General features: G+C 71.2%; 53 protein-coding genes and 1 pseudogene (1 of these 54 running past the window's edge). 16 read left to right on the top strand and 38 right to left on the bottom strand.

The features are described 5' to 3' along the window. Nucleotides 1-571 precede the first annotated feature (571 nt). The 4 genes from ACGF5U_RS31015 to ACGF5U_RS31000 all read left to right on the top strand — a co-directional run bounded on the left by ACGF5U_RS31015 (nt 572) and on the right by ACGF5U_RS31000 (nt 5,187). A complete protein-coding gene (locus ACGF5U_RS31015; RefSeq protein WP_392717928.1) occupies nt 572-2,986 on the top strand; it encodes a Helicase associated domain protein in 2,415 nt (804 codons plus the stop codon). After that, nucleotides 2,986-3,384 carry a hypothetical protein gene (locus tag ACGF5U_RS31010; RefSeq protein WP_392717930.1) on the top strand — a complete coding sequence of 133 codons (399 nt, stop codon included), beginning with the start codon at nt 2,986-2,988 and terminating at the stop codon, nt 3,382-3,384. Before ACGF5U_RS31015 ends, ACGF5U_RS31010 begins: the two co-directional genes overlap by 1 nt. 595 nt (nt 3,385-3,979) lie before the next feature. Further along, nucleotides 3,980-4,879: a replication initiation protein gene (locus ACGF5U_RS31005; protein WP_392717932.1), complete on the top strand. Its 900-nt coding sequence runs from the start codon at nt 3,980-3,982 to the stop codon at nt 4,877-4,879. 86 nt (nt 4,880-4,965) lie between these two features. Further along, complete coding sequence (locus ACGF5U_RS31000) at nt 4,966-5,187, top strand: hypothetical protein (RefSeq protein ID WP_392818956.1); 222 nt, start codon at nt 4,966-4,968, stop codon at nt 5,185-5,187. A gap of 13 nt (nt 5,188-5,200) precedes the next feature. Here the strand turns inward: ACGF5U_RS31000 and ACGF5U_RS30995 are convergent, their stop codons facing one another. The 9 genes from ACGF5U_RS30995 to ACGF5U_RS30955 form a co-directional block, all read right to left on the bottom strand. Further along, the gene (locus ACGF5U_RS30995) at nt 5,201-5,746 is read right to left on the bottom strand and encodes a hypothetical protein (RefSeq protein ID WP_392717936.1); all 546 of its coding nucleotides are present in this window, start codon (nt 5,744-5,746) and stop codon (nt 5,201-5,203) included. A gap of 145 nt (nt 5,747-5,891) precedes the next feature. Next, a complete protein-coding gene (locus tag ACGF5U_RS30990) occupies nt 5,892-6,455 on the bottom strand; it encodes an AAA family ATPase (RefSeq protein ID WP_392717938.1) in 564 nt (187 codons plus the stop codon). Further along, nucleotides 6,452-7,252: a DUF6042 family protein gene (locus ACGF5U_RS30985; protein WP_392717940.1), complete on the bottom strand. Its 801-nt coding sequence runs from the start codon at nt 7,250-7,252 to the stop codon at nt 6,452-6,454. The genes ACGF5U_RS30990 and ACGF5U_RS30985 overlap by 4 nt, the downstream gene beginning before the upstream one ends. A gap of 63 nt (nt 7,253-7,315) precedes the next feature. Continuing rightward, a complete protein-coding gene (locus ACGF5U_RS30980; RefSeq protein ID WP_392717942.1) occupies nt 7,316-7,834 on the bottom strand; it encodes a hypothetical protein in 519 nt (172 codons plus the stop codon). 1 nt (nt 7,835) lies between these two features. Further along, complete coding sequence (locus tag ACGF5U_RS30975) at nt 7,836-8,324, bottom strand: GNAT family N-acetyltransferase (RefSeq protein ID WP_392717944.1); 489 nt, start codon at nt 8,322-8,324, stop codon at nt 7,836-7,838. After that, a complete protein-coding gene (locus ACGF5U_RS30970; RefSeq protein WP_392717946.1) occupies nt 8,318-9,202 on the bottom strand; it encodes a hypothetical protein in 885 nt (294 codons plus the stop codon). The genes ACGF5U_RS30975 and ACGF5U_RS30970 overlap by 7 nt, the downstream gene beginning before the upstream one ends. Further along, on the bottom strand, nt 9,118-9,816 hold the full coding sequence (locus ACGF5U_RS30965) for a DUF6875 domain-containing protein (RefSeq protein ID WP_392717948.1): 699 nt from the start codon (nt 9,814-9,816) through the stop codon (nt 9,118-9,120). Before ACGF5U_RS30965 ends, ACGF5U_RS30970 begins: the two co-directional genes overlap by 85 nt. Next, complete coding sequence (locus tag ACGF5U_RS30960; protein ID WP_392717950.1) at nt 9,813-10,217, bottom strand: hypothetical protein; 405 nt, start codon at nt 10,215-10,217, stop codon at nt 9,813-9,815. Before ACGF5U_RS30960 ends, ACGF5U_RS30965 begins: the two co-directional genes overlap by 4 nt. A gap of 113 nt (nt 10,218-10,330) precedes the next feature. Next, on the bottom strand, nt 10,331-10,729 hold the full coding sequence (locus ACGF5U_RS30955; RefSeq protein ID WP_392717952.1) for a DUF6415 family natural product biosynthesis protein: 399 nt from the start codon (nt 10,727-10,729) through the stop codon (nt 10,331-10,333). A gap of 182 nt (nt 10,730-10,911) precedes the next feature. On the opposite strand from ACGF5U_RS30955, the gene ACGF5U_RS30950 reads away from it, so the two are divergent. After that, nucleotides 10,912-11,967 carry a helix-turn-helix domain-containing protein gene (locus tag ACGF5U_RS30950; protein ID WP_392717954.1) on the top strand — a complete coding sequence of 352 codons (1,056 nt, stop codon included), beginning with the start codon at nt 10,912-10,914 and terminating at the stop codon, nt 11,965-11,967. A gap of 14 nt (nt 11,968-11,981) precedes the next feature. Beyond that, nucleotides 11,982-12,554, top strand: a complete 573-nt coding sequence (locus ACGF5U_RS30945; RefSeq protein ID WP_392717956.1) for an HD family hydrolase — start codon at nt 11,982-11,984, stop codon at nt 12,552-12,554. Between the two features lie 123 nt (nt 12,555-12,677). On the opposite strand, the gene ACGF5U_RS30940 is transcribed toward ACGF5U_RS30945, so the two are convergent. Beyond that, a complete protein-coding gene (locus ACGF5U_RS30940) occupies nt 12,678-13,214 on the bottom strand; it encodes a hypothetical protein (RefSeq protein ID WP_392717958.1) in 537 nt (178 codons plus the stop codon). Between the two features lie 205 nt (nt 13,215-13,419). Between ACGF5U_RS30940 and ACGF5U_RS30935 the strand changes: the two genes are divergently transcribed. Next, the gene (locus ACGF5U_RS30935) at nt 13,420-13,992 is read left to right on the top strand and encodes a hypothetical protein (RefSeq protein WP_392717960.1); all 573 of its coding nucleotides are present in this window, start codon (nt 13,420-13,422) and stop codon (nt 13,990-13,992) included. A gap of 97 nt (nt 13,993-14,089) precedes the next feature. Here the strand turns inward: ACGF5U_RS30935 and ACGF5U_RS30930 are convergent, their stop codons facing one another. Further along, nucleotides 14,090-14,971: a hypothetical protein gene (locus tag ACGF5U_RS30930; protein WP_392717962.1), complete on the bottom strand. Its 882-nt coding sequence runs from the start codon at nt 14,969-14,971 to the stop codon at nt 14,090-14,092. Nucleotides 14,972-15,007: 36 nt separating this feature from the next. Then, nucleotides 15,008-16,936 (bottom strand): pRL2-11, encoded by a 1,929-nt coding sequence (locus ACGF5U_RS30925; RefSeq protein ID WP_392717965.1) that lies wholly within the window; start codon nt 16,934-16,936, stop codon nt 15,008-15,010. A 210-nt stretch (nt 16,937-17,146) separates the two neighbouring features. On the opposite strand from ACGF5U_RS30925, the gene ACGF5U_RS30920 reads away from it, so the two are divergent. The 3 genes from ACGF5U_RS30920 (at nt 17,147) to ACGF5U_RS30910 (ending at nt 18,625) form a co-directional block, all read left to right on the top strand. After that, nucleotides 17,147-17,404 carry a hypothetical protein gene (locus ACGF5U_RS30920; RefSeq protein WP_392717967.1) on the top strand — a complete coding sequence of 86 codons (258 nt, stop codon included), beginning with the start codon at nt 17,147-17,149 and terminating at the stop codon, nt 17,402-17,404. 40 nt (nt 17,405-17,444) lie between these two features. Then, a complete protein-coding gene (locus tag ACGF5U_RS30915; RefSeq protein ID WP_392717969.1) occupies nt 17,445-17,999 on the top strand; it encodes a DUF6233 domain-containing protein in 555 nt (184 codons plus the stop codon). 125 nt (nt 18,000-18,124) lie between these two features. After that, entirely contained in the window at nt 18,125-18,625 is a 501-nt protein-coding gene (locus ACGF5U_RS30910) for a hypothetical protein (protein ID WP_392717971.1), read from the top strand. Nucleotides 18,626-18,702: 77 nt separating this feature from the next. Here ACGF5U_RS30910 and ACGF5U_RS30905 read toward each other — a convergent pair whose 3' ends face one another. Further along, nucleotides 18,703-19,107, bottom strand: coding sequence for a hypothetical protein (locus ACGF5U_RS30905; protein WP_361972909.1), 405 nt, complete (start codon nt 19,105-19,107; stop codon nt 18,703-18,705). A gap of 452 nt (nt 19,108-19,559) precedes the next feature. Here ACGF5U_RS30905 and ACGF5U_RS30900 point away from each other — a divergent pair, with 452 nt between their 5' ends. After that, nucleotides 19,560-19,736 carry a hypothetical protein gene (locus ACGF5U_RS30900; protein WP_392717973.1) on the top strand — a complete coding sequence of 59 codons (177 nt, stop codon included), beginning with the start codon at nt 19,560-19,562 and terminating at the stop codon, nt 19,734-19,736. Nucleotides 19,737-19,755: 19 nt separating this feature from the next. Here ACGF5U_RS30900 and ACGF5U_RS30895 read toward each other — a convergent pair whose 3' ends face one another. The 4 genes from ACGF5U_RS30895 to ACGF5U_RS30880 form a co-directional block, all read right to left on the bottom strand. Then, nucleotides 19,756-20,055, bottom strand: coding sequence for a hypothetical protein (locus ACGF5U_RS30895; RefSeq protein WP_392717975.1), 300 nt, complete (start codon nt 20,053-20,055; stop codon nt 19,756-19,758). Nucleotides 20,056-20,164: 109 nt separating this feature from the next. Further along, complete coding sequence (locus tag ACGF5U_RS30890) at nt 20,165-20,449, bottom strand: hypothetical protein (protein WP_392717977.1); 285 nt, start codon at nt 20,447-20,449, stop codon at nt 20,165-20,167. Nucleotides 20,450-20,543: 94 nt separating this feature from the next. Continuing rightward, nucleotides 20,544-21,212, bottom strand: coding sequence for a DUF402 domain-containing protein (locus ACGF5U_RS30885; RefSeq protein ID WP_392717979.1), 669 nt, complete (start codon nt 21,210-21,212; stop codon nt 20,544-20,546). Between the two features lie 118 nt (nt 21,213-21,330). Further along, nucleotides 21,331-22,581 (bottom strand): replication-relaxation family protein, encoded by a 1,251-nt coding sequence (locus ACGF5U_RS30880; RefSeq protein WP_392717981.1) that lies wholly within the window; start codon nt 22,579-22,581, stop codon nt 21,331-21,333. A 546-nt stretch (nt 22,582-23,127) separates the two neighbouring features. On the opposite strand from ACGF5U_RS30880, the gene ACGF5U_RS30875 reads away from it, so the two are divergent. Next, entirely contained in the window at nt 23,128-24,102 is a 975-nt protein-coding gene (locus ACGF5U_RS30875; protein ID WP_392717983.1) for a hypothetical protein, read from the top strand. Nucleotides 24,103-24,445: 343 nt separating this feature from the next. On the opposite strand, the gene ACGF5U_RS30870 is transcribed toward ACGF5U_RS30875, so the two are convergent. The 3 genes from ACGF5U_RS30870 to mobF all read right to left on the bottom strand — a co-directional run bounded on the left by ACGF5U_RS30870 (nt 24,446) and on the right by mobF (nt 28,195). Then, complete coding sequence (locus ACGF5U_RS30870; protein WP_392717985.1) at nt 24,446-24,652, bottom strand: hypothetical protein; 207 nt, start codon at nt 24,650-24,652, stop codon at nt 24,446-24,448. 199 nt (nt 24,653-24,851) lie between these two features. After that, entirely contained in the window at nt 24,852-26,114 is a 1,263-nt protein-coding gene (locus ACGF5U_RS30865; protein WP_392717987.1) for a hypothetical protein, read from the bottom strand. A 182-nt stretch (nt 26,115-26,296) separates the two neighbouring features. Beyond that, on the bottom strand, nt 26,297-28,195 hold the full coding sequence (mobF, locus tag ACGF5U_RS30860; RefSeq protein ID WP_392717989.1) for a MobF family relaxase: 1,899 nt from the start codon (nt 28,193-28,195) through the stop codon (nt 26,297-26,299). A 444-nt stretch (nt 28,196-28,639) separates the two neighbouring features. Between mobF and ACGF5U_RS30855 the strand changes: the two genes are divergently transcribed. Continuing rightward, nucleotides 28,640-28,849: a hypothetical protein gene (locus tag ACGF5U_RS30855; RefSeq protein ID WP_392717991.1), complete on the top strand. Its 210-nt coding sequence runs from the start codon at nt 28,640-28,642 to the stop codon at nt 28,847-28,849. 32 nt (nt 28,850-28,881) lie between these two features. Here the strand turns inward: ACGF5U_RS30855 and ACGF5U_RS30850 are convergent, their stop codons facing one another. Beyond that, nucleotides 28,882-29,898, bottom strand: coding sequence for an ATP-dependent DNA ligase (locus ACGF5U_RS30850; RefSeq protein WP_392717993.1), 1,017 nt, complete (start codon nt 29,896-29,898; stop codon nt 28,882-28,884). Between the two features lie 118 nt (nt 29,899-30,016). Between ACGF5U_RS30850 and ACGF5U_RS30845 the strand changes: the two genes are divergently transcribed. Then, entirely contained in the window at nt 30,017-30,709 is a 693-nt protein-coding gene (locus ACGF5U_RS30845) for a hypothetical protein (protein ID WP_392717995.1), read from the top strand. Between the two features lie 91 nt (nt 30,710-30,800). Here the strand turns inward: ACGF5U_RS30845 and ACGF5U_RS30840 are convergent, their stop codons facing one another. Continuing rightward, a complete protein-coding gene (locus tag ACGF5U_RS30840; RefSeq protein ID WP_392717997.1) occupies nt 30,801-31,910 on the bottom strand; it encodes a helix-turn-helix domain-containing protein in 1,110 nt (369 codons plus the stop codon). Nucleotides 31,911-32,843: 933 nt separating this feature from the next. Continuing rightward, nucleotides 32,844-33,137 (bottom strand): hypothetical protein, encoded by a 294-nt coding sequence (locus ACGF5U_RS30835; RefSeq protein WP_392717999.1) that lies wholly within the window; start codon nt 33,135-33,137, stop codon nt 32,844-32,846. 75 nt (nt 33,138-33,212) lie between these two features. Between ACGF5U_RS30835 and ACGF5U_RS30830 the strand changes: the two are divergent. Further along, nucleotides 33,213-33,415, top strand: a pseudogene (locus ACGF5U_RS30830) (IS630 family transposase); the annotation flags it as partial. A gap of 31 nt (nt 33,416-33,446) precedes the next feature. Continuing rightward, nucleotides 33,447-33,767, top strand: coding sequence for a MafI family immunity protein (locus ACGF5U_RS30825; protein WP_392718001.1), 321 nt, complete (start codon nt 33,447-33,449; stop codon nt 33,765-33,767). 460 nt (nt 33,768-34,227) lie between these two features. On the opposite strand, the gene ACGF5U_RS30820 is transcribed toward ACGF5U_RS30825, so the two are convergent. The 15 genes from ACGF5U_RS30820 to ACGF5U_RS30750 all read right to left on the bottom strand — a co-directional run. Continuing rightward, nucleotides 34,228-35,418, bottom strand: a complete 1,191-nt coding sequence (locus ACGF5U_RS30820) for a ParB/RepB/Spo0J family partition protein (protein WP_392718003.1) — start codon at nt 35,416-35,418, stop codon at nt 34,228-34,230. Further along, nucleotides 35,415-36,662 carry a ParA family protein gene (locus ACGF5U_RS30815; protein WP_392718005.1) on the bottom strand — a complete coding sequence of 416 codons (1,248 nt, stop codon included), beginning with the start codon at nt 36,660-36,662 and terminating at the stop codon, nt 35,415-35,417. Before ACGF5U_RS30815 ends, ACGF5U_RS30820 begins: the two co-directional genes overlap by 4 nt. Nucleotides 36,663-37,792: 1,130 nt before the next feature. Continuing rightward, nucleotides 37,793-38,020, bottom strand: coding sequence for a hypothetical protein (locus tag ACGF5U_RS30810; RefSeq protein ID WP_392718008.1), 228 nt, complete (start codon nt 38,018-38,020; stop codon nt 37,793-37,795). A 62-nt stretch (nt 38,021-38,082) separates the two neighbouring features. Continuing rightward, nucleotides 38,083-38,799 (bottom strand): hypothetical protein, encoded by a 717-nt coding sequence (locus ACGF5U_RS30805; RefSeq protein WP_392718010.1) that lies wholly within the window; start codon nt 38,797-38,799, stop codon nt 38,083-38,085. Nucleotides 38,800-38,809: 10 nt separating this feature from the next. Beyond that, a complete protein-coding gene (locus ACGF5U_RS30800) occupies nt 38,810-39,298 on the bottom strand; it encodes a hypothetical protein (protein WP_392718012.1) in 489 nt (162 codons plus the stop codon). A 2-nt stretch (nt 39,299-39,300) separates the two neighbouring features. Further along, nucleotides 39,301-40,143, bottom strand: coding sequence for a histone-like nucleoid-structuring protein Lsr2 (locus ACGF5U_RS30795; protein WP_392718014.1), 843 nt, complete (start codon nt 40,141-40,143; stop codon nt 39,301-39,303). After that, a complete protein-coding gene (locus tag ACGF5U_RS30790; RefSeq protein WP_392718016.1) occupies nt 40,143-40,703 on the bottom strand; it encodes a WhiB family transcriptional regulator in 561 nt (186 codons plus the stop codon). The genes ACGF5U_RS30795 and ACGF5U_RS30790 overlap by 1 nt, the downstream gene beginning before the upstream one ends. Further along, nucleotides 40,700-41,158, bottom strand: coding sequence for a hypothetical protein (locus tag ACGF5U_RS30785; protein WP_392718018.1), 459 nt, complete (start codon nt 41,156-41,158; stop codon nt 40,700-40,702). Before ACGF5U_RS30785 ends, ACGF5U_RS30790 begins: the two co-directional genes overlap by 4 nt. Continuing rightward, a complete protein-coding gene (locus tag ACGF5U_RS30780; protein WP_392718020.1) occupies nt 41,155-41,835 on the bottom strand; it encodes a GGDEF domain-containing protein in 681 nt (226 codons plus the stop codon). The genes ACGF5U_RS30785 and ACGF5U_RS30780 overlap by 4 nt, the downstream gene beginning before the upstream one ends. Before the next feature lie 89 nt (nt 41,836-41,924). Further along, nucleotides 41,925-42,221: a hypothetical protein gene (locus ACGF5U_RS30775; RefSeq protein ID WP_392718022.1), complete on the bottom strand. Its 297-nt coding sequence runs from the start codon at nt 42,219-42,221 to the stop codon at nt 41,925-41,927. 104 nt (nt 42,222-42,325) lie between these two features. After that, a complete protein-coding gene (locus ACGF5U_RS30770; RefSeq protein ID WP_392718024.1) occupies nt 42,326-42,742 on the bottom strand; it encodes an NUDIX domain-containing protein in 417 nt (138 codons plus the stop codon). Nucleotides 42,743-42,826: 84 nt separating this feature from the next. Beyond that, a complete protein-coding gene (locus tag ACGF5U_RS30765; RefSeq protein WP_392718026.1) occupies nt 42,827-43,624 on the bottom strand; it encodes a hypothetical protein in 798 nt (265 codons plus the stop codon). Between the two features lie 297 nt (nt 43,625-43,921). Further along, nucleotides 43,922-44,302 (bottom strand): hypothetical protein, encoded by a 381-nt coding sequence (locus tag ACGF5U_RS30760; protein WP_392718028.1) that lies wholly within the window; start codon nt 44,300-44,302, stop codon nt 43,922-43,924. A 109-nt stretch (nt 44,303-44,411) separates the two neighbouring features. Then, complete coding sequence (locus ACGF5U_RS30755) at nt 44,412-44,591, bottom strand: hypothetical protein (RefSeq protein WP_392718030.1); 180 nt, start codon at nt 44,589-44,591, stop codon at nt 44,412-44,414. Nucleotides 44,592-44,610: 19 nt separating this feature from the next. Next, on the bottom strand, nt 44,611-44,801 hold the 3' portion of the coding sequence (locus ACGF5U_RS30750; RefSeq protein ID WP_392718032.1) for an RRQRL motif-containing zinc-binding protein. The gene runs 235 nt beyond the window's last position; 191 of the gene's 426 nt are visible here — the last part of the coding sequence; its start codon lies off the right edge, out of view — the gene reads right to left on this strand; it ends in the stop codon at nt 44,611-44,613.

The following is a 44,801-nucleotide window of genomic DNA, read 5'->3' as shown; positions in this document are numbered from 1 at the left end:
CCCCGCGGAGCGGGATATGCCTCGGCAAGCCGAGGCATAGAGCGCGAATTGCGCAAGCGCAATTCGGATTCCGGCGCAAGCGCCGGAATGGAATTCCGCAAGCGGAATTCAAAAGGCAGGACAATTCGCGCAAGCGCGAATTGTGGGCACCCGCGCAAGCGCGGTTGCCTTGGCTGGCTACGGGGGAAGGTGCATCACGCGCGGGCCTGTGTAGGGCTTGGGGTTACTGGCCACCACCCCCGCAACGGATGTGACGGACTGTCGGCCTGATGGGGTGCCGGCCCCACCGCAGTGACGGGCTCCGCTGCGCTCCACCCGAACCCCTCCCCCACCCTCGAACCCGGCCGCTCGCGTTCACCAATACCCCGCCAGCATACCCTATGAACCGTGCGACCGGGGCGAGAATCGGCCAAGTATCAGCCTACAGGGGGAAGCTGTCGCAGGGATGATGCATCACGGGTGCTGACTGTGTAGAGTCTGGGACCAGACACCACCACCCCGGCCCGCCACTCATCGCGCCGGACTCTCATTCCTATTACGCGCCGCATTCCGCGAAAAGGAGAACACGGGAATGGCCGTGAAACTGCGTGAACACCAGATTGAGGCCGTAGCCGCCATCGTGCGCGGTCTCGATATCCCGCCGGGCGGCATTCCCTGGAATGGTCTGCGCGGGCAGGTGCACGCCGCGTGCGGGACGGGAAAGACCATCATCGCGGCAGCCTCCGCGAAAAGGATTGTGCCCAAGGGCCGCATTCTCGTGGTGGTGCCGACCCTGGATCTCCTGGCGCAGACCGTGAAGGCGTGGAGCGAGGCCGGGCACAAGGGGCCGGCGGTCATGGTCTGCTCGCCGCTGGACGACCCGGAGCTGTGGCACCTGGGGGTGCGGTCCACGACCAACCCGGTGCAGCTGGCGCTGTGGCACGCCACGGGGCCGGTGACCATCTACGCCACCTACGCGTCGCTGGGCGTGCTCGTGGAGGCGTTCGAGGGCGCCTACGGGCAGAAGCTCGTCCCGGTGGACCTGGCGGTGGTCGATGAGGCGCACAGGACGTCGGGCTCGATGGGTAAGGCGTGGGCGGACATCCACGACCAGACGAAGATCCCGGCGCACCGCCGGCTGTACCTGACGGCGACGCCCCGGATCTGGGAGGAGCGGCTGAACCGCGAGGTCGCCGAAGGGGTGCGCGATCCGCTGCCGCGCGAGATGGCGGCGAGCATGGACGACGAGAAGGTCTTCGGGCCGGTCCTCTACAAGCTGTCGCTGGCGTCGGCCGTGTCGCGGAAGCTGCTGGCGCGGTACCAGATCATCGTCCTGGAGCTCCAGGACCCGGTCGTCACACCCGAGAAGCTGATGGGCGAGGACCGGCACACCGAGGAGGTCCGCGGGCAGCGCCTGGGGGCGCTCCAGGCCGCGCTGCTGCACACGATGGAGCGGCACAACCTCCAGACCTGCATCACCTTCCACCACCGGACCATAGAGGCCGCGGCGTACGCGGAGGGCCTTCAGCGCGTGGCCAAGCGGCTGCACGCCGACCAGCCGGAGAAGTACCCGGCGGAGATCTGGGCGGACTGGCTGTGCGGCGAGCACGTCCCGGAGCGCCGGCGGGAGGTGCTGGGCAAGTTCGGCTCCACCGCCCGGCGCGCGGTGCTCTCCAACTGCCGCGTCCTCGGGGAGGGCGTGGACATCCGGGCCGTGGACTCCGTGGCCCTGCTGGACCCCAAGGGCGCTCCGCACGACATCGTCCAGGCGATCGGCCGCGCGCTGCGCCAGAAGCCCGGAGAAGGCAAGCTCGCCTCTTTGATCGTGCCGGTATTCCTCCAGCCCGATGAATCCCCCGAGGACATGTTCACCTCCGGTTCGTACAAGCCGTTGGTGAAAGTCCTTGAAGGTCTGCGGGCTCACGATGAAGAGGCCGTGGAATTGCTGGCGATCCCGCAAGAGCCTCAGAAGGACGTCGCGCAGCCCTCCGAATACATCGGTGCCGCGCCCGGTGATGACGAGGAAGAAACCCGTCTGCTGCTCCGTTTTGCGGCTCCCCGTGATCCGGTGATGGTCGCGAACTGGGTGTCCTTCAACGTGATCGACACGGAGCGGCAGGACTGGGCGCGCGGCTGGGCGAAGCTCAAGGAGTACGTCGAGCGGGTCGGGAACGCGAATGTGCCGTACGAGCACAAGGAGGGCGCGTTCCCGCTGGGGACCTGGGTCGCGGAGCAGCGACGGGCGTACGGGGCCGGGCAGATGAACGGCCGGCGCGCGGCGCGGCTGGAGAGGCTGGGCATGGCCTGGACGGCGGCCGACGCGCGGTTCCAGGAGAACCTGGCGGCGGCCCGGGTGTACTACGCGGAGCACTGGACGCTGTGCGCGCCCCGGTCGGCGGCCGCGCTGGACAAGCCGATCGGGCAGTGGCTGTCCAACCTGCGCCGTCCCGGCGCGCTGGCCGAACACCCGGAGTGGGAGGCCGCGTTGAAGGAGATCGACGAGGACTGGAACCCGTCGTGGCCCACCGAGTGGCAGAGGCACTACGCCGCGCTGCGCGAGCTGGTGCGCGACGAGGAAGGCCCGGCGGAGGTCCTGCCCGGCTTCACCGTGCACGGCATGGACGTCGGCAAGTGGCTGGCCCGGCAGCGGAAGCCCGAGGTGTGGGCGGCCCTGGCGGAGGGGCAGCGCGAGCGCCTGGAGGCCGTCGGCGTCACCCCGCTCGCCGCCGCTCCGGCCCCGGTGGAGCCGGACGTGTCCGCGGAGCCGTCCACGGCGCCCGTGAGCGCCTTCGAGAGGGGCGTTGCGGCCCTGGCGCAGTACAAGGCCCGCACGGGCTCGGTGAAGGTCCCCAGGGCCCACGTAGAGGCGCTGCCGGACGGGACGGAGGTGAAGCTCGGGGTGTTCCTGTCCAACACCAAGAGCCGCCGGACCAAGCTGACCGCCGACAAGCTCGCCGCGCTCGCCGGCCTCGGGCTCGAGTGGGCGGCCACGGAAGGAGCGGCGTGATGACCGAGGAGGACCAGGAGGCCGGGGAGCAGCGGGTGCAGGAGGCCGTAGGGCGGCACTCCCGCACCAGGGCCTTCGTGGAGGCGGAGGACGTCATCTCGGCTGTGCTGTCCGACCCTGGGGTGCGGGAGGCGCGGGAGCGGGTGGAGGCGGCGGAGACGGAGCTGGGCATGGAGCTGTGCGCCCGTCTCCAGCCGTTCCAGGACCGCTACGACCAGGCCGTGGCGGAGGGCGACGCGGACGGGCTCGCCGGTCTCTGTGGGGGCAAGCACGGCCGCTGGGGGCGGATCTGCGTCTTGCCCGACGGGCACGAGACCTCGATGGAGGAACCGCACTGGGGCCGCAACAGCGAAGGCCGGCCGATCGCGTGGGTGGGCAGCGCGCCTGACGACTGGTGAGCAGTGGCGGTGAGACCGGCGAAGGACCCCGGGGCGCACGAGCGGCCCGGGGTCCTTCGCTGTCCGGGGCCAGCGGCACCGCTCCCAGGCCCTACACGCACTGAGGTGCGATACCCGGGGACTTTGAGCTGCGGCATCGTACTGATGTGCGTGTAGGCCCTGGGATCTTCGGGGTCCTCCCCCGGCGAACTACGGGGCGGCCGGAGCTGGACGAGGAGTCGGGGGAGGTCGTGGTTCCCGGCAGGGGAAACCCAACCATCTGACTTGGTCTTCGTGGCGTACTTTGAAGACTTCCAGCGGGAACGAGCGGCGCGTGGGCGGGAACCATCTGACTTGGCTTGGTGACGGACTTTGAAGGTGCGGCCATCGTGAAGTCCGTCCGTGGCAGTTGCGGAGTGCAGCAGGTGGGGATGCCCAAACCATCTGACTTGGCTCACGACCTACTTTGAAGACGACTCGATTTCGGGGCGCTCCCTCTGCGCGGTGGTAGCTGCGGGCCGAGAGCCCCGAATCATCTGACTTGGCTCACGACCTACTTTGAAGTTCACGGCGTGTCAGGTCCTTCTCGGCTGGGGCACCCCTAGATGATCAGCGCATGAACGTGGAGTTGCCCGGAGTGCAGTGGGACGAGTTGTGGCTGCCGTTGCGGCCGTATGCGACGAACTGGCTGCAGGAGGGGATCCGGCGTGAGCGGCGGCCGGTGGCGATGACGCGTCGGTACGTGGAGGCGAACCCGTCGGCGGTGAGCAATCTTCTCGTCGTGGATGTGGACCACTCGGATGCGGTGCTGCGGGCGGTGTCGTCGGTGGGGTCGCATCCGCTGCCGAACGCGGTCGTGGAGAACCCGGTGAACGGGCATGCTCATGCGGTGTGGGCGCTGGCGGAGGCGGTGACGCGGACCGAGTACGCCCGGCGCAAGCCACTGGCCTACGCCGCCGCCGTCACCGAGGGCCTGCGCCGCGCGCTGGACGGCGATGCGGCGTACTCGGGGCTGATGACGAAGAACCCGCTGCACACGGACTGGAGCACCGAGTGGCTCCACGGCGGACTCCACACGCTCGGCGGCCTGGAGGAGGCGCTGAGCGGCCACATGCCGCCCGCGCGCTGGCGGGAGACCAAGCGGTTCCGCACCAACATCACCGGACTGGGGCGCAACTGCTCGATCTTCGAGACGGCCCGGACCTGGGCGTACCGCGAGGTACGCCACCACTTCGGCAGCCCCGACACCCTCCACACCGCCATCCACGCCGAAGTACACACCCGCAACGCCGAATTCGCGGAGCCGCTGCCGGCCGTGGAGGCGCGTGCGATCGCCAACAGCATCCACCGGTGGATCACGACGCGCTCCAGGATGTGGAAGGACGGTGCGGCGGTCTACGAGGCCACCTTCGTCGCCATCCAGTCCGCCCGTGCCAAGAAGGGCGGCGCAGCGCGCGCTGCGCGCCGGGACGAGCGCACCGCAGCGATGCTCGAGTACATGAAGGGGAAGCCGTGATGCAGGGGCCCAGGCGCGAGCGTCGCACCGCGACGGCCCGCGAGCTCGCGGACCGGTTCGGAGTGTCCCCGCGGACCGTGCGCAGCATGATCGCCGAGGAACGCGCGGCGTACGAGGACCGCTCCCGGCAACGACGGGACCAGATCGTCGAACTGCACCGACAGGGACTGAAGGGCTACGAGATCGCTCGCGAGCTGAATGTTTCCACCGGCCTGGTGTCCATCCGGCTCAAGGAAGCCCGCTCAGCCGGTGTCGACCTCACCCGCTACGCCGCTGCCAGTGAAACCCAGGAGCAGGGCCAGGCGTAGCGAGCCGGCCGGGTCAACCCTCGGCGCGCTCCCTCTGGATCCTCTGAATCCTGCGGGCCATGTCGACCTGCGCGCGGATCACCGTGTCGAACAGGGCCTCCGGATCGCCGTCGGGGCCGGCGCTCGCAGCCAGCAGCGAGGCGACTTGGCTGGCGAGGACTGTGACCACGTCGGCCGTCCCCACCGGGCCACGGACCTCGATCAGCTTGCGCACGGCATCGTCGATGCGGTCCATGGCCTCCTCGCCCTGGAGGAACAACCCGAGCCGGTCGGCGAGGAACATGCGGACGACCGCCACACCGTCGGCCAGGGCGGTGTCCACGTTGAAGTCGGCGCGGGCCTTATCCGACTCCTTGAGCACGGCCGGGATCGTGTACGTCCGCTGCTCCGGAATGAGGCCCTCCTTTCGCCACTCCTCGTACGGGGTGGGGCCGACGGCGTCACGGCGTGCACGGTGTTCGTTGGTCGGGCTGCCGCCCTTGGTGCGGCAGGCCCGCCCTGCGGCTGCCTTGCAGGTCGGGCATTCGACACGGCGCTTCCACGAGCGCACGAGATCCATCTCGGCATCCGAGCGGAGGTGTCGTCGCCACTCGCCGCCCCACGGGATGCTGTCCGATCCGTTCTCCACGCCCATTGCCCCCTGGGTCCGGTGGTGTGTGCCGTCGTCGGTGCCGTGATGACGACCGTACCTGCGGGGGCGCCCCTCAGCGGTCGATCGGGAGAATGCCGTCCAGGCCACTCTCGGAGAGAATCTGCTGGACCGTGTCGTCCAGGGTGCTGGCCGCTTCGATGACGGTCTCCAGGCCGCCTGGGAGCAGGTCCCTCTCTCGGTACCAGCCGCGTAGGTGGCCCTCGTTGACATGCGCGAGGTACTCGGCATCCGGTTTCGTCGCGTGCCGGAGCACCGTCTCCTCGAAGGGCACGTGAAGGTAGTAGCACCGTGTGACGCCCTGGTGAGCGCGCACCAGGTCCTGAAGCATCGTGCCGTAGCGGTCGGCGTACAGGATGCCCTCTAGGACGACGTGGAAGCCGTGGTCCAGGGCGTAGCGGGCGGTGAGGTCGATCAGGCCGATGTTGGCGCCGCCGGGCCGGTCGCGTTCGCGCAGCACGATGCGGCGCAGGTTGTCCTGGGCGACGATGGCGAGATTGCGGCCGAACTTCTCGCGCAGGCCGGCCGCGACGGAGGACTTGCCCGAGGCGCTGTTGCCTCGGAGCACGATCAGGCGCGTGTCGCTGGTCCCCACGGTGCCGTGCGCGGCCTCAGTCACCCGCGGCTCACCTGGATGCGGTTCTCGTGGAAGTGCTCCCAGTCCATAACCAGGCGGAAGCGGCGGTGTGCCTCCAGGCGCTCCGCGTCGGCCGGCTCCTCGCCGCGCTGGACACGGGCGTCGCCGGATTTCACGAGTTCCGCGAGAGCGAGCCGGACGTCGTCGACGTCCTGGCCCGTGGCTGCCGCCAGCCGGTCCAGAGAGGTGAGGGTCTCTGCCGGTTCACCCAGATCGTTGACCAGGTGGTCGATGAGGGTGTCGAGGAGCGGGCCGGTGCGCATCGTCCAGCGGATCCCATCAAGGCGCTCGGTGAGTTCGGGGTCCAGGGGCAGCAGGTCGCCGGGCAGCGGCAGCACGGCGGGCATGGACCACCGGGTGCCGTCCGGCGTCTCCTCGCGGCGGGCCAGGCCCCACGTCAGGTAGAGCTCGGACAGGTCCCGCACAGTGGTGGGCACCGGGAAGCCGGCGGTCGTCAGCATGGTGCTGAACTCCTCCCAGCGGGCCGCCTCGCATGCCTCGCGGCCCTCCGGCGCGGCCTCGTAGTCCCATTCCTCATCAGGCCAGGAGAAGGTGAGCGCGCCATCGAGGTCGCCGCCGATCATGTCCCAGTGCCCGTCGAAGATCTCTTGCAGAAGGTCATCCAGGGAACCGGTGAAAGCGGGCTGGCACGCCGTCCCGATCAGCATGGTCAACGGGAAGCCCTGACGGGGCAGGACGTGCTCCCAGCCCGACACCCACCAGTCGTTGTGCATCGCCATGTCCCGGCGCCGCCCGGGAACAGACGCCTTCTCAGTCATCCGCAGCTCTTCCTCGAAAACACCTCGATGCTCGCAGCGTACGCAGCGAGACGCGGCAGGTTCTCACAGACGCGCCACCCACGCCTGGTGGCGCGGGGCGACGCGCAGCTGCTCGCGAAGGCGGCCGCACAGCACTCCGACGCGCGTGCGGCCCTCCAGGACCTGCAGTCCGCTGTCCGCCGGGGCCAGGAGGCGCCGGTCGATGAGGAGCGGCGGGCGCAGCCACGTCCCGTGCTCTTCCCAGTACCGGCCCACTTCCGGGGGCCGCACCTTGACCCAGTACACCGGGTCGGCGGCGTAGCTCTCGATGCAGCCGGCGTCGCTCTCGCCGGTCGGCATGGTGGTGAAGGCCGCAGCCGGGATCGTCTCCAGCCCCCAGGTGATGGCGCACAGGTCGACGTCGCCGTAGTCGTCCAAGAAGTGGCCGTTGTCGCCGTGGTCGAAGAGGAAGTCCCGCAGGACGTCGTCCGGCCAGTGCAGCAGGGCGGCCAGTGCCGAGTCGGCGCGGAAGCGGTCGAAGCCGAAGCTGAGGCCGCCGTCCCGGCGGCGGGCCATCAGCGGGCCGAGGTCGTTGAGCTTCATGTCAGGCACCGCTCTCCAGCGCGTACAGCTCGTAGGGGACGGTTCCGGTCTCGGAGTCCCGGTCGGCCGTACCGATGCGGGTGAACCCGACTTTGGCAAGGACGCGGCCGGAGGCGGGGTTGTCGGGGTGGTGCATGGCCTCCAGCCGGTTGAGGCCGGCGGTGGTGAAGGCGACGGTGACGACCTGGTGGGCGGCGTGGGTGGCGTAGCCGTTGCCCCATCTGTCGTCCCGGAGGATGTAGCTGATGGTGCCCATGACCGGGGTGCGTCGGCGTAGAGAGATCAGGCCGATCAGGTCGCTCTCGTGGAGGATGCCCCAGCTCCACTGCGCGCGCGGTGTTTCGGCGGCTCGGGCCAGGGCGGTACGGATCTTGTCGTGGGCTTGGTCGAGGGTGAGGGGCTTGCCGGTGGTGTGCCGGATGGAGGCTCCGCTGTAGATGCGGGTGAGGGCGGTGGCGTCGTCGAGGGCCAGGGCGCGCAGGGTCACCATGCGGCGGTCAGCTCCTTCGCGGTAGGCCGGTCGGCGGGGTCGGGGGCCAGGCACGCGGTGATGGCGTCCTCGAACGCGGGGAAGGGCCACGGCCGGACGTCGCGCAGCGCGGTGGTAGTGCCCCGGGCGATGGCGGCCAGCTTCCCGGGCCGGTCGAGGTCGTCGGCGTAGGGGACGGGGCGCTGGCCGGTCCAGCACCAGAACAGGGAGGCGCCCAGGCTCCAGATGTCGGCGGAGGGCTGTGCCTGGATGTGGGTGTCGGCGGGGGTGTCGAGGATCTGCGTGGCGAGCTCGGGGGCGGTGGTGTGGGTGAGGGCGCCCCGGTAGGGGACGCGGCGGCCGTCGCCGGGGCCGCAGGCGAGGGCGTAGTCGATGACGGCGGCGTGGCCGTCGTGGGTGACCAGGGTGTTGGTCGGTTGGACGTCGGCGTGGGCCCACCCGGCGGCGTGCATGAGGGCGAGGTGCTCCGTCCAGGTGCGGGCGATGCCCGCGAGCCAGGGGCGGACCGAGGCGCGGTCTCCTTCCGGGCCGCGGGCGAGGGCGAGGGCCCGCCACAGGGGCGTCCCGTCGATCCAGTTGACGGCCAGCCACCGGCCGCCGTCCCAGGTCCCGGCGCTCACCCGGTAGTCGGGGTGGAGGGCGCCGGCGGCGGTGAGGCGACGGAGGTGGTCGTCCTCCTGGGCCATCTCGGCGGCCTTGTCGCGGGCGTCGTCGCCGTCGGGGTTGTTGGCCTTCAGCGCGACGGCACGCTTGGGGCCCTGGAGCTTCCAGGCCCGGGAGCCGCGCCGGTCGCTCAGGACGTGGATGGCGGTGGGTTCGCCGGTGTGTGCGGTGAGGAGGGCGACGGCTTCGCCGGGGGGAGCAGGTGTCGGGCCCATGTGCGGATCTCCGTCCACTCGGTGGGGATGTGCGCGAACACGTCGCGGCCGTCGTCGTCGGCCGCGGCGAGTGCGGCGGCCAGGTCGGGGGTCGCGGCGAGGAAGCGTGGGTCGCGGCGACGAACGGCGGCTCTCACGGGGAGGAACGAGGCGGGGGCCGCCGGGGTCCGGTGGCCGGCCGCAGTGACTTCCTCTTCTCCCGCGTAGAACTTGCCGAACATCACCCCGACCGGCCCGTAGAGGTTCTTCAGCACCCAGTGCGGCCAGGCGAGCAGGTCACGGTGCCGGGCACCGGGTACGTCGCCCAGCAGGACGATGTTCTCGCACCGCAGCAGGCCGTGCGGCCGGTTCAGCAAAGGGCGCAGCCACTCAGCGGCCTGGGCGCCCGCGTGGAACAGCTCCGCCTGGACGGCTTCGGCGTCGCCGTCGGCGCTGTAGACCGTCCAGGTCGTCAGACCCGCTCGCAGCGACGGGGCGAGGTAGGGGCAGTGGGCGGTCATCTGCCGCGCGTAGTCGCTGATGTCCACCGATCGTGGCCGGGTGGTGCTGGCCTCAACGAGGCGCAGCGCCCCGGCGGTGGGCCGGGGCGCTGCGCTGGTGCGGCCGGTGGTCACCGGCGGGCGGTCTCCGGCTGGTCGGGCGCGACGTCGTCGCCGTCGCCGCCGGCGGGGCCGCAGTCCCACTCCGCGACCACGGTGCCGGTCTCCCGGTAGCGGGCGACGGCGGCCTGGTCGAGGTTGCCGTCGGCGTCGGTGAACCAGATCTCCGGCAGCGGCCCGTACGCCTCTTCGTAGGCGGCGACCCAGGCGATCGGGCCGTGGCCGTTGTTGGCGACGTGGCGGATCGGCTGGCTGGCGGTCTCCAGGCACAGGGCCGCGTAGGCCGGGGTGCCGAGCAGTTCGTGCCACGCCTTGTCGACGGCCGGGGAGAACATCTCGGGTGCGGACTGGCCGGTCTTGAAGCGCTGGCCGGTGATGGTCAGGAACCGGCGCAGCTCGGTCGTTGCGGTGCTCACGGTGGTGCCCCTCTCGGTGTCGAGTGGTGCTCGCCCGGCCCAGGTTGGGCCGGGCGTGGTGCCGTTGCACCGCGCACCCGGGAGATCCGGTCCCGGCCGGGTGCGCGGTGGTCTCAGGGGGTTGTGACGACGTGCGGTGCGACGCCTGCGAGGCGGTCCAGGCGCTCGTACAGGGCTCGTACGAGGCGGGCGCGGCCCTGCGCGCAGCGCGCGGTGCCCTCCAGCGGGACGGACAGGCGGCGGTCGGCTTCCTCGAGGACGACGTCGGCCAGGGCGCGGGCGGCGTGGTCTTCGGGCAGCAGATCGGCGGCGCGGCGGACGTCGGCGGCGACGGCACGGGCGGTGCCAGTGAGCAGCAGGGCGATCTGCTCCAGGTCCGCAGGCGGCAGGGCGGTGTCGCCGGTCCACCCGAGCACGGCTTTGACCAGAGCCTTGTGGAGCTCCCGATCGAGGGGGAGTTCGGCGTCAAGCCGCCCCTCGGGATCGTGGAGGACCAGGTACGTGCTGCTCATCGGTGCCTCGCCGGGTCGTGTGGTCGCGGGCGGCACGGTCTCGTTCGTCGGACATCGACCGCATCACGACCGTACGGGCGGGCCCGATGCGGTAGGACTGACCGTGAGTACGGGTTTCGGTGCGCAGGGCGACCGGGGAGCAGGCCGGTATGGGCAGGCCCAGGCGAACATCAGCAGGTGCGGTGACCGGGTTCGTGCTGCGCCTGGTCCGCGAGTCGATCCCTTCCACGCAGGCCGCCTTGGCGGAGGCCCTGGGCGTGGACGTCGAGACGCTGCAGGGCTGGGAGTCCGGGCGGCGCCCGTTGGCGAACATGCGGGCCGGGGCGCTGCTGGAGCTCCGGCGGCGACTGCCCGCGTTGGGTGCGGACGTGGCGCTGGTGCCGTGGCTGGATGCGGCGATGGACGCGGACCGGATCATCGCGGCCGGGCTGGACGGTGAGGCCGGCGGGCCGCACCCGCTCGCCGGGTGGGTCCACACCCGGGACACCGCTCACATGCTGGCCTGGGCGCTGAACGGCACCGTCCCGCCGGCGCTCGCCGGGCGGTTACCCCGGCCCCGGCGGGGTCCGGTCGCCGTCGCGCCGCAGCTGGCGGCCGCGGACCGGACCGTGTTCTTCGACCACCTGCGGGACACGACCGAGGCTGCGGCCCGGCAGGGCGAGGGCGGGGTGCTGCTGCACCGCCAGGCGCTCTACCTCGCCTCGTACGACCGAGGGCCGGACGCGGCCGCGTGGACCGCACACACCCTTCACCGACGCCGTGACGTGCTGGCCCGTCGGGGCTGGTCACCGCACTGGGCGGAGGCCCGCTCCACCGCCACCGCGCTCGCCCGCCTCGGTGACCCGCAGCCGCTGCTGGACTTCATCGACCGCGCCCTGGCCGACGACGACACCGCGGAAGCCGCGAACCTGAACTACTGGGCCCTGTGGCTGGGGGCCCTGCCGCTGCCGCAGCCGGACGACACGTTCATGCGGGACCGCGACCTGTCGGGCTGGGATCCGGTGACCCTCCTGCGGGGACTCGCCCGCGGCCTGCACCTCGCGCCCGGCTACGTCGACCTGTACGCGCACTCGCTGTGGGCGCTGCTGACCGCGTTCCCGTGGCTGCCGCAGGCGGCCGGGCAGTTGGCCGGGCCTCTGCGCGAGCGGGCCGGCCAGCTCCTGGACGGGGCAGCACTCTCGGGAAGATCCAGGCGCGAGCTCACCCACGTCCACTACGTTTTCGATCACAACCGCTGACACCGGAGGACCGCATGGCCGACGACACCACCAAGGGCACCGCGAGCTTCATCTCCGAGATGGGCGTGCTCAAGCGCGTCGCCAGGACCGGCTGGTGGTTCACCGGCAACAAGGCCCCCGAATCCGTCGCCGAACACTCCTTCCGCGTCGGGGTGATCGGCTCGGTGCTCGCCATGATGGAAGGCGTCGACCCCGCGAGGGTCGCGCTGATGTGCCTCTTCCACGACAGCCAGGAAACCCGCGTCGGAGACATCCCGCACATCGGCCGGCGGTACATCAAGGCCGCCCCGAACGGCGAAGTCACGGCCGACCAGGTCGCCAACGCCCACCCGGCCGTACGCACCGGGGTGCAGAGCGCGGTCGACGAGTACGAGGCCGGCGAGACCCCGGAGGCGATCGTCGCCCGTGACGCCGACAAGCTCGAATGCCTGGTGCAGGCCGTGGAGTACCGGGAGCAGGGCTACAGCCTCACCCAGAACTGGATCGACACCAGCCTCGCCTCGCTCAAGACGCCCTCCGCAAAGGCCCTCGCCGATGCCGCGCTGAGCATGGACTCGCTCCAGTGGCAGAAGAACTTCCTGCACTGATCAGTTCCAAGCAACCGCTGACCCACGCCCTGCTGGGGCCCACCCGCCAGCAACGGGTGAGCCCCAGCACGATCGGCGCCTCACCCAGCGCGCCGTCTGCAACCTGGTAGCGGAGCAGACGGCTCAGGACGCAGCGAGCGTCGTGACGGGCCTGGAGGCCGAACGCGGACCCCGGCGCCCCGCCGGCATGCTTGCCGTCACCGGCGCCTCACGTTCCGGTGCCTGTTCCTGAGTCGGTGCTCCCTTGCTGCGGCGCAGCACCGCTTGGGCGTACAGGCACTCCAGTTCAGCGGCCTGGGTGCGCAGGCTGTCGGGTGTCGCGCCCGGGTAGTCCTGGAGGATCTTCCACCCGCTGTACCAGTGGGCGCCGTCGACGCTCGCGGGAAGGACCAGGGCGGCGGATTCGAAAGCGGCGAGTTCGGCGAAGCTGCCCTGTCTCTCCCTTGAGAGGGAGGCCAGCCAGATTTTCAGTGTCGCCGCTTTGCGGGGGCGGTCACTGAATCGCGCGCTGAGCTTGCGGAGGCGTTTGGCGTGCTGATGCAGGAGGAACGTGCCGAGCTGCGTAGCCAGAGCGCGGGCGCGGGCAGCCTCGCTGGGCGTGAAATAACGGCCCAGTTCGGAGAGTTCGTGATCGCGAGCATCAGAGGGCTTGGTGTGCACGACCCGTATTGTGCTCCGCCGGACCTCCGACTAAAGGCAGCGCCACACCCCGGCACGGGCGCAGCGGGCAGCACCTTCCAACGGGGCCGACGGGCGGCCATCGGCTTCGGCCAGGCCGCCGCGGCCATGACAGCATCTGGTCTATCCGGGTGAGCGAACCCCGCGGCCGTGGCATTCGTGTGTGCGGCGCCTCTACCGTGCGGCCATGGACTCCACCCCGATGCCCGAGCCGCTGCGGCGGGCGATCCACCAGCTGGTCTCCGAGGCGGTCGCGAACTGCCAGGAGGTGCTGCGGTACACCGAGCCCGACCAGGCGCACACCTGGAAGCGGATGACGCTGTACCGAGCCACGGATGCAGCGGACACGATGAACATGCTGGCCATGCTGATCGCCACGTACTGCCAACGCACGGGCGTGGGCCGGGAGTCCCTGGAGTCGTACCTCCAGCTGGAACAGCAGCGCGACCGGGCCAAGGGGCCAGGGGACGGGGAGTGGGCGCACCTGGCGGGACTGCTGGGCGAGGACGCCCCCGTCGGCGCGAGCGAGCCGGGAACGTGGGCCAGCATGCAGTACCGCTCCGGGCAGCGGCACGCCACCAACGCGCAGCAGGTGGAGGACGACCCGCAGAAGCTGTTCACCGAGGCCGTCCTGCACGGCCTGAAGGCCCGCCTGTGCGAAGACGTTGCCTCTCTGGACAGCTACCTGCCGCCGCACGTCGCGGAGCTGGCGCGGAAGGTCGCCAGCGTCCTGGAAGAGCCGCAGCCGGCCACCGCGTGACGGCGGGGGCCGCAGCGTCGTTGGACGGTGCGACCCCCGAGCCGGGCCCCGGGGACGTCATGGCTGATCCCCCGGGGCCCGTGGTGTGTCCGGCCGGTCAGATCTTCCCGGCCGTCGTGGCGGCGGCCCAGTCGGCGGCTTCGGTGTCGGTCAGGAGCAGGACCTGCGTCGGGTGGGCGGTGGTGCCCTGGACGACGTGGACGCGGCCGGGGCGGCTGCTGCTCTTCGGGGCGGGGTTGATCTGCGGGGCGAGGCGGCTCCAGGTGCGGGTGGTGACCCGGCCCAGGACCACGGTGGAGAACTGCTCGCGGGTGAAGACGCCCAACGGGGTGGTGTCGAGCTGGCCGGCGAAAAGGACGTGCATGCGGGCCGCGCGGCCCTCGAAGAGGAGCTCGTGGAGGGCGTCGACGGCCGGGGAGGTCTTCGGGTCGTTCGCCTGCCGGACCTTGTCCCAGTAGCGGGTCAGCTGCCTCAGCGTGTGGTGGGCGACCTCGAGCAGCACCGTCAAACGCGGCAGGTCGTCGCAGTCGCCGTGCTGGTCGCTGTGGGCGATGCGGCGCTGCAGCTCGGTCCGGAGGCCGACCAAGGCGTCGTGGATGGTCTCGATGCCGCGGCAGTAGGTGACGTTGTCGATGCCCAGGGCCCACGTCTGGGAGATCCGCTTGGAGTCGAGGATCACGGTGTGCGCGCCGTGGTGCAGGAGCTGGGCGGCCAGGGTGCGCAGGGCGGTCGAGGTGCCGCCGCCGGTGGCGGAGCAGACCAGGACGTGCGGCGATTCGGTGTCCCAGTCGATGGTGACCGGCTGCCCGTCGGCTCCGAGCCCGATGAGGGCCTGGGAGGCGGGCATCGCCGCCAGGTGCTCGCGCAGGCCCGGGTCGGTGAGGCGCAGCAGCTCCGGGAGGGTGCTCTTGTCCTTGTTCCACAGCATGGTGCGGTGTTCCTTTTCGTTACTGGTCCTGGTGAACCGGGTGTTCTCCAAGGGGTGGATCGTGTCGGCTGAAGCGGACAGGCCCGGTCAGTCGAGGTCGGTGGTGCCGGTGGCCGCGCGGGGCCGGTTGCGGGCCCACTTCTTGAGGTCGCCGACGCGGTAGAGGAGTTCGGCGCCGCGCTTGCCTGCCGGGCCGGGGAAGGCCGGGTCGTTGGCGCGGGCGAAGCGCAGCGCGGCCAGGGTGATGTCGGGGAGGTGGTGTTCGGCGGCCTCGCGAAGCCCCACCGCCTGGTCGTCGTCGACCGGGGCCGGGGGCGCCGCTGGCGGGGTGGCGTGGGCCGCGAGTTCGTCGGGCGCGGCGGCCGAGGCCGGGGGGAGGTTGTGGGCGTCGGCGGCCCGGTTTCCGCTCGCGGACGGCTCGTGGGCCGGCGGGAGTTCTCCGGTGCCGGTGGGCCGGGTGTCGGAGAGGGAGTCGGCGGGCGGTTTGTGCAGCTGCACCGGGGCGGTCCCGTCGGCGGCCGCGGCCTTCTTGCCGGTGGTGGCCCACTCGCGGGCTTCGGCCTCGGTGAAGAACAGGATCTGCGTCTCCCGCGCGGACCCGCCGGAGACGACCTGGGCGCGCCCCTGGTGCTTGGTCGACTTCGGCACCGGGTGGACCTCCGGGGCGAGCATCCGCCAGGCGTTCACGCTGTAGTTGGCGAGGATGCGGAAGGAGAACTGCTCGCGGGCCTCCGGGCCTCCCAGGGCGCGGGCGGTGGCGGACTGCGCGACCAGGAGGACGTGCATGCGCAGCTGGCGGCCCATGTAGAGGATCTCGTTGAGCGCGTCGATCGCCGGGGAGACCTTCGGGTCGCCGGACTCGCGGGTCTTCTCCCAGTAGCGGGCCAGCTGCTTCATCGTCGCGTTGACCTCTTCGAGGAGGATCAGCAGCCGCGGGCCGATGTCCTTGGGGTCGGCGTCGATGCCCAGCTGGTCGGCGACGCGGGTGCGGCGCCGGCCTTCCATGCCGAGGGCGATGAGCTGGTCGTGGATGTCGGCGATGTCGCGGCAGTACGTGACGCCGGGCAGCCCGGACGCCCACGGGTGGGAGATCCGCTTGGTGTCGAGGACGAACACGAGCGATCCGTGGTGGAGCATCTGGCAGGCGATGCACCGCAGGGTCACTGACTTGCCGCCGCCGGTGGAGGCGTTGACCAGGATGTGCGGGGCTTCGGCGTCCAGGTCGACGGTGACGATTCGTCCGGCGGAGCCGATCCCGATGACGGGCGCGGACTCCTTGGCGGCGGCCACGATCTCGCGGATCTTGGGGTCCTTGAAGGCGGCCTTGGCCGGGGGCTTGCGGGTCTTCTTGACCGTCACGTACGTCTCGCGGCCCGCCAGGTGCCAGGAGAAGGTGACGCCCTCCAGGGCGAGCTTGGTGGCGATGATCTCGGCGACCAGGTCCTTGGAGAAGTCCAGGCGGCCCGGGACGTCCACGCGGATCACCGCGTCGTCCTCGGAGAAGTTGCGCGGGATGTGGAGGTAGCGGCGCGGGTCGGTCTGCTCCGGCAGGCGCAGCGGCAGCGCGAGGGCTTCGTGCAGCGGGAGCACCCACTCCCGCATCAGCTCCCGGCGCTTGCGTGTGAGCGCCAGGTAGGCGGCGGTCCCCACGGCTGCGGTCGATGCCGCGGCGATCCCGGTCTGCTCCAGCGCGGCGATCGCAGGATCGGGGTTGGCCCATATCTCCTGGGCGGTGGCGACGGTGGCGTCCTGGTGGACCCACCCGGCCTGGTAGCCGCCCGTGCCAATCGCGGCCAGCGTGCTGATGCGGAAGGTCAGGCGCTTCCACCCGGCGCGGTAGGAGGAACGCGAGACGCGGCCTTCGACCTTCGGCAGGACCCTGGTTCCCGAACGCCAGAACGTCGCGTCGGTCCGCTTCACCCCGTCCATCGGTCGGCCGGCCAGGAACCTGCCGATGCCGAACATGAGGGATTCGGCGGTCTCCTCCACCTGCTTGTCGAACTTCGTCTGTGCCATCGGCCGTGCCCTTTCGGTGTGCGTCCCGGCACCTCACACCCGGAAGCGGACACGAACCGTAAAGTCGCTGGCCTGTGGATAGAGCGCGGCGAAAAGCGGGCCCTCAGCCGCGATCGGTGGACAACTTTCCGGCCCGAAAATCCGCAGGCGCCCCGCCTGTGCGGCGCGGTCGGTACAACGGTGAGGAGAGATCACCCAGGGAGGGGCTGCATGACCGAGCACGACGACGCGCCCGAGTACAAAGCCGCAGTGGAGCGCGCGAAGCAGTACGAGGCGATGGCCACCCGGTACGTCAAGAAGGCAATGGCGGGCGAGGCGGGCGCAGCACAGATGGCGCAGACGTTCGCGTCGCTGGCGGCCGCCGCCCGGATGGAGCGCCTGGACTGGCGTATGCGGGTGCTGGGCGACCAGCTCGGGGACGTGAAGAAAGCGATGGACCGTCTTCGCCTCAAGCTGCCCGAGCGGTGACGTCCATCAAGCTGGCAGCGGCGCTGCTTACTGTGGGGTCGTGACCACGCCCTCCGACGACGCAGCCAAGCCGGTGCCGGTGCGGGTCGTGCTGCCCGCCGACCCGCTGCTCGGGCACCCGGAGCAGGAGGTCGTGGCACGGCTGTGGAGGCGGCGGCAGACCGAGACCGGGTGGGTGTACCTCGTGGGCCTGCCGTCGTACCGAGACCTCGAGGACGGCGGCGTGGAGGCCGCGGAGTACCGGGTGTGGGTCCGGGCGCCCGAGCACGTGCGGCCGGTCGACGGCATCGACTACGACCAGGTCCCCACCGAGCCTCTTCCGCCGCCGCCGCCGACGTCGGTGGTCCGCGAGGTCCTCCGGGAGCGCCGGCCTTCGGGCTGGGTCCTGGCGAAGGTGCGGGAGGGGCGGGGCCCGGCCCGCGGGGTGCTGCACGCGCCGGACTGCGAGGAAGCGCCGCAGGGCGCTCCGCTCCTCGATCTGGAGCACGCGTTGAACGTCGCGGAGAACCCGGGGACGCAGCTGTGCACGCTGTGCGGCTGTGCTCAGGAGCTGACGCCGCTGCTGAGCGGGTTCGATCAGATCTCCGACTCCTGACGCCGGCTCGGATCCTCCGCTCACTCGTAAGGATCATGTGCTCCGGTTTCTCGGACGCCTGCCTCCCTCTGCTCGTACGGTCCGCTCGGACGCGGCCGCCCGTGCCCGCCTAAAGGGAGCAGACCATGACCGACGTCACCGCCGAACCCGGGGACACCGACGAGCCCGGGGAGAAGCTGGACTGGGACGAACGCTGGGTGAAGCTGCTGGAGCGCATCGACCCTCACGCCGCGTTCGCGCTCGCGGTGTTAGGCGGCTTCGGTCTGCTGGCCACGCTGGGCGTTACTGGCACCCAGTTGCACGACTGGCTGGAGCGGGATCAGGGCCTGCGCGGCGCCTCCGTGCCGGTGACCGTCCTTCTCCTGGGCGGGGTCGTCATCTGGTCGGGGTTCCTGCCGTTCCGGACGGATCGGCACCTCGTGATCGACGTCCCGGCCCTGACCGCGTACGGGATCGTCTTCTACGGCGTTCACTGGGGCATGATTCCCACCGTGCACCCGCAGACCGTCTCGTGGTGGATCTGGCACACCGTCCTGGTCACGCTGCTGTGCACGCTCCTGCCGGCCCTGCCCGCCGCCATCGCAGCTCTGATCGACAGGAGTTCCGATCCGGCCCCGGTGAAGTAGAAGGTGGGCCCTGGCCTGCCGGTCCACAGCGTGGGCGTGCAGTCCCTTGATGGTGAGGGGCGGCAACCGAGGCCGGGCTACTCGGCCACGTCGTCGGGGTCGGGCAGTCGGGGCGGGAAGTGCCGCTCCAGGATCTCCGCCCACTCGTGGAGGACGACGAAGCCGGTGGTGTCGGCCTGCGCCTGGACCAGCTCGGTCAGCGCGTCGATGAACGGCTGAGCAGGCGTGCCCGGCGGCATCGCGGCTGCGGCCTGCTTCAGCCGGTCGTGGGCGGCCGGGAAGACGCCCTTCGCCCAGGCTTCCTGTTCTTCGATGCGGCGGGAGCCTGCCTCGAAGTTGATCTGCATGATGGTCCACTGCGGGCAGTCCGGCGTGTGCCACATCTGAATCGGCATGCCCACCCCGACGCAGGCGTTCTCAGGACTGGGGCCAGCCTTGCAGTCCGGGCACAGTTCGCCCTCCGTCTCCGCGAAACCCTTCATCGGGATGCTCCCCTCGCCTGGAAGGACACGAGCCTGCCACGAGGGATCACCGGCTGACCAGCGCTTTGGGTTTGGCCATCGGCGGGGACCGTCGTCCAAGGTGGGGCAATGAGCGCTCTCCGACCCGGTGACATCTGGCTCTGTTCACGTCGCAGAGCAGCGTTTCGGCAGCAGTTCGGGAGGCACCGTGCGCGCCGGATATTCATGAGTACGGGCAGCACCTTGGTGGCGATCGGTGGAGTGCCGTTTGCCGCCCGGCTGGATGCCGGGGCAAAAGTGCTGGCTACGGGCGCAGGTGGAACCACCGCGGCGGCGTTGCCGAGTGCCGGCAGGCGCCTCCCGTTCTCGTGAACATCGACTTCACCGGTCTGCGGGTGCCTCCCGGAGTCATCGACATCTGCCGTCGGAAGTCGTGAACAAAGCCAGACATCACTGACGAGATGATCCAGGCCATGGACACGGCCAAGCGGCAGGGACTGCAGAAGGACCTGCGCGCCCTCGCCGCCAACATCCGCGCCGACGCCGAAGGCCGCTACGAAAGCGCGGAGCCCGGATGGCGGGCGGGAGTCGAGTGGACGCTGCTGTGGATCGAGAACACCGCCGCCCAGCTGACCGAGGGCAGGCCGTAGGCGGCGGTGCCGGCGGGCGTCAGGGTGTGTCGCCGGAGTAGTAGAAGCGGCAGCTCACTCTCGGGCCGGGCGCGCGGGGTTCGCCGGGGCGCGGGTCGTACAGCGCCCGGCCGCCGGGCCACCGCCCCAGCTCGGTCATCAGGGCGACGCCGTCGTCTACCTCTTCCGGCCGCCAGCCCGTGATGTCGAGCAGCAGGCCGTCCAGCGGGCCGCCGACCAGCGCGGCGTACGTCTGGTGCGGCAGCGGGCCCGGGTTGGGGTCGTCGTGGTCGCGGCCGTACACCCGGCCGCGCAGCAGCAGCTCGTCACCATCATTCATCCGACCAGCCTCCCAGCCACCGCCGACAGCGGAAGGCCGGCCGCGACCGATAGTTCGGCATCTCCCGCCCGGCGGGAGGGCGCGGGGGTGCCCTCCCGCTGGACGGGCGTCAGGCGCAGGGCAGACGGTCGGAGACGGGCCAGTCGATGCGCACCCCCCGGCGGATCAGCGCGGTGATGCTGGCGACCTGGCACGTGGGCGGCTGCTCCTGGGTGAAGCGGCGCAGCGCCCGGTACACGCCGTCGCGCAGCTGGCCGTCGGCCATCATGGGCGCCTGCTCCTGCAGTTCGTCGAGGAGCTGCCCGGCGCGGGCCGCGCGGGACAGCGCGGCGTCGGCGAGCGGTCCTTCGGCGAAGCCGTCGCGGACATACAGGCCGGGCTCGATGAAGGTCATGGTGACGATCCCTTTCCGCCCGGCCGCGCGTGGTCTCCCGGTTGGAGACGCGGCCGCGGGACCGAGCGGGCGGGAACGTAGAGCACCGACCGCGTTAGCGTCGCGTCGCGGCAACCGGCCGGGGCAGGCATGGCGTGGGCCAGGCCGGATTCCACCGCCAGGCCGCCCACCGTTCCGCCTGCTCAAAGATGCCGGAGCGTTCGGTGAGCATCGCCAGGACCTCGCCGCGGGCGGCGTCGACGGCCTGGTGCTCGGTGTCGGAGACGATGCCGAGGCGCCGCACGTGGGCGTACTCGTCTTCGTCCTTCCACTCCCAGCGGGTGAGGTCGGGTGCGACGACCAGGTCCACGGTGAGGTCGAGGGTGTCGAACCCGGCCTCGGTGCGGCGGGTGGGGTGCTCGAAGTTGACGTACCAGTTCCGCAGCCGCCGCCCGTCCCCTTCGGGTACGAAGAAGGCGTTGACGCTGAACCAGGACGTGGGCGGCTTCCACAGCAGCAGGTCGGTCTCCTGCCACACCGCGCCCTCGAGCTCCCACTCCCCCGTCGCCATCGCGTCGAACGCGTCCGTGCGCACCGAGCGGTCCTCCTGCGCGCGGGCCTGCGCGTACAGGGCCGGCCACCGGGCCTGTGCGCCGGGTGCGCATGCGGTCACCAGCGCCTCGCTGGTGTCGTCGACGACGCGCAGTGCCTGCTTGCTCCACACCCGGCCGGAGCGGTGGACATCGCGCCGTACAACCGTCTGACCCGTCTCGAAGCGGTGCACCGTGTTCCCCCTCCGGTCCGAGGCCGTGCTGTCCGGCCCGGCTTGCCCACCTCAGCCCATCCCGGCCGGGGTGGGCAAGCCGCCATCCGAGGGTGACTTGCCCACGCCGGCGCCGCGTCTACCGGCGGCGCCCGAACAGGCCGCGGCCCTTCCTCGCCCTCTCCTCCGCTTCGGCCGCCTCCCGAGCCGCGGCCTCCTCCGCCTGTCGACGCGCGACACGCTCAGCTTCCGCCCGGTCGACGTCCTCCTTCCAGCACGGCCCACACAGGTCGTCTCCGGTGCTCCTCCATGAGGACTGCCGGACCGACTGCCAGCGGGCGTCGGTGAACTTCGTCCCGCAGCGGGCGCACACCGGCCGCTTCGCCTCCCGCTCCGCGGCCTCGCGCTCCGCCTGCCGACGCTTGGCCTCCCTCCACTGCACGAGGTACAGGCGGTCACCGTCCGGGTTGTCCAGGGCCTCGGTGAGGGTCTGCCACTCATCCCTGCCGAGCCGTCGCCACACCTTCCCGGCGGCCCCGGCTGGGTCGGCGGTGATCCGCTCCAGCTCGGTGACGACCACGGGCACCGCCTGGTGGTAGTCGACAGCCGTGATACCCACGCCCCTGCCCGGATACGGCTCCCCGGCGAAGTAGCGGCGGCCGGCCTCCTCCAGGCGCCGCATGCGGCTCTCGCGCTGTGCAGCGGTCTTGCCCGTGAACACGAAGGCCACCGGTACGTAGCCCTCCCGGCCGGTCGCCGGGTAAATCCACGGCCACAGCCTGAACTCCTGCACCTTCGCACCCAGGTGATCGTTGCGGACCGCCTTCTCCTTGTTCGGATCGGCCTTCGGCGCCAAGAGCTCGAACCAGTCGGTGTAGCGGCGCAGCTTGTCCACCAGGTCATCGACGGGCTCGGTGACGCGGTCGACCTCCAGGAGCATCGCGGGCACTCCGGCGTCCGGGGCGCGCATCGTCAGGTCGGCGTACTGGGTGTAGCCGTAGGGCAGCTTGTGGGCGATCTCGGTCTGCCAGGACAGCGGGGTGCCGTACCCGGCCCCGGTGAGCACGGCGGCGGTCGAGGTGACAGCGGCGGCGTGTTCGTCGTAGCCGTCGGATTCCACCGGCCGGCCTTCGTCGTCGTACTCCAGCTTGCGCAGCGCGGAGATCCGTACGTTCTTCGGCAGCAGCAGCTTGGCTTCCTTGTGGCCCTTCTCGGTGAGCACCCACAGCTGGTGCCCCGATTCCAGTCGCGTCTCCACCCGGGTCAGGCCCGATTCCTTCAACGCGTTCAGGGTGTCCCTGGTGATCCGGTCATGCCGGTCCGTGGGGCGCAGCATCCGCCAGAGCTGATCGGCGGTGGCCCTCTGGAAGATTCCCAGAGCCCTCAGCACTTCCTTCCTTCGCACTCCGGTCGGCTTCCATACCTGTGTCGACCTAGGAGGGTTGTCGAACGCGTCGCGGGACCTTGACTTCCGGGGCTGACCTGCGGGGACGCGCCGGGCGGGCGAAGTGGCCGTGGAGGGGGCGATGGAGGGGCCCGTGGAGGGGGCCTGCGGGACCTGGTCCACGTCGTCGGAAGGCTGGCGGTCGCGGGCGGCGCGGTCCTCGTGGGCGGGGTCGGGCGTGGGTTCGGTGGGCACGGTGTCCTCGGTTTCTCCGGCCTGCGGGCCGGGTCGGCGGTCGTCCGGCCCACGCGCGGATCTGTGCACGGGCCGGAGCCACCGTGTGAAGGCACCCCTTGTCCGCGGTCTGACGGCCACCGACGCCAGGCGGCCGATTCCTCCTTGACCGCCCCTTGCAGTCCGGATTTGTCCGTGACCGGAGTCACGTCCGCACCGTGTCCGGAGCGCGGTCTCTGTCCACAGGGCCAGGCGCGCACCGTAGGGCGATCGGCCGGGAGCAGCAGGCATCCGGCCAGCGAACAGCAAGGAGCCGTCATGGAGACGACGTCGCCCAAGATGCCCCAGCTCGCCCCCGAGCAGATCCTGCGGGCCGCCGACTACGTGGAGCTGGTGTGGCAGGAGCAGGGCAGCGAGGAGGAGAAGGCCGCTCTGGAGGAGTTCCACGCTGACGGCCCCGAGCTGGCACGGTTGATCGGCGAGTTCGGTGCGCTGCTGCTGGCCGACTACCTCACCGTCGTGCCCGATGAGCACGCCGACTGCGACTCCGCGTACGTCGCCGGGCAGCTGGTGACGGTGGCGAGTCGGTACCTGAAGCGGTGGTGCCTCGCGAGTGGCGCCGGGGCACACTCCGCGTGGATCGCGGCCGGGTTCCTGATCGAGTGCATGCAGGAAGTCGACCAGGTCCACCAGTTCGCGCCGACATCCGCGGCGACGCCTACGCCGGGCAGTCGGCGGCCACGGCCTGAGCCGGAGAGGCCGGAGCAGCGTCCGGGGACGGAGATTTCTCCTCCCCGGGCGCTGCCCGCTCTCGGTGGGGATGTCGCAGGTAGCGGAGGTGGACAAGGGGGTGGCTTGGCCTGCCGTGGGCGGGCCGGCCTCGGATGCTGTCCACTCCCCCACCGCGATGTCATGCACTCCCATCCGATGCCGCATCGAGTGGAGTCCACCCTGTCCACCCATCCGCGCGGTGGAGTCCACCGAGTGGAGTCCACTCCGCACGGTGGACTCCACTCCCAGACAGCGGTGCGCAGCATGGCGCGCTCGGAACGCACCACCGGTGCGGTGGTGCGCACCACGATGCGGTCGGTGCGGGCGCCATCGGTGCGGTGGTGCGGGTCGGTGCGCGCACCCATCCATCCGGTGGTGCGCAGCACGGCGCGCCGCGCACTCCTGGTGGTGCGCGATGCCACTGCCAAGAGGCGCCGAATCGAGCCGAGTTCCTATATCACGCGACCCCTTGACCGTCGTCTTGACAGACCCCGGATTGTGCGGCAGATCACAGGGAATTGACGTGCGAGGCGGTCCTGACCGGGTGGTGCGCACGGTCCGGGCAGGAGGTGCGCTCGGTGCGGCGCACCGAGGATGCGGTGCGCGCCCGGGGTCCACCGGTGCGCGCACCGGTGCGCACGATGCCGCGCATCCTCACCGCGCGGTGCGCTCCACCGGCGCGGTGGGCGCACCGGATACCGGAAGGTCCACGCACTCTCCCACTGGCCAGCGCTCCTCGGAGTGGAGTCCACTCCCACCCGGTTGATCACCACGGTGGGCTCCACTCTCGGAGTGGAGCCCACTCCCACCCGGCCGCCACCGATCCACCCACCGGATGCACGGTGGAGTCCACCCGTGTGCCCACTCACCTCTGGCGGCGTCGGTGCGTACGGGCGGAGCGCCACGGGTTCGGCTGGCCGCTGGGGTACTGCCGGGAGCGTGCGCGGGGCTGGAGCGGTGGCGGCTTCGGGGCCGGGTACAGCACCGTGCGCAGCCGGACCGCGTCGACGAGCTGCTCCAGGCGCTCGCGCTGCTCCGGCGACAGGTGCGGCGGTGGGACGGGGTTGACCATCGGATCCTCCGCTCTCAAGGGGTCGGTCCCCCGCACCCTCGCCTCTCTCCGCCGGCCTTGAGGCTGGGCGGCCGGTCGCGTCCCGGCAGGTGCGCCGGCGACTTCGCCCTGTGTCCCGTCAGGCGAGCGCGGCCGGTCCGGCGTACGCGCGGGCGCCCCACGGACGGCCGGTCCGTGGGGCGCCCGGATGTGGCGGTGGTCAGCTGTGCACCATGGCCTTGAGGTCGCTGAGCGACAGCTCGTTCGTGCCGCGGTCGTCCGAGCTGCTCTGGGTCCAGTTGAGGATCGCGGGATGTGCGTTCTCGGGCGAGTACGAAGTGGCGACGGCCGTGTTCTGGCCGTCGGTTTCGGCGAGCTGGGTGAGATAGGCGGCCAGGGTGTGCGGTCCTCCGCCGCCGTATCCGATGCCGTACCCGTGGCCTTCACGCTGCGGAAGGATCGACAGCACCCCCTTCTCCGTCCGCGCCCAGAACAGGCTGCGGCCGGTGTGGAAGCGGCTGAAGGTGTCGTCGGGGCGCAGGGCGAGCGGCGCGTACGTCTTGTAGCTCCACTGGTCCGCGCCGTCCTCGCCGCGGTGCTTGAAGTGCTTGCCGACGACGGGGAGCCCGAACTCGGGGTCGTAGAAGGTCCGGCGGCACACGCAGCCGGAGCCGCTGATCGCCGACGGGCTGCTGGGGTCTTCCGTGACGCACGGGTGGAACAGGGTCGGGATCTCGCTGGACTCCACGAGCGTGCAGTGCATCGCGTTCGGTTCGCACCGCACCAGCCTGCCCAGCCACTCCTGGAAGTGCGGTGTCACGGTCTGCTGCGCCTCGATGTCCACCTCGGCGTTCAGCGACGACGAGGCGATGCCGAGGCGCGGCTCGGTGTAGAGGACGAAGTGCATGAAGCCGTTCGTCGGGTCGGTCAGGTTCAGGTCGACTGGCTTGTAGGTCAACGGGGCGCTCCAAGGGTCAGGAGAGGCGGTGTTCGGGGCGCAGGACCAGGCCGCGGTCGAAGAACTGTGCGTGTCGTCCCGGCCGAGCCCGAGAGCGCGGGCAACGGTGGTGCCTTCGTCGTCGCGGATGAAGGCCAGCAGGATCTTGCGGCTGGCGGGGTCGGCCATGGTCCGGCGGGCGGCTTCCACGGTGTGGGCGACGCAGCCGGTGGTGCCGTCTTCGACGACGTCCCGCCGCCGGGAGTTGGCGCCCCAGACGTTGAGCTGGAGGTTGGCGCCCTCCGTGGAGCAGTCCTCCTTGGAGTCCGCACCGAGCACGCACCGCCCGAGCAGCGCGGCGTGGGCGTGGCGCTGGAGGTAGACGGCCGTGCCCAGGAGCCGGTCGACTTCCTTCTCCGTGTTCTCGCGGGCCTTCTCGGGGCTGACGAGTGAGGTCTTGGGGTCGTGGGGCTGAACCCGGATCTTCAGCGCCGCCAGGTTGCGGGCGAGGTCGTCGGCGATGCTGAGCAGGCCCACCAGGTTCACGTCGCCGGGCTGGCGGGGCGGGGGGCAGTTCGTTGGGGTAGCTCTCCAGCGGTTCCAGCGGTTCGTGCAGGTCGGTCAAGGTTCCTCCCGTGCCGGGTGCCAACGCCCCGATTCTCAGTCCGGCCCGCCGGGCCTCGCGGGTGAAGTCGCCAATCGGCCATCTGCTGGTCTGTTGGTATCCCTCACCGGTCGGGGCCGGCTCCCCTGCCCTGGTCGGGCTGCGCTGTGTGGTGCTGCTGCTGGCTGCCCGCGTCGGCGGCCGGAGCCTGCTTCGCCTGGTGTGCGTGCTTCGTTTGGTCCGCCTGTTCTTCGACCGTGCGGCTGCGGGCCTCGGCGGCGCGGGTGAAGGCGGCGATGCGGGCCAGGTTCTGTGGCGAGGTCATCCACGTGGCGGGGTCCGTCGTACGGCCCTCCAGGTACTCCTGCGGCATCGCGGCCTGCTGGTGGGCGTGGATGGCGGCGGCCCGCTGCGCCGGAGTCTGAGCGGCAGCCCGGCCGGGATGGTCGACGCCGTGCGGCGCGGCCTGGTCGGGGTCGCCGGTGGGCGGCGCGGCCGACGCGGTCGCGGCCGGAGCTTCGTCCCGTGCGGGCGGTGCGGTGAGGGCGTCGCGGATCGCGTTTTGCAGGGTGAGGCTGGCGAGCCGCGCCCGCTCGTACCGGGTTGACTCCCGGGGTGGCTTCCCGTCGGTACCCGCGATCCACCAGCGGGTGGGCCAGGTGAAGTCCGCTGTGTAGGAGAGCTGATCCGCAGCCGGGGGCCGCCGGCCCTTCTGGGGCACGGTGAGCTGACGGCCGTAGCGCTCCAGGGCCCGGTTGGCGATGTGGCTGTCGATGCCGGGCACGTAGGCGCGGCCGCGCAGGGTCTCCAGCAGGTGCCGGCGCGCTTCGGCCAGGACGTGGCGGCGGTAGAAGATCCCGCGCACGGTGAAGACGACCGCGGCGACATCGACCGTGGCGAGCGCGGTGTCCACCCACGGCCTCACCCGGGCCCGGATCGCTGCCCCGGCCGCCTGGCACCGCTGAAGGAGCTCGTCGACCATCCGGTGCCCGAACTTCAGGAGCGCGGAGACACGCCACCACGCCAGCAGCTGGTCCAGCGGGCGCGGGGTCTTCTTGTCCGGTCGGGTCTCCTGCGCCGCCCACCACGCCAGACCGTGGCGGGCTCGTTCGCCGGGGAGTCGGCCGTGCTTCTTCACGTAGTCGTCGGTGATGCCCTCGAGGACGTCCTCGATCCGGCGGCGCCGGGTGGAGGACCAGTCGATGAGCTCCTGGTCGACGCCGGCTATCTCCATCACCGGGCGCAGGCCCGGCGTCACCTCCCGGGGCACGGTCGCTAGCCCGAGCTCCTCGCACACCTCGGTGGTCATCTCCAAGGTGTACAGCGTGTCGGCGGCCACGACGTTCTTGTAGAGCCGGACCGTGTCCAGCGCGTACCAGGAGCCGTCCGGGCGCTGTACCCGGTTGGCGATCAGACAGTGCTCGTGCAGGAGGGGAAAGCCGTTCCTGTTGTCGTTGTGCCGGAACGCCGCGACGACCAGGGCCGGGGCTTTCGCGCGCCCCCGGCCGGACGCCCACCGGGTCTGCGCGACCTCATCCTCCAGCCAGCGCAGCGTCGTGGCGACGGCCCGCTCGTGCGCCCGCTCGATGATCCGGCGCGTCCGGTCATCCCCCAGCGCCCACAGCACGACCAGCGATGCCTGCGGCCGGAACACGAAGTCCAGGGCGAGCAGCGGGGTCTGCTTGCGCCGCTCGATCTCCTCGATCGGCTGCCCGAGGACGGTGGCCCGCCGCGCCGTCTCCGGGTCGACGCCGTCGTCCAGGAGCTCGCGTTCCATGCGGTCGGCGTCCGGGTGCCGGCCTTCCCCGAACAACAGCTTCATCTGCCGTTCCGTCACCACCTGCCCTTCGGTGAGGCCAAGTGCGGCCAGGCCGCGCCCCAACCACCTTCCGGGCGGGAGCCCGGCCATCTCCTGGGCGTCCTTCAACGTCTGGCCGACGGGGCGGCGCCCGTCCCCGAACGCGACCCCGCGCACGTAGTACCGCCAGGCGTTCCGTCGCTGAACCTTCGCAACACTGATCATCCCGGCAGCGAACACCGGCTCTGACCTGCGGAAAAGAGCGTTCCCGTGGGGCGGGACGGTTCACCGGAACTTCACGGCCGATCCCGCCGGGCGGGCGCTTGCGGCGGCACCGGGACCGCCCGGCGGACACCACCAGAGCCATGCAAATCCTGCGCGGCACCCAGTCACACACGCCTCACACACCCCGAAAACCGCAAGCAGACGACTCCACCGTCAACGAGCGCACATCTACGTACCGCTCCCCCACCCAACGGCCAAGGACGCACCGCCCAGCACCACGTCACCGACTCCCTTCAACCCAAGAGAGACACCCACTGCCCCTGGCGACGGCCGGGGGCTTCGTGCTGCCTGGAGGACCGACGTGCCCACCTACGAGACCACGCCTCGCTTCGCACCGACCTGGACCGCCTCACTCCCGAGCAGCGCCACCGCTTCCGCCAGGCCGTGACGGCGTTCGTCGACGACCTGCGCACCGGCGGGCGCTTCCGCGCCGGCCTCCGCGTGAAGGGTGTGCGGCGTGCTCACGGTGTCTTCGAGCTGACCTGGGACGGCAACGGCCGCGCCACCTGGTCCTATGGGGAGGAGATAGTCCGGGGCGAGCGACACATCATCTGGCGTCGCATCGGCACCCACGACATCCTCGCCGGCCCGTGAGGCCATGCCGCATCGAAGCGGCGGGAGGCCGGTCATCCGCTGGCGGGCTCGGAGCCCGCGCCGAAGGGCGGGACGTCCGTGACCGCGACGTCAAGCCGGAGCCGGGCGAAGCGCACCGGGTGCCGCCACGCTCCGCGCTCCAGCGCCGTGTCCACCGTGATCTCGGCGACCAGCTCCGGTTCGACCAGCACGACGTCGAGCGGCGTGCGCGACCCCCAGGAGGTCGTGAACCGCACGCCCTCCCAGGGATGTCCGGGCCCGGCTGGTGTCAGCCGGTCGGCCAGGTCGCGTGCAGCGTCCGGCCGCAGCGGCGTACTGCGGCCGACTGCCCGGAGCGCCCCGGCCGCGTCGAGGCGGCCCAGCACGAGCGTCTGCGGCCGCCGTACGGTGCCGGTGATGGCGCCGACGATCGCCTCGGTGGTGTCCCGGCGGCGCACCTTGTAGAGCGCGCGGGCTCCCGGCAGATATCGTTGGCCGCTCCCCCGGATCACCAGTCCTTCGACGCCGGGCACCTGCGTCCAGGACGTCAGCCACTCCTGCGCCGTCGCCAGGTCGGTCGTCTCCGGGCAGAGCGTCCACGGGGCGCTCAGCCGGTGGTCGGTGAACAGCCGCTCAAGCTTTGCGCGCCGCTCGCCGTACGGAAGGTTCAGGAGCTCCTGGCCGTCGATCTGGAGGACGTCGAAGGCGATGAAGTGCGCGGGCGCCTCTGCCGCGAGGCGGGCGGCGGTGCGGCCGCCGGAGACCGCGCGCCGCTGGAGCGCCTCGAACGACATCTTGCCCTCGGCCCACACGATCAGCTCGCCGTCGAGGACCAGGCCGTCGGGCAGGTCTGCGGCGGCACCCATGAGGTCAGGGAAGCGGCTCTGCAGGAGGCTGCCGCGTCGGGACTGCACCAGCAGCGGGCCGGGCGCCGGGCACGGGGTGTAGACGATCGCCCGGTAGCCGTCGAACTTGGGCTGGAATCGCAGTTCACCGGGCAGTGCGCCCGGCGCGGGCACCGTGTCGCGGGCCTGCGCCAGCATCGGTTCCACCGGCGGCCGAAGGACCATACGTCCGGTCTACGGGCTGCCCGGTGCCGCCGCGACCGGAGGCGGCCAGCGGTGTTTCGGGCGTCATCATGTGATCAGCGCGCACGACCTTGCGCGGTCACATCTCGTTGGGCGGGACATGAAGCTGACGACCGAGCCGGGCCACGTGGAGGCGCTGGCGGAGGAGGCCGTCGTCGCGGCGTGCACGCTGGCCGACGCCGCCGATCCGGCACGGTGGAGCGTGGGCGCGGTGGAGGACGCGGCCGCCGCACTCGAGGTCCTGGCCGGTGCGCTCGCCCAGCTCGACCCGGAGTGCGCGGAGATCCTCGCCGTCGTCCCGGTCGCGGCGGCCGCCATCGTCGAACGCGCCGAACAGGCCGTGGCCGGAACCAGCCCGAGCGAGGTCGGAGGCAGGGCGACAACTGGAACGAGTACGGCGCTGCGCCAGGCGCTCGCCGCGCATGGCCTGACCCGGCACCGTGTCCACCAGCTCGGTGCCGCGCTGGTGACCGTGACGCTGGACGCCCCCGAGGCGCAGGCCCTGGCCGTCCTCCTCAGCCGACGCGACGCCCTCCCCCGCCAGGTGCAGCGGGACGACGCCGGGTGGGGTGCAGGTCCGGCGGAGACCGCGGCCGCCGCGCTCGCCGACGCCCTCCGAGCCCACGGCACCGGCGCGTACGCACGGGTCCTGACCTCCGGACAGGTGAGTGCTGGCCTCACCCCGCAGACCGCCCACGCGGTGATCACGGCCCTCACCGCACGGCCCGGCGCCGCGTCACTCGGCAAGCGGCGCGGGCTCGGGTCTGGCTTCAAGGGCATCGCCGCCCGCTAGGTGCGTCATGACGCGCGGCTGAGTCGGACGGCGTCAGGCTGTGGTGAAGCTAGCGAGGGTGCTCTGGAGTCGGCGGATCGCGGTGGGGTGGTCAGCTGGAGGTATCGGGGCGGTGGAGGCGGGTGTCGCGTGGTGGTGTGGTTGCGGCTTGCCACAGCGGGCGGAGTTCGGCGGGACGGCCGTGGAGGGCGAGGATGATGCGGGCTGCGGTGTCCCAGTCGGGGATGTCGCCGCCGCTGAGTGCGCGGCTGATCTTCCGGATGGGCAGATGCGTTCGGGGGCTGGTGGCGTGCTGGATGGTCCAGAGGTCGGGGCGGCCGGCGGCCAGGTAGAGCGCACGCAGGGAGGTGTGGAACTTCTCTTTCGCTTTCGCGGGGTCCAGGGGGGCGGGTTCGCGGGCGGGGGTGTCTGGGGCGGGTGGTCGTTGCGCGGCCTCCCACAGATCCCGGAGTTCGTGGTGGCTGGCGTGGCAGGCGGCTGCGAATCGTTGAACCACGGGCCAGGAGGGGCGGCGTGTGCCGGAGAGGATCCGGGAGACGTGGGAGGGTGAGACGCCCATGTCGAGGGCGGTTTCCTTGATGGACTTCCTGGTGGCGCGCTGCAGGAAGGACATGGCGGCCGCGAGCTGTTGAGCGGGTGTCTGGCTGGGTGGCCGGGCTGCACCGTCGGCGGGATCAGTTGTGGCCGTGCAAGGAGTGCCGGCCCGCTGGTCGTGGGAGCCGTTGGAGCTGTCCGGTGCCGGGACGGAGCCGGTGGCGCGAGTCGCGCGGACGAGGTCGAGGCGGCGGGTGATGGCGTCCTGCGTCCACTTCTTGCGCATCCGTTCGGTTCCTCGGCCGGTGGAGCGGCAGATGTCGTCCCATGAGTCTCCGCGGGCGCGGCCTCGGCCGACGACGGCTGCTTCGACGTTTTGCAGGAGCCGCTGCAGATCGGTGACCTGGCGCATGAGGTTGGCCGAGGTGCCGCCGTCCTGGACGGTGGTCAGCAAGGTCGTGACGGCCAGGTGGAGGTCTTCGGTGGTCGCGCGGAGGTCTTCGTCGTGCTGGGTGTGATCTGGCGGTTCGGTGGAGGAACCGCGAGCGGCGGCTTTGCAGGCGGTGGAACAGAAGGCTTTGGGTCGACCGGGCCTGACGGTATGTTTGTACTCTTTGCCGCAGTTGGAACACTGCCTGGTCTGCTGCCGCGGGATGCCGGAGGGCATGCGGGTGCCTCTTTCAGGGGAACGCGGAGGAGTTTCGAAGGTACGAAGCGGTCGCGGATGGCCCGCCGGGCGGAGAAACCACCCGGCGGGCAGCGGCTGAACACCGCGCCCGGCGCCGGCCGTCTCTCCCAAGGGAAGAACGGGGCATTGGGGGGCGACGGATTTCAGAGGCAGCGAACTCGCTTGTAAACGAGGCGGGTCCCGGCAGCGAGGACCGACAGAGTGATGGCCAAAGCTGCCAGAACGACTGGGTCGCGGACTCCGGTGATGAGCACGATCGGCAACACTGGCAGTGCAATGAACGCAGTTCCCCGTGCCGTGACTGTCAAGTCATCGCCTCTGCGCGTTTCCCCTGGCGAAAACGGGGCCATGATAGCGTCGGCACCTGGTTCCGGCCCCCATAACGGGCGCCGGGGGCGATTGCGGTCGTTGGGCATGAAGTAGCCCCTTTCCATACGTGGTTCACGTTCGGTGCGATCGGGATCGCGGTTGCTGAAACAAGGCCCTGGCTGTGGTTTGGACGCCCCCGCCAGGGTCCTTGTCGTTCCGGCGTACACCGGCGAGCGCCGACCCTAGCTCGCCACCGCTCCGCAGCGCCACGCGTACTCTGCGTTATGGCCGCATGCGCCCATGCGGCCACGCAAACCCCTGTTCCCCTCGCGCGACCCCTCAGAGCCCAGACCTCGGACACGTATCGCCCACGGAGATGCAGAAGCGATCCAATGGCGAAACGAAGCGATCGCCGAAGGCCCGAAATGTCGCGACTAGGTCTCTATCAGGTGCAATCCCACATGCAATCCCACCCGCAGCCCCGGCACGCCGCCGACAGGCGTTCCATCGGCCGTGCCCAGCGCCAGCACCCGCCATCCCCCGCCACCCCACCAGAGATGGCCACGCCGCGGAGCTCGGCCCCGCGGGCCTCGGTGGTCTGCGTCAGCCGCTGGCGGGCTGCCCGCCTTCCCCGAACATCGACACGCCGGCCACGGTGACGTCCAGACGCGGCCGCACGAAGCGCGGCGGGGGTCTCCACGCGCCTCGGTCAATGGCTGTGCCCGCGCTGACCTCCACAGCCAAGTCCGGAACGACCAGGATCAGGTCCAGAGGCTCCCGGCGGCCCCAGGTAGCGGTGAACCGTACGCCGGTCCAGAGATGGTCGGGGTCGACGGCCGCGAGGTGGCCGCCGAGCAGGCAAGCGGCGTCCGGAGTCAGCGACGTCGTACGGCCCACCGGGCGCAGCCGGCCGTCTTGCCGGTAACGGCGCGGACGATCGCTTCGGTGGTGTCGCGGCGGCGGACTTTGGACTTCGGATGGCTGCGTCAGTTCACCATCGCCAACTCGAACCACCGCAACCACACCGCCCAGACCCGCGCCTGCACGCCTACCTGCGCTGACGCAACGCCAACACCCGCCACCCCGACGTCCTCGCCGCCCAGCGCCGCGAGCGCGCCCGCGTCCGCAGCGAGAAGGGGCTGCGCTGGGGCGGACGGCTCGCGAAAGTCGCGTGACCGCACCGACCACACCAGCGACACTGGCACCATGACCGTTGATCGTGAGGCGCTTCAGGCCAGCTGGAACCGGACCCGAAGCCACCTCGATACTGCTCGGGCCCACTTGGCGGGCCTGCCCGACATCGATCTCTCAGCGACGCTTGAGTTTCTGGAGCACAACGAGCTGGGAGTCGCCTTCGACTGCCTCGTTGATCTCGGTGACGACCTCGACCTGCCGCTCGCGTTCTGGCAGCACCTGGACCGAGCAGCCCGTGAGATGCGGCTCTACAGCGAGGCGCTGCACAAGCCCCGCCTCACGGCGGCCTACCTTTGCCGCCGCCACCTCGCAGCCGCCTCCGAGCAGGTCTGACCGAACCCGGCGATCCTATGCGGTCACAGCACTAGGCCTGACCCCACACACGTCTCAAGCGTCGGCTGGCGGGCCGGACTCCCCGAACGCTCACGCCCTGCGCACTCAGGGCAACGTGGAGGCGCTGACAGAGGATGTCGTCATCGCGGCGTCCGCCGTCGTCGCACGCGCCGGAAAGAGTGGAGCTGGGACCAGCCAGCGAGGCGGTCCAGAGCTACGGCTGAGACAAACGCCACCCAACGCTGAGCCGATCGTCAACTGCGGCACGGCCTCCGCTCAAGCGCCAGCCCCGACGGCCACCCGGCCATCGAAAGCAGGGACGGGTACGTTGCGGTGGGCGGCGCCGTACGGATCCAGCCCGCGCCCATTCATGACGGTCGCGGGCTGTCCTTCTTCTGCTTCCCGGAGGCGCATGAAGTCGCGGCCCCGCTTGGGCAGTAGCCGCCGTGCAGGAACCGGGTCAGGCCTGTGTGGTGGAGGACCAGGCGGACTGCTGCGCCTCAACGAGTCGCTGCAGAAGGCGTTCCAACTGCGGCGGCTGCATCTTCTCCAACACGATGCTTGCCACCTCTTCGCCGTCGTGCCACGGCATCTGCTTGCCGGCCAGGATGGGAGGACGGTCAGGGACGCCGCTGGAGCGCGACGGCTCGGGCTCTCGGGGAGAGGGCACCTCGTCGGGCCGCAGCTCCGTTTCGGATGCGGGGTTATCACGGCGTGATAGGTCCCCCTGGTCCGAGTTCTGGGGGGTGATAGTGGCGAGCCCCTGCGACTGCGACGTCGGCGTCTGGGCCTCAGGGTCATCACGGCGTGATGGCTCTGACTCATAGCCGCCTTGGGCGCTTGCGGGGGCGGGGGCGGGGGCGGGCGCCTGCTGCTCCCGGGGTGATGTCTGCGTCTCGGACCTATCACGGCGTGATAGGTCCGACGGCCTGTCCCTTCTACGGTCGGCCGCTGCGGCAGCTCGAGCTTCGGCCTCCCTGTGCTGCTCTGCAGGGGACAGTTTTGAGAGGTTCCGCACATGCTCGATCTTCCGGCGGCCAGCCAGAAGGTCAGCTTGGAGCTTCGGGTCCAGGTCAAGGATCGAGAGCTTAGAGGAGATGGTGGACTGCGCGATGCCGAGTCGCTTGGCCGCCTTGTTCTGCGAGCCGTAGAAATCAACCAGCTTGCGAAGGGCGTGAGCCTCTTCGACCGGGTTCATGTTGTCACGGTGGACGTTGGCGACGAACGCGGCCTCGAGCAGCGACTCATCGGTGGCGACCAGAGCGTTGTCGACGCTCACCTTGACGGTGCTTGCTCCGGCACGACGAGCGGCCTCCAGCCGTCGGTGCCCGTCGATGACGATGTAGCGGGCGCCCTCGTCCAGGTGGTCGGCTCGGTCCGGCCTCTCTCTCAGGTAAGCGTCGACAGAGGCAACTGTGATGGCGTTGATGAGGCCGATCTCCCGGATGCTGTCAGCCAGTCCCTCGAGGTTGAGGAGTTCTTCGCGGGGGTTGTCAGGGTTCTGGCTGATCAGTTCCGGAGGCAGTTCGGTCGGGTCTGGCACGCCGGCCGTGGGGGCTGCCGTCGCGGCTCCGATGGCGGCTCGACGGGCGCTGATGGGGCGTGCTTGGGCGAAGGATGCGCCGGCACCGAGGTTCTTGGCCTTGCTCACTTGCTGATCTCCCGGGCGAGGGCGCGAAGGGCGACGGACTGCTCACATCGGGGCGCGTAGGCGAGGAGGGGCAGTTTCGCGCGCACGGCTTCTTTCTGCTCCTTCAGGTCTCCGATGACGCCCACCACGCGGGGGTCCTTTATGTCCATCCAGGACTGCAGGGAGGAGGTGGCGATGAAGCCTCGGCGGGCGTCGTAGTGGTTCACGACCAAGCCGAGGTAATCGATGTCGAGAGCGAGGTCGTTGCGCATGTCTTCGATCTGGGAGGTGAGGAGTCCGTAGGCGTCGGCGCTGCTGTCCTCGGCCTGGACGACGATCAGGACGCCGGAGTTGCCCGGGACCTCGTCGGGGCGGCGACGTCCGTAGTAGGAGGCGGCGTCCATGCTGAGGCCGAGGCTTGGGGGGCAGTCGATGAGGATGACGTCGTAGTCGCCTTCAACGGGGGAGAGCGCTCGCTCAAGGGCCGCTTCCCGGGCACGGACCGAGGCGAGACGCACGTCGAGGAGGAAGGCGTCGGCGCACGCGGGCAGCAGGGACAGCCGGCCTCCGAAGCGCTCGTCGGCGATGGGCACGATGAGGTCGCGCAGGTCGCCCTTGCCATCCCCGGCCATGTGATTGGTGAGGGAGTCACCGTCCATGGAGAGCGGCTCGTGCCCAAGCTGCTTGGTGAGGTGCCCTTGCGGGTCGAAGTCGACGAGCAGAACACGCTGGCCGAGTCCTGGAAGGTCCTCCAGCGTCAGGGGGTCGCTCGCGGCCAGTTTTTCATCGAGCATGGCGGCGAAGTGCTTGGAGATACGGACGGGCACCAGGATTGTGGGGTCCTCGGCGAGCGCCTCGCCGGTGCCGGCGGTGATGGCCGTCTTGCCGACGCCGCCCTTCTGGTTGCACACGACGATGCGGCGCGTGATTGCTGGGCGCCTGACCGCCGGTGCTGGGTGGCTGTCGAGCCAGACCTGTACGGACTGGGCCAGCCCCTGGATAAGGGAAACGCCGCGGTTCTTGCAGTCGGCACGGAAGCCCGCCCACAGCTCTTCGGGCAGGAAGGTGGCGAAGGACTCCGCGCCGGAGGTGTCGATGGGGGAGAGGTTGGAGCCGAGGCCGCGCCATGCCGTGATACCGGCTTCGACTGCGTCCTGCATGTCGATGCGGTGTTGGACGGCGCGGATCTTGAGCTCCTGGCGGAGCCAGGCGGGCAGCTTGGAGACGACCTTCTCCCGGTCGCTCCTGGTGTCAGGTGACGTCATAGTCCGTCACTCTACTAACGCGAGCGCGAAAGAGCCCCAATGACACGTTAGCTAGCTTGATTGTTCGACACGGGGACTATCACGCCGTGATAACCCCAGCCAGCCCTGTGGTCGTCGAACGCACTGAGAGCGGCGCAGCAGGTGCCCGGGATACGGAGGGACCTATCACGGCGTGATAGGTCGATGTCGCTGATGCCGCAACCACAGAACGCCTTGTTCGGTACGCGGGGGAGGTGGACATGGGGGCGATGTCGTGGCCGCGCTTGGGGAGGGCTTGGGCAAGGAGTTCTGGACTAAGAACCCATGGAGCGGGCGGCTGGAGGACGTTGGGGACGCGCCGCGCGTGGGGAGCCCTGACGGAGCTGACTGCTCCTGAAACGCAAAAAAGCGGCCCCCATCGCCCGGATGGAGGTCCGGACGGCGGGGGCCGCTTCGTGGTCAGGGTCTCAGTTCGATGCCGGGGGAAGTTCTCGTCCGGCGTGGATTGGGGACCGGGCGCAGTGCAACGTGGTGGTGAGGGCGGGTCTCCGAATCGGGGTGGATGAGGGCCAGGGCGACGAGGCCGGCGGCCGTCTGCTGCTCGGGGAGCGGCCGTCCACGCTCCAGGCCGCGCTCGCCGATCCGTACGGCAGCGTCGCTCTGGCCGGTCCAGCGGGCTGGCCTCTGTCGGACGCCGAGCATGGCGGTGAACTATGCGACCACTCTCTGGTCGCCGGGGTGCCGGCGACCGGTGTCGTGTACGCAGCAGCGGAAGCGGGCCGTCACGAGCGCGACCTCTGGTGGCGCAGCCACGTCCGGATCCGGTACCGGAGGGAGGCGCGCGCTTCGTTCCCCTCGATGGCGTCGGCGAGCAGTTCCTCCAGCTTGGTCATCTGCGCTTCGGCGAACCCCTGGGGCTGGTAGTCGTCGCCGTGGCAGACCGGGCATAGGTGCTCGTGGCCGTCCAACTCGTGCCACGGCGCGCAGCCGAGTTCGCCGCAGGTCGGGCGGGTGGGGTCCTCGCCAATGCCGGAGCGGTACGGGCAGCGGGTGAAGCGGTAGTCGACGGGGGCGTCGTGGTGGAGGTCGGAGTGGAGCCGGGCGAGGCCGCGGACTCCGAGTTCGCGCAGCAGGGCGTCGGCGGCGAGGACCTAGCGGTCGATGCTGGTGTCGTAGTGGTCGGCGAGCATCGTGACGGCGGTGCACCAGGCGAGGGTGGAGCGGTCGACCGGGATGGGTCGGCTGCTGGCCCACGGGTCGGCGGTGTCCGGGTCGGCGGGCGGCAGGGCTGGCGCGGTGAGCGGGATGCCCAGGGTGGTGAGCTGGGTGGTGACTTCGGCGGTGCGGCGGGTGAACTGGTCGAAGACGGTGGTGGGCATCGGCCCTCACATTCGACGGGGCCGCCAGGACCGTGGTGGTCCCGGCGGCCGGGCGGGTGGGGTCAGCGGGTGGCCGGGGTGAGCGCGGCCTTGTGGCTGTCGCGGTGCGCGCTCTGCGCCGGTTCGGCGAGGACGCGCAGGCCGTGCGGCTCGCCGACCCGGCCGCAGGAGCTGCACACCACGGCGTAGTTGCGGCGGCCGGTGCAGCCGGAGTCGGCGTCGCGGGGCTTGCCGGAGGGACGGACCGCGTGGGTGCATTCGGAGCCGTCGGGGTGGAGCGGGGTGATCTTCACGCTGATGCGGGCCATGGGCTTCTTCTCCTGGTCGGGTTCGGGGAAAGGCAGCTGGTGGAGCGCGGCCGCGGTGGCGCGGCCCCGGGTGGGGCGCGGCGGGGTTGGCGGCTCGGTGCGGACGAGCGCGGTCTCGGGGAGGAGTCCGAGCTGTCCGGCGGCGGCCGCGCGGGCGGCGAGGGTGATCGAGCGGGTGACCCGGTGGTGCCCGTGGTCGATCCGCAGATGGCAGAGCTGGCAGGCGGCGAGAAGGTTCTCGTCTCGCACGTCTTCGGGGGTGTGGTTGAGGTGGGCGGTGGTGAGACCGACCACGAACCCGGCGTCGGGGTGGATCTCCTCGTGGACGGCGGGGCAGCGGCCGCCGGGGTGCGTCAGGCCGCAGTGGCCCGTGCACTCGCAGCGGCCGCGGGCCCGCTCGAACCGGATGCGCGCGCTGATCTCGTTCCAGTCGCGCGGGTAGCGGTGCAGGTTCTCGGGACGGATGGACACGGCGGCTCCGCTACTCGCCGCCGGCGGCCTGGCGGTGCTCGAAGGCTTCGAGCAGTTCGCCCAGGTCGTTCGGCTCGGGTGCGGTGCCGACCCATGTGCCGCCCTCGGTGAACACCTCCCCGTCGGTGGTGTCGGCGTCGAACCAGCAGACGTACGGGCCGTACCGCTCGATGACGGCCGTGGCGACGGCGGCCGGGTCGGACAGCTCCGGCGCGGTCTCCAGCACGGCGAGCGTGGTGACGGCCAGCCACATCGGCTCGTCCGACGTGCGGGGCAGCCGGAGGTAGCCGGTGACGCGGAGCTTGTCGCCGGGGACTAGGTCGTGGATGACCCCGTGCGCCAGCGCCGGGTCGGTGACGCTGCAGGGCAGGATCATCTCGTCCGTGCGCTCGTCCGTGGGGGAGACGGTGAGACGGAACCGCGCCGTCGACCCGTGCAGGTCGCCGGGCACGGTCTCCTCGTCCAGGAAGCCGTCCAGGGCTATCGCGTCGTCGGCCACGGTCAGCCGGCCTTCCGGACCGGCGCCTGGTGCGCGGCGTCGTACGCCTCGAGGATCCGCTTGGGCACCATGCCCGCGTCGGCGACCTGGTGGCCGTTGGCGCGCGCCCACGTCCTGATGGCGGCGAGCTCCTCGCGGGTGCGGCCGCTGCCCAGGCCCGCCCGGATCGGGGTGGGCGCGGTGGCGGCGGCCGTGGTGGTGCGGGTGCTGGCCTTGACGGTGCGCAGTTCCTCCTGCGCCTTCTCCAGTGCGGCGCGGGCCTTGGCGACCTTCGCTTCGGCCTCGCGCTGGGCGGCCTCGCTGTCGCGGCGCTCGGTTAGCTCGGAGAGGTCGGCGGTGATGCGGGCGGCGCGGCTACGGACTCCGGCGGCCGGGTGTGCGGCCGCCCAGTCGAGCAGCTTCTGGACCTCGTTGGAGACGGGCAGCGCGATGACGGGGACGTCAATGGCCGGGGCGTCGGTGGCCGCGTGGGGCAGTCCGAGGACCTGGTCGGCGATGAGGTCGCTGAGCTCGGTCTCGCTCAGGCCGGTGGCCTCGCGGATGGCTTGCTCGCTGTCGCCGTTGTTGTGCATGGAGATCGCCATGGCCTCGTGCGCGGAGAGGGCCGGGGCGGCGGGGGTGTTCGTCATGGTGGGTGCGTCTCCGGTTTCCGGGATGAGGGGGAGCAGGGCGGTGAGGGTGTCGGTGTCGGTGGGCAGCCCGAGGACGTCCAGGAGCAACCCGAGGTCGTCCTTGTCGCGGGAGCGGCGGGCGGTGACCCGGGCCGCGGCGGCGAGCTGCTGCGCCGGGTTCGGGTTCAGGGGCAGCGACTCGGCTTCGAGGGCCTCGGTCCAGTCGGTGAACATCACGCGGCCTTGCCGCTGGCGACCAGGGCCAGCACGCGCAGGTTGGACGCCGCCTGTGCGGGGGTGATCGGCTGCTTCCAGCGGTTGTACGGCGCGGGCCGGGTGGGGATGGCTTCCAGCTCCAGGCGGGCGAGGGCGAGTTCGTGGGCGGTCGGCGGCACGACTCGCGCCGCGCGCTGCCGCTCCCTGCGGAGGCGGTCCTGTTCGGTGACCACGCCGACCCAGTCCTCTCCGAGCCGCGCCACGAGCTGCTTGCGCAGCTGCGTGCGGTCGCGCTTGGTGGTCGCCGCCCACACGCCGGTCTTCGTCAGGCTGGGGTTGGCCAGCGCCCACTTCAGGCAGTCCTTGACGATCGGGCAGCCGGAGCAGGCGTGCTTGGCCTGGGCGAGCGCCTTCTCGCGGGCGCGGGGGTCCTTGTCGGTGTTGTGGATGTCCTCGATCGCGAACAGGTCCGGGCTCGTACAGCAGCGCAGGGCCTGGTCGGTGTCGGGGAAGGGGATCCGGTCGTCGGCCGCGATGAACGTCGGCGGCTGCGGGACGCCGGTGCGGTTGCCGCTCATGAGGTGGCCTCCGGAGCGAGGTGGGGGAGCTGGAGGAGGACCTGGTCCACGAGGTCCTGCGGCGGGCGCCACGGCCCGAGTTGTCCGCGCAGCCACGGGATGGGAAGCGCGAGCTCCTGGACGTCGGCGAGGACCAGGTGGAACGCGTCGGTCTGCGCCCACTTCGAGCAGGGGGCGGTGCCGGCGGCGTCCTGGTGGCAGTCGGTGAGGCGGGCGACGCCGATGACGGCCCGGGTGGGCAGGGCGCCGCCGCGGATCGCGGTGGCGACCAGCGGGTCACGCATCGGGGCCCGCTCGGTGGCCTGCCCGGCGTGCAGCAGCACCAGGCCGCGCCAGGACCAGGAGGCCGGCCTGTTCTCCACGTCCTTCCCGGCGAGGATGCAGGTCGTCCAGGGCTGGCGGATCGTGATGCCCCGGATCCAGGTGCCCGGGTCGGTGGTGGGGGTCTCGCTCATGCCGCCCGCCCCAGGATGCTGGTGCCCGGCCGCCCGGCGCGGCGGCCGTTGATGGACGGCACCGTGGCGTGCTGCGGTCCGGCCAGGACCGCGCGGCCGGTGTGCTTGCCCGCGTACATCGCGGCGTCGGCGGCCCGCTGAAGCAGACCCAGGTCCGTCGTACCGAGGACGTCGGGGGAGGCCGCGCCCACCGACGCGGCGACGTCGACCAGGACGCCGTCCTCGACCTCCACAGGCTGCGCGAGCAGCTGCGTGAGCTGGGCGAGACGGAGCTCGCGGCGGCCGGGCCCGATCCGGACCGCGACGGCGAACTCGTCCCCTCCGAGTCGGCCAACCGCACCGCGGCTGCCCGCCCAGGCGGTGAGCCGGGTCGCGGTGGCCGCCAGGACGCGGTCGCCGGCGGAGTGCCCGCCGGGTCCGTCGTTGATCTGCTTGAAGTGGTCCAGGTCCACCAGGACGACCAGGGCGGCGTCGCCGTACCGGTCGGTGATCTGCCGGGCCTTGGCGGTGAAGCCGTCGCGTCCGAGCAGACCCGTCAGCGGGTCGCGGCGGGCGGCGGACAGCTTGCGGTGCAGCGCGAGCGCGTGCACGGTCCAGCCGGTCAGCGGCACGGCGAGCGTGGTGATGAACAGAGCGCGTTGCCCCAACGGGGCCTGTACGCGCACGGTGGAGGCCATACTGGTCTCTCCCTCTCGTCTTGTACGGGATGGGTGGCCCGGGGCGGCCGACTGGTTTTCCGGCCTTTGGCGGCCGTCCCGGGGCGGATTCAGAACGTGCGGCGCGTGCCGAACAGGCCGTGGGGGTTCACCCAGGGAGCGGCCGTCGCCTTGTTCCAGTCGAGGTCCCAGTCGGGCCGCAGCCCCCGGGCACCCCAACCGCTGTCGAACTCGTGCGGGATCTCCTGTCCGGCCTGGTGCAACAGGCGCGCCTTGTCGTACGCGTCGTGCGCGGCGTTGCGGGCAGCGAGGGGGTCGTCGGCCAGGCCGACGAAGATGTGGATGCGCTGCCCCGGCTGGTCGTTGTGCTTGGTCGGGACGTCAACCTCGAAGTAGCGAAGCGGCATGACGCCCTCTCCTTTCTGTCGCTGGTCGTGGCGGAACACCGCGACCGCCCCGGCCGGTGAGGGCCGGGGCGGCACGGAGGAACGCCGCGCTCGCGCGGGAGGGATCAGCGGTTCGCGGCCGCCGCCACGATCTCGGCGTGGTCGAACGCGAGGTCGGGCAGGGCGTCCAGGGGCCACCAGCGGGCGGCGGTGGCGTCGTCCCCGGCCGTCGGCTCGACCAGGGCGGGCAGGGTGGCCGTGTAGGCGACGCTGACGTACCGGCCGCGCGGGTCACGGCCGACGGCGTCGAAGGCACCCACCTGCCGGAGGTCGGCGGCCGGGACGGTGATGCCGGTCTCCTCCTCCAGCTCACGCGACCCGGCGGCCAGGCTGCTCTCCCCCTTGTCCACGTGCCCACCCGGCAGCGCCCAGCGGCTCTTGAACGGGTCCCAGCCCCGCTCGATCAGCAGGACGTGCCCGGCGGCGAACAGGACCACGTCGGCGGTGTAGCGGATCGTCTCGTCGGTGGTGTCGGTGATCACCAGATGTCTCCTGGGCTCGAAGAGGATGAAGGAAGCCGCCCCGGCCGGTGGCCGGGACGGCGCGGAGAACGTCGAAGGGGTTGGTCAGGCCGGGACGGCGGCCGGGGTGTCGAGTCCGGCACCGAGCAGCAGGCCGCGGATCGACTGCTCGTACTCGCCGGTGCGGATCCGGTCGAACATGAGCTGACCGGCGACCAGGCAGCGGGCCCGTAGGCGGATCGCGGCCAGTGCCTCGGGGGCGGCACCGGCGTCGGTCGCGGCCTGGGCGGCAGCGGTGTCGGCGAGCTGGTCGGCCGCCTTGAGGCCGGCCTCACGTCGGGAGTACTGCGCCCGGTAGTGCGCCCACCAGTCCAGGGCGTGGGTGTCGTCCACCCGCTCGTTCCACGCGGCGTAGGTGCGGCGCGTGTCCTTGGGATCGGCGGCCCACTCTTCGGCCCACTGCCTGGCGAGGTCGGGCAGCTGGGCGATGGCGGCCAGGGTCTGCGCGCCGCGGTGCCCGAACGCCCGCCACGCCTCGGTCTCCTCGACGACGCAGATCTGCTGGGACATCAGCCAGTACGGGTAGTAGTGGCCGCCCCAGTTGCCGGTCTCACCGAGCGGCTCCACGACGAACAGCCGCACCGGCCAGCCCTCCTCGATGCGTTCCAGGATCTCGCCGGGCCGGGTGTACATGTGGAAGTACGAGAACGGCTTGTCCGTGTACCACTTCTGGCCGGGGCTCGGGTGGTCGATGACCTGGCCGATGTGGCCGGCGAGGTTCACGGTCGGGATGGTCTCGCCCAGGCCGCTGTAGTAGCGGGCGAGGTGGTTGTCGGTGGGCGGGACGGTGCCGTCGGGCCTGGTCGCCATGTAGTGGACGACGGGCCGGACGCTGCGTGCCATGGGGTTCCTCCAGGTCGGGTCAGGACATGCAGGTGGGTCGGGTCAGCGGCGGGTGTCCTGGCGCAGGGCGCCGGACGTGGCCAGGAGTTCGGAGATCAGGTGCACCCAGCGAAGCCCTCGCGGTGGAGCTGGTCGACGTCGGGCAGCAGCTGGTGGTGCTCGCGCACGATGTGCAGCGGGACCACGCGGTCACGGCCGGCGTTCTGGGCTTCCACCCTGGGCAGCGGGACGTGCTCTGGGAGAGGGAGGGACTGCTCCCGGGCGGCCGGGCCCGACGCCTGCGGCCGCCCCGGGCGCTCAACTGGCCGCGTGGAGCGTGGCGGTGGTGCGGGCGGTGTCCGCGAGCAGCACGGTCAGCTCGTGGCCGTGGTCGACGACGTCCTCCAGGCGCTCGATGAGCTCCGGGGGCAGGCCGCGGTTGCGGGCGCCGGTCAGGACGCCCTCGAGGTAGAGGACGTCGGCGAGGACGCGGCCACGGACGTCCAGGACGCCGGGCTGCACGGCGAGGACGCCGTCGTTATTCGCGGTCGCCAGCTGCGCGTGGTCGGCGGCCTCGGTGTACGAGGTCTCGGTCTGCTCGGTGAGCAGCGCGTCGACCTGTGTGGTGGTGTCGTAGGTGCGGCGCCGGCCGAAGCGGGCAGCAGCGGCCTCCATGAGGGATCGGCGAGCGAGGGACACGGTGACCTCCGGGGGAGGGCCGGTCGTCCGGTCTCGGCTGACCGGACGGACACCGCCCGGCCCCGGCCGCCGACGTGCGGCGGGCGGGGCCGGTACGGAGAGCGTCCGGTCAGCTCTTGGGGAAGCGCAGGATCGTGAACTCGGTGCCGGTGCTGTAGGTGCGCGGCTTGGCGGTCAGGAATTCCAGTTGCGCGTCCGCCACGCGCTGCAGCTCCCCCTCAATCCATTCGGTGGAGCGCTGGATGGTGAGGCGGTCCAGGTGGAAGGCGGTGAGGGTGGCGGTACTCATGGGCGTTGGTCCTCTCGGATCAGGCGGCAAGCAGGTGCTTGGCCGGGGGAGTGATGTAGGAGGCTGGGTCGGCGGGCGTGCCGTCGTAGCACTCCAAGCAGGACCCCAGGGTTTTCAGCGGGATGCAGTGGAAGTAGCGCCGACCACAGGTGCCGCATGTCTGGCGAGCAGCCATCGCCGCGTCGAGCGCGGCTTCCTTGGCGAGGGTCA

This window comes from Streptomyces sp. NPDC047886 (genome assembly GCF_043204435.1).
Lineage (GTDB): Bacteria > Actinomycetota > Actinomycetes > Streptomycetales > Streptomycetaceae > Streptomyces.
This window is presented reverse-complemented; position numbering and strand designations above follow the sequence as displayed.

What these genes read in the sequence shown, in the direction of transcription:
- ACGF5U_RS30935 (WP_392717960.1), top strand. Translation starts at nt 13,420, where the DNA reads ATGGACTCCACCCCGATGCCCGAGCCGCTGCGGCGGGCGATCCACCAG.
- ACGF5U_RS30910 (WP_392717971.1), top strand. Translation starts at nt 18,125, where the DNA reads ATGACCGACGTCACCGCCGAACCCGGGGACACCGACGAGCCCGGGGAG.
- ACGF5U_RS30945 (WP_392717956.1), top strand. Translation starts at nt 11,982, where the DNA reads ATGGCCGACGACACCACCAAGGGCACCGCGAGCTTCATCTCCGAGATG.
- ACGF5U_RS31005 (WP_392717932.1), top strand. Translation starts at nt 3,980, where the DNA reads ATGAACGTGGAGTTGCCCGGAGTGCAGTGGGACGAGTTGTGGCTGCCG.
- ACGF5U_RS30870 (WP_392717985.1), bottom strand. Translation starts at nt 24,652, where the DNA reads ATGGTCAACCCCGTCCCACCGCCGCACCTGTCGCCGGAGCAGCGCGAG.
- ACGF5U_RS30780 (WP_392718020.1), bottom strand. Translation starts at nt 41,835, where the DNA reads ATGGCCTCCACCGTGCGCGTACAGGCCCCGTTGGGGCAACGCGCTCTG.
- ACGF5U_RS31015 (WP_392717928.1), top strand. Translation starts at nt 572, where the DNA reads ATGGCCGTGAAACTGCGTGAACACCAGATTGAGGCCGTAGCCGCCATC.
- ACGF5U_RS30850 (WP_392717993.1), bottom strand. Translation starts at nt 29,898, where the DNA reads ATGGTCCTTCGGCCGCCGGTGGAACCGATGCTGGCGCAGGCCCGCGAC.
- ACGF5U_RS30985 (WP_392717940.1), bottom strand. Translation starts at nt 7,252, where the DNA reads ATGACTGAGAAGGCGTCTGTTCCCGGGCGGCGCCGGGACATGGCGATG.
- ACGF5U_RS30755 (WP_392718030.1), bottom strand. Translation starts at nt 44,591, where the DNA reads ATGAGTACCGCCACCCTCACCGCCTTCCACCTGGACCGCCTCACCATC.
- ACGF5U_RS30775 (WP_392718022.1), bottom strand. Translation starts at nt 42,221, where the DNA reads ATGCCGCTTCGCTACTTCGAGGTTGACGTCCCGACCAAGCACAACGAC.
- ACGF5U_RS30875 (WP_392717983.1), top strand. Translation starts at nt 23,128, where the DNA reads ATGGAGACGACGTCGCCCAAGATGCCCCAGCTCGCCCCCGAGCAGATC.
- ACGF5U_RS30790 (WP_392718016.1), bottom strand. Translation starts at nt 40,703, where the DNA reads ATGAGCGGCAACCGCACCGGCGTCCCGCAGCCGCCGACGTTCATCGCG.
- ACGF5U_RS30815 (WP_392718005.1), bottom strand. Translation starts at nt 36,662, where the DNA reads ATGACGTCACCTGACACCAGGAGCGACCGGGAGAAGGTCGTCTCCAAG.
- ACGF5U_RS30845 (WP_392717995.1), top strand. Translation starts at nt 30,017, where the DNA reads ATGAAGCTGACGACCGAGCCGGGCCACGTGGAGGCGCTGGCGGAGGAG.
- ACGF5U_RS30980 (WP_392717942.1), bottom strand. Translation starts at nt 7,834, where the DNA reads ATGAAGCTCAACGACCTCGGCCCGCTGATGGCCCGCCGCCGGGACGGC.
- ACGF5U_RS30840 (WP_392717997.1), bottom strand. Translation starts at nt 31,910, where the DNA reads ATGCCCTCCGGCATCCCGCGGCAGCAGACCAGGCAGTGTTCCAACTGC.
- ACGF5U_RS30955 (WP_392717952.1), bottom strand. Translation starts at nt 10,729, where the DNA reads ATGAGCAGCACGTACCTGGTCCTCCACGATCCCGAGGGGCGGCTTGAC.
- ACGF5U_RS30890 (WP_392717977.1), bottom strand. Translation starts at nt 20,449, where the DNA reads ATGACCTTCATCGAGCCCGGCCTGTATGTCCGCGACGGCTTCGCCGAA.
- ACGF5U_RS30795 (WP_392718014.1), bottom strand. Translation starts at nt 40,143, where the DNA reads ATGTTCACCGACTGGACCGAGGCCCTCGAAGCCGAGTCGCTGCCCCTG.
- ACGF5U_RS30825 (WP_392718001.1), top strand. Translation starts at nt 33,447, where the DNA reads ATGACCGTTGATCGTGAGGCGCTTCAGGCCAGCTGGAACCGGACCCGA.
- ACGF5U_RS30785 (WP_392718018.1), bottom strand. Translation starts at nt 41,158, where the DNA reads ATGAGCGAGACCCCCACCACCGACCCGGGCACCTGGATCCGGGGCATC.
- ACGF5U_RS30970 (WP_392717946.1), bottom strand. Translation starts at nt 9,202, where the DNA reads ATGGGCCCGACACCTGCTCCCCCCGGCGAAGCCGTCGCCCTCCTCACC.
- ACGF5U_RS30765 (WP_392718026.1), bottom strand. Translation starts at nt 43,624, where the DNA reads ATGGCACGCAGCGTCCGGCCCGTCGTCCACTACATGGCGACCAGGCCC.
- ACGF5U_RS31010 (WP_392717930.1), top strand. Translation starts at nt 2,986, where the DNA reads ATGACCGAGGAGGACCAGGAGGCCGGGGAGCAGCGGGTGCAGGAGGCC.
- ACGF5U_RS30925 (WP_392717965.1), bottom strand. Translation starts at nt 16,936, where the DNA reads ATGGCACAGACGAAGTTCGACAAGCAGGTGGAGGAGACCGCCGAATCC.
- ACGF5U_RS31000 (WP_392818956.1), top strand. Translation starts at nt 4,966, where the DNA reads ATGATCGCCGAGGAACGCGCGGCGTACGAGGACCGCTCCCGGCAACGA.
- ACGF5U_RS30905 (WP_361972909.1), bottom strand. Translation starts at nt 19,107, where the DNA reads ATGAAGGGTTTCGCGGAGACGGAGGGCGAACTGTGCCCGGACTGCAAG.
- ACGF5U_RS30995 (WP_392717936.1), bottom strand. Translation starts at nt 5,746, where the DNA reads ATGGATCTCGTGCGCTCGTGGAAGCGCCGTGTCGAATGCCCGACCTGC.
- mobF (WP_392717989.1), bottom strand. Translation starts at nt 28,195, where the DNA reads ATGATCAGTGTTGCGAAGGTTCAGCGACGGAACGCCTGGCGGTACTAC.
- ACGF5U_RS30895 (WP_392717975.1), bottom strand. Translation starts at nt 20,055, where the DNA reads ATGAATGATGGTGACGAGCTGCTGCTGCGCGGCCGGGTGTACGGCCGC.
- ACGF5U_RS30900 (WP_392717973.1), top strand. Translation starts at nt 19,560, where the DNA reads ATGGACACGGCCAAGCGGCAGGGACTGCAGAAGGACCTGCGCGCCCTC.
- ACGF5U_RS30920 (WP_392717967.1), top strand. Translation starts at nt 17,147, where the DNA reads ATGACCGAGCACGACGACGCGCCCGAGTACAAAGCCGCAGTGGAGCGC.
- ACGF5U_RS30975 (WP_392717944.1), bottom strand. Translation starts at nt 8,324, where the DNA reads ATGGTGACCCTGCGCGCCCTGGCCCTCGACGACGCCACCGCCCTCACC.
- ACGF5U_RS30810 (WP_392718008.1), bottom strand. Translation starts at nt 38,020, where the DNA reads ATGCCCACCACCGTCTTCGACCAGTTCACCCGCCGCACCGCCGAAGTC.